Genomic DNA, 47,403 nt, shown 5'->3' with positions numbered 1-47,403 from the left:
GCTGAGAAAAACAGCTTGGAGCAACAGTTGGCTCAACTTGACAATGCACAGCAGGAAAAGGAGAATGCAGAGTCCCGGCTGGATGAAATTTTTACTATCCTGGATGGGCTGGAGAATCATCCAATGATGTATGATGACAGACTGGTACGGCAGGTGCTGGAGTGCGTGGTGGTGGAGTCGAAGGAAAGGATTAAGGTAATATTTGTGGGAGGGTTGGAGGTTGAGCAGACGATACCAAACTAACGTGAGAGTTCAGATACGCACACCGATTGGGCGAAAATATCTTTTTGGTCGTGCGTTCACAAAAAAGCCAGGAATCATGCGGGTTCCGGGCTTTTTCTTTTTTCTTTCTATCAGCAGTTTCGGGGCTTTCTATCATTTTTCTATCACACCTACAGCGTCGCATGCGGTTGATTCAGCGCTTTTTCCATAGCTGCCGCCATGTCCAGCTTAGAATTTTTATCGACATGGGCATAAAAGTTTAGCGTGGTGGAGGCACTGCCGTGGCCCAGCCATTGTTGCACTTGGACAATGGAGAAGCCCATGTTCAGAAGATTGCTGGCCGCGCTGTGACGGAGGTCATGCAGGCGTATGTTCGGCAGGCTACTTTTGGCGATGATGTTGTGGAAGGTGCGGGTCAGATAGTTGGGCGATATCACGTTTCCGTCGGGCCAGGTGCATACATAGTCATTCTGTATGTACCCGGCACCCAAGGCCCCTTGCAGGCGCTCCTGATGGTGTTTTTGAGCCTTTAGGAGAGCGTACACGCTGTCCGTCATGGGCAGGGTGCGGTAGCTGCTGTTAGTCTTAGGTGTGTCCACATAATCGCCGTTTGCGCCCTGCTGGAGCGTCTCCGTGACTGTTATGGTGCGGTTCTCAAAGTCGATATGCTCCCACTTCAGTCCCAGTACCTCGCTGCGCCTGAAGCCATACACAGCGCATAAATTGACCGGCAGCTCCACCACATTCCCGATGAACAGGGCCAGCATAGTGTCTATTTCAGACGGGTTTAAGAAACTGGCATTGTAGCGCTCCACTTTGGGCTTTCTCGCCGCACTGGCTGGGTTAAACTGGATCAGGCCATCGTGTATGGCGTCGCTCAGGGCCTTGGAAATCACCTGATGATGGTGCCGGATAGACATGGCTGACAGCGTACCCTTGCCGTTCTGCTTGCTCCCCGGTTGCTGCTTGGACTGATAGTAAGCGTCCAAATCAGTGGGTTTTAACTCCTGCAGGAGAACCGGGTGCTCTTTGAAATACGGCACAATGTGGTTTGCCACCATGGCCTGATAGGTTCGGTAGGTGTTGGGTTTGATGTTCACCCCTGCCCGCTTGACCCAGCGCTCCAAATAGCCCGCAAAGGTCAGTTGGCAGTAGGGCACATTCTTTCCTTCCCACTCATCTATCAAATCGTGCAAAATCTTCTCTGCGTTGCGCTTGTTCCCACGCTGGGGCAGATCAGTAGAGAACCACTTCGGCCTGCGCTTTCCGCTTTCGTCATAGAGGTTCAACACGGCATAATATTTGCCGCCTTTTGTTGTTACAAAGCCCGTGATTGCCATTTATTTGCTCCTTTCGAGGCTCACACGCGCTTTACCTGATAGACTCATTGTAGCAGGTTTTGCGCCTGTATTCAAGCCCAAGAAATCGATCACGCTGGCTTTGGGGATGATATACTTTTTGCCTACCCGTATCGTGGCAATGGCCCCGCTTTGTAGCAGGCCATAAGCGGCATTCCTGCCGATGTGGAGCATGGATTGCAGGTCATCAACGGTTATCACATCTGAATAACCGGAAAACATCGTGTTATTCATGGCATCTCCCTCCTTTTTATATCACGATTCACTCTGCAAACTCTGTTCTATTTTCTCCACCAAGCCCTCCAAAGCAGAAGTCACGGTGGCTACTCTTTTTTTCACGAATTCAAATTGTTTTTCCGAAATTTGTGGGAAGATCGCTACGCACTCCGGTTCGTCGTACCAGGCGAAATCCCTATGAAAATTGTCAATCAGGCCGTCCAGGGCAATTAAAAACATATCTGGGGTGCAGGAGCAGTCCTTGTCTGGATTTTTGAGGTCGGCCACAGATTCCTCAAAAGTGTGATAGATTTTGTTTCCTACGGAGTAGGGCTTGTACTCGTCTACAGAGTTTATCTCTCCGGTCACTAGCTGCGTGGCAGCGTCCTCCTGCTGTTCTGGTTCCAGGCGGGAGAGTTTGAGGGCGTTCGTTTTGGTGACTTTCGTATGCGAATCGCGAATGATTTCTTTTGTAGTCGGGGTCAGGTTTTTGGCTGTCTGTATCTGTATTTCCACGGTTCGGGAGGACACCCCCAATTTATCAGCGGCGTCCTGCGCAAAGGATTTCGCCTTTAAAACCGAAGAATTTTCGTTTTTAGCGGTTTGCCCATTGCGCATACCCTGTTTGGTTTCCGGGTGAAGAATTTCGTAAATCTCTTTGCGGCGTAGAAGCAGGTTGCCAAAGTCAATAATAGACAGATTTTTGCGCACAAAGTTCTCGTCTATCTCGGCAAGCTCGGCCTGCAAGCCCTGTAAATCCCTAACAATACATTCGATTTCTGTCCAGCCCAGCAGCTTGGCTGCTTCCAGACGGTGACGGCCAGCTATAAGGGTGTTGTCCTGGTTGATGGTGATAGGGTTTAGCAGGCCCAATTCAGCTATACTTTTAGCCAGGTTTTCTACGTCCTCTGGTTCGGTTGTGCGCCTGCCGGGGTTCAGCTTGATATTGTTAATGGGGATACGCATAAGCTATCCTCCCTCCGTTTTTTGTCTTTTTTGATTCCTAGCGGCACCCGGGAATCTGCAGAAATCATCAGGCGGCGGTCTGCGAAACCGCTCCATAGGTGTTGCACCTCCCCGCTTTCTTTGTGGCCGGGCCGCGAGTTACGTAAGTATCTTTGACCCTGTGTGCTGTCGTCGCCTAGGCGGGAGCAGCCCGCCCTTTGCAGTTGGATTTGTCGCTCGCCCCTTTGGGTGTCATGGCGCTCCAAATTGTTCGGCTTTGCTTTTGGCGTACACACAGGAATGTGCCTGATGAGTGCCTGTTCTGTTTTCAAGGTTCGCTTCACAAGCTTTGTTCAACGATATAATTTTAGCATAATGGCATGAGATTTTTTAGGCTCTTGTAGCTCCGCTTTTTCCACGAAAAGCGGAGCTAGTAGTTCAGGGTGTGATGTCATCCAGACAGGACAAGATAATTTTAACAGACATCATGCCCCTTGAAAACGTCCTTGTAGGGGTACTTTTGGCTGTTTTTGTACCCCTCTTTGGGGTAGTAGCAGAAGTGACATCTATATTTTAGGGCAAGCAAAAACGCCGCACAAAGTCGATGCAGCCATGGTAATACCATAACTGCCTTGACTTGTACGGCGCTTGACAATCTTTACTGGATTTCTCGTAGACTCTCCGTTTGCCCGTTTATAGGTTGTATCGTTTCTCTATTCCATTATCAGTGCTGACGTTAGGCCGAATGAAAAGATTTCAGCCGGTCAATGTCAATCTGATAAATCTCTTCCAGACTGGTCTTAGGCTCCCACCCCAACTGTCTGATTTTACTGATATCCTGCTGAAGCTTTCGACGAGGCAAGAAGCCCATGGCGGCTGTATCGACCGCCTGGTCGAAAATAATCTTACGTTCTGGGGCAAATTTGGCAAAAAGAGTATTGGCCATATCCTTTACAGTCATAAAAGTGTCTGGGTTGGTGGCGTTATAGGCATGGCCCTTTTTCCCCTTGAAAAGAACCGTAAAAATGGCCGCAATAGCGTCCAGGGAATAGAGAACGCACTTTTTTGTCATGCCGTCTGATTTCATGTGTAAGTCAGCGCCCTCAACTATACAGTTCAAAATTTCATTGGACACATTGCCCCATGTCCACTTTTGAAATAACCCTTGGATAGTAGACAATCTAATAATTTTGGCATCTATGCACGATTTTTCCGCTGCAACATAACATAAAAATTCGCAGACCTTTTTGGCCAATGGATAGCAGCTTCTTAATTTCAGGCTGTCAATTGCGCCGATATCATCTTCTTTGACAGGAAGTTCTGTTTTGGGGAGACCATAAACCTCTTCTGATGACATATAAAGAACACTTGTCCGCTCCCTCGCCGCTAGGCTAAGCATTTTTTCCATACCATCTACATTTACATGAAAAGTGTCAAGTGGATAATCCTTATGAAAATTGCCTGTAGTAGGGGAAGCCGCATGAATGAGATAGTCTAGTTTATACCCTGCCACAGCGTCCTCTTCTTCGCCAAAGGTACAGTATGTTATGTACTGGCTGTTTTTTCCTGGGTTTCGTGTAGACGCAATGATATTTGCGTTGCAGCCATGCAGTTCATTCTCCAACAGTATCCACTTCATAATGCCAGTACCAATAAGCCCGCCCGCGCCTGTGATGAGAAACGTCTTGTCCTGCAAATTTTCCCGAAAGTCGAACATTTCCATATAGCGCAGAATCTCACGGCGCTCTATCTCCGTAATATGCATGAGTTTCTCCTCTCTATCTGTCCAACAAACCGGTTATATCCTCAACGATCTGTTCCTTTGTCAGTCTGTCTCTTTCCATCAGAGCTGCCGGGCTATAGCTCACGGGGATGTCCATGCCAAAACCCTTACACAGCACTTTTATAGGGCTCGTCCCATAAAATTGTGCGATTTTCGAGCCAAACCCACCGCTCAAAATGCCGTCTTCCAGCGTGACAACCAGGTCATGACCTTCTTCCAAGCTGGCCAAGGTTTCAGCGTCCAGCCCTGTAATGAAGCGTGGGTTAATCAGCGTTGGCCGTATATCCGTGCGTTCTTCCAACAAAGCGGCTACAGATTCTCCCAACTGATAAAACCCACCCAAAGCCAGTATAGCCACTTGGTTCCCCCGCTGGGTAACTCTATACTGCACTTGGCTGTAATCTGTATCTACCAGCTCGGATGTATGGAATACACCATGCCACGGCACCCGGATCGCCACTGGGCCCTGCCGCTGTTCGATGCTCCAATCCAGCATGGCCATATACTCTTCTTTATTGGTGGGGGCCAGGTAAGTCAAGCCAGGGATATTTCCCAGCAGGGCCATGTCCAGCAAGCCCACATGGGTAACATTGGTGTGCCCCAAAACAGACGCATGGGTGACAATCATGGTAGCTGGGCAGCGGTTGATGCAAAGCTCCTGCTCAATCTGATCATAAGCACGCTGGTAGAAAGTAGAATGGGTTGCGAAAATAGGTTTTCCACCATTTTGCGCTATGCCTGCTATCATGGATATTGCGTGCTGTTCCGCTATGCCAACATCGACATACTGCTTCCCAGCCTTTTTCCGGCGCTTTTCATTAAACCCCGCACAAAGTGCTGTTGCAGCTGCTACCATAACTACCTGGGGGTCTCTCCCTATTTTTTGCAATAGAAATTCTCCTGCAATGTTCCCATAGTTTTCTGTTGGCCCCAGCCGGGTGCATTTCCCTGTTTCTATGTCAAACGGGCGCGCCCAGTGCCAGCTTTCAGTGTCTTGTTCTGCCGGGACATATCCTTTTCCTTTTTGTGTTTTGACATGGACGACCACAGAGCGGTCCATGCCTTTTACTTTTTGAAGCGATTCAATGATCCGGTCAATACAATGCCCCTTTTCTACCAGGGAATACTCAAATCCCAAAGTGCGGAAAAAGTTTTCCTTCGCACCATTTCCCAGCCTTTCCAGTTCCCGCAGATGGTGGCTTAAACTTCCAACATTTTTGTCAATGGACGTATCATTATCATTAACAATAACAATGATTCCTCTATCCAACTCACTGGCAAAATTTAACCCTTCAAAGGCTTCGCCGCCATCCAAAGAGCCGTCCCCGATTACAGCAATGACGTTTTCTTTTCCGCCGTGCAAATCCCTCGCCTTTGCCAAGCCGCAGGCCAGGCTGATGGATGTGGAGGTGTGGCCCACGTGGAATAAATCGTGACGGCTCTCCGCGGGATTTGTAAAGCCAGTCACAGTATTATAAGAGCAGGGGTCAAGGTAGGCAAGGTTCCGCCCGGTCAGCATTTTATGGCAGTAGCTTTGATGGGATACGTCAAAAACGATCTTATCTGTGGGCGAATCGAATACATAGTGAAGGGCTATGGTCAACTCTACTGTGCCAAGGTTGGAAGCCAAATGGCCCCCGCATTGGCTGATTTTTGTAATGAGGGCTTGGCGCATTTCTTTTGCCAGCTCTTCCAGCTCGGCTATAGCCAGCTTTTTTACATCGGACGGGCTTTCTATTTTTTCCAAGTACATGGCGGCAACTCCTTTATGGTGGCATTTTATACCCAATTTTTGTTGATAATGGGGGATTGCTCGATGGGCTTCCCCTCTTCCATGTCCTTAATCTGTTTTACCCGCAGCGCATGGTGCAGGCCGGCAAACTCAGCCTGCAGGAAAATGCCTACCCGCCGTTCCACCTCCTCATAGGCCATGTGGTTTTGGCCAAAAGCGATGACATTTGCGTCGTTATGCTCCCGCATAAGCCTTGTCACCTCGTCATCATACCCCATGCCGCACAAGACGCCTTTAACCTTGTTGGCGGCCATGACCATGCCTGTCCCGGTAGCGCAAATCAATACCCCGTACCGGCACTTTCCAGCCGCTACCAGGGCCCCCACTTTTGAAGCGAACACGGGGCTGTCACAGGGGACAGCCTCATGGGTCCCCACGTCTTCAATCTCATGCCCGGCTTTTTCCAGGTATTGGATAAGCCTCGTCTTGTATTCCAACCCTCTGCGGTCGCTGCCTATAGCGATTTTCATAAGCCTTCCTCCTTGTTTGATTACTGCCGCAGCCAATCGGGCCGCTTTGTGTGCAGCAGCGCCATAAAAATATCGATGTCCTCAGTAGTGGTCAGCTTCAAGTTCTTCTCAGATCCTATGGACAGATACACTTTCCGCCCCAACTCCACGTACAAGGAACAGGAGGCAATGGAGTTGGAAATACCTTTCGCAGTGGCCTCTTTGTGCACATCCAAAATCTCGTTTAGGAAAAAAGTCTGCGGTGTTTGGGTTGTCTTAAGGTTATCCCTTGGCACTTGGTCGACTGCCGACAGGGAATCCTCGGTCTTCAGCATGACGGAGGTACAGGGTACAACCGTTATAGCATTGCCGTACTTCCGGCAAACACGGATGTTATCCGATATAATGTCCGCACTTACCATGGGACGGATGGCGTCATGTATCAGAACGATATCCTCTGGGGAATTATGCCGTGTTGCCAGGTCATACAAACCATTGCGGATAGAATCCTGCCCATTTGGACCGCCGTTGACAATGTTCTCTATTTTCGTGATACCAAACTGCTTGGCATAGGCCCGCAAAATGTCATGCCAGCCTTCTAGGCATACCACCTCGATGGCATCAATATTGGGATGGTTCTGAAAGGCCTCCAGTGTATAAATGATTACGGGTTTATCATATACATTCAAAAACTGTTTGGGTATGTCCTGATTCATTCTCGCGCCGACACCGCCAGCTATAATCAAAGCTATGTTCATTTTGTCTTCCTTCTGCCTTATATGGCGTAACAAACTGTGTCGGCAGCAGAATTTGCATATTGCCGGATGTAAAGTTTATAATCTGGATTCAACTCCAAAATCAATTTTGGAACCTCTACCACATCGTGGTCAGAGTGGTAAATACAAATCGCCAGTTTAGGCTTATGAGTCTTGATAGTTTTCGCTGCACCCTGCAAAGCCAGACATTCCATACCTTCTATATCCATTTTGATATATGTTACTGGTTGCCCATCGAAAATATCATCAAGGGAATCAACATTTACGATCGTATTTCCATTTTCATCAATCCGGGAACCCATGTTTCCCAATGAATTAAAGTGTAAAATATCTTTTTTGCCACCCACGCCAAGGTTAAAACAATGCACTTTGTCCAAGCCGTGAGTGTTATCCCTAAGCTTCGAATAGCTTATGGGGTCAGGTTCAAAGGCATATATTTTTTCATATTTGCCTTCGGTCGCCCCTATGAAATCTCGAATGCTGTCACCCGTATATGCGCCTGCATCAGCAAAAATCTCATGGTCATGCAAAAAAGTGAAACCCCCAAGTTTTTGTGGAAAATATTGCTCACGAATCGGCAAAATGATATCTTTAATAATTTCCGGGTCATGGTTCACTCTATAATGCACCATAGCCTCATAGGTATCACGCGATTTTTCATCCTGCAAGGAAGAGTAAACCCTTTCCAGGTCATCCCTCGCCCCAACAAAATAGGAAGAATTATCATCACAGTCAAAATACATATCCAATGTATAAATATTTTGCGGCGGGATAGATAAGCCTTTCAATTGCGTTGTCAATGTTTGCGCATGATTTTGGATGATAATCAACGCGTTATATGCCGCATAAAGGTTTGGTAAATCGTTGGGGCTGATAACTCTTTTCCCCCACCAAGTTGTTCCCCAGGTAGAGGGAGTGTTACTGCAAACATACTCCACGGGGACTGTTAGGTTTTGCAGAAATCTTTTATCAATCGTGCTTTGCTTTCCTATTAACACTAAGGGCAGTTGGGAACTATTTATTTCTTGATATACACTTTCCTTTTTCCTGCTCCAAACTTTGCTTTCATTAAAATAGAATTTCACCTTATTTCCTCCCAATTATGTATAACTTCTGCAAAAGTCCTTCTACAATTATTTCAGGCGTTTCTTCTTTGTCATTTTCTATCACTACATCAGGCGTCTGTGGCTCATCCCACGGCAGATCCACACCAACAACCTGTTTTGCGCCTGGGGAATAAAGCCCTTTCTGGTTGCGTTTGTATAATGTTTCCATGCCGACCTTTATATAGATTTCCCGGTAGTTTTCGATATTTTCCCGGCACCAGGCCCGCACATCCCCATACATGGCAATGCCGCAATAAACACAGTCAATGCCTTGATCCGCCACTTTTTTACATCGTCGGAACATTTCATATGCCCCGTTCCTCCGGGCCTCCGTAGAATAGTCCTTCTCTGCTGTGGTGTTCTCACTTTTCCGCATCGCATCGCCATCAAACAAGACAGCATCCGGTTTTATCTCTTTCAGCTTTCTGTAAAACATCCCGCCAATGGTAGTCTTGCCCGCCCCTGCGAGCCCTGTAAAAAAGTAAACTGTGCCTTTTTCCATGCGTCGTCTTCTCCTTAATGGTAAACCGGCGCTTCCAGCAGCGCGGGGTCCAGCTCCAGCTTGGGCATCATGTACAGCGGTTGGCCATTCTTGTTGACAAAGCGCAGCCCTTTCATCAAAACATCTACATTCTTACTACGCTTTTCCTGCAAACTGTCCATATAATTCTCCAACATCCGCTCCTGCACGTTCTTTTCAATTTCATCTGTAACAGGGTGGTTATCTTTGGAGACCTTAGCATCACGGAAAATAGCTCTCCAGCTTTCGCGGATATAGTAGTTTACTGTATCAAATCCATTAATCCATTTTTTTACTATCTGTTCATCTACTATCATGTCATCATAATAATTAAAATCATACCCGTAATATTCGTAAGCATCCCGCAGAAAGTATTCAATAAATTTCCGCTCGTTGTCGTTCACATAATCATCATAGGTTCGATATAAAGTCTGCGTATCAAAGCCATATACTCGCTTGCCATATATACCCTCCAATGTTCTTGTACTTTCATCATCTCCATATGTACTTTTCCCGTACTCTGAACAGTACGTCATACTCTCCGTATAAGGCAAATCTAGAAAAGCGGCCAGCGCCGTAAAGGTGGCCTTTGGATTCAATTTCCCATCTTCAAACCGCACCAACACACTATCATGGTACAGCCTATCCTCTGGGTCTATCATGAAACTGCGGTTAAGCACTCGCTCAAACACTGCATCGCTGACAACAGACTTCTTTTCTTCTGGGTTCTTTTCAAACTCTTTTTGGCTTTTCAGGGCAGAGTTATACATAAATTTTACAGTGGCGCCATGGCTTGTGGTAAACCGGCGCATAGGCGTGAAAGCTTTGATATATTTGAAATTCTGGAACAATGGAGATTTGCGCACGATTTCATAGTTTGCCGCATATAAGACTGCACGATCTTTTTCATCTACAGACAACGAATAGGATATATTAGAGAAGTGGGGCTGAAAGAACACGGCTGGTACAATCCGCGCCGCCTTATCCAATCCGGCTGCGGCCATTTCACTTTCCATAAACAAGGCCACAAAAATATCTTTATCGGTGCGATCCTTCATGTTATATATTTCTTCTATCATGCGAGGCGAACAGCCGTTGACCAATTTCAGAGCTTCCTTTAGGCTTCCTATTTTGGCAAATCCTTTACGAACGTCCTCAATTTTGCTTTCTACATTATCCATCATCATGGAGGGCATACATAGCAGGTTGGGATGTGCGTCGAAGATTTCGTTGAAGAAGTCGCCGCCGTTGTGGGTGGACAGCTGGGTGTGCCAGATCAGCCGCGTCACCTCGCGGATGCGCACGGGCTGCAGGGTCATCTGGCTGTAGTCGATGCCGAACCTCTCTTTGAAATCGATGGGGTATTGGCTTTTTTCGTCCTCAAATAAAAACACGAATTTCCGGCTGTCCAACAAGGGTTTTAAGTTTAAGCAGGCCAGGTAGGAGCAGAAAACCGGCCAGCTGCTGTAGTATAAATATACATGGTTCTCCCGGGCTACGTCCTCGCTTTTGCGGACGTTGTCCCGCAGGTATTCCAGCTCATATTGGGAAAAAACATCTTCAGCGAAGATGGGGTTTTCTAAATCATGAAAGAAATTGTGTGCGATTACTGTGTCACGGAAGTTGATGTAGTCTCCAAAACGCTTTTCTTGTACATCGTAGGGCGTGTAGCTGGTATCGTCATAGGGGTAAAAGCGCAGGGGCAGGTCTTCAAATTTGGGGAAATCGCTGCGGAAAATGTAGGGATATTTTGATAAATACTTGCAGTTCCGGTCATAGCGGGACTTCATTACCCGCAGGTTGGGCGTGTAAAAGGCCTCGTCCATAATCTCTAAAATGTTGTCGCGGAAGACGCCGCGGTTGTATAAATCTCTAAAAATCGTGTAGGAAAACTTATAATCTTCCCCTTTTCCAAACTGCAGGATGTAGGCCGCGGCCTCCATCTCGGTGGTGGGGTCTGCGCCGACGCTCTCTTCCAGGGCCATCTTGTAGGCCCGTACGGCGCTTTCCGGTTCATTTAATTGCGCAAGCCGTTGTGCAATCTCGATAGGTTTCATAGGGTTCCCTCTCATAACCCCACACAAAAAGGGGACGGGCACCTGCCCGCCCCCTCGGTTCGTGCGTGGGTAAATTTGCGTCAGAACAACAATTAGCCGAGGAGCTGCAGTACGCCCTGGGGCACAGCATTGGCCTGGGCCAGCATGGCCTGCGCGCTCTGGATGAGGATGTTGTTCTTGGTGTAAGCCATCATTTCCTCGGCAACGTCGGTGTCGCGGATGGTGGACTCGGCGTCCTGGATGTTCTCGGCCATGACGCTCAGGTTGTTGGCGGTGTGCTCCAAACGGTTCTGGGTTGCGCCCAGGTCGCCGCGGACACCGGAAACGTAGTTGATGGCATCGCGGATGGTCTTGATGGAATTCTGGGCACCCGTGATGCTGCTGATATCCACACTGTCGATGTTCATGCCGGAAGTGTGCATGTCACCAATCTTCACGCTCAGCTGGTTGTAGGGGTCGCTGGTGTCGCCGATCTGCAGGGTCAAGGAGCCAGCCGCGCCGCCGCCGGTGCTCATATACACAAGGGCGTCAATCTTCGCATTGCTGTCCAACTGTTTAGCCGTGTCAGTACTGCTGTAAAAACCAGCTTTCTCATGCAGGTCGATTATATTGTCTGCGCCAGCAGAAATATGGAAAGCAGAGTTAGTGCCTGCCCTGGTGATTGCGTCCGCAAAAGCGTTTAAATTTTTTGCGTCGCTTTTGAAGTTGCCATCAGAGTCGATCAAATCCTTGATGCCGATTTTGCCGCTGGCAGAACTGGCAACATTTTTAGTTTTGTCCACTTCTAATGTGACAGTTCCAATGGTCAGCTTACCGCCGGCTATCATCTGCTTCACCATGTCTTCAGTCAATTGGAACTGTGCATGGGCCATTTTGTCCGGAGTCCCCTTAACGCCATCCTGGACATTCTGCGTTTTGCAGGTAAAGTATTTGTCGGCGCCAAGAGTCGCGTCGCCGACTATAGATGCCGTGACATCCATAGACGACTGGAAGTCCACTACACCGTTTGCCGCATTATTGGTGCCAGAGGCCTTATAAGCGAAGCTTATTATTCCAGTACTAGCACCTGCAATATCGAAGTCAACGCTGCCAATCGTCACCGCAGTAGCCGTTGCAGACAGAGTAACCATAGATGCTTTAATTTGCGCACCCTTTGCTATCGTAGCACTAGCCGTTGCTGTAAGCGCAATAGTAGCGCCGCCGACTTTCACATTGATGGTAAATGTACCGTTAGCGTTAATTTGACTCGCCGCTGTCAAACCATCAAAAATCTGAGAGATGTCAATTGTAAAGCCAGGCTCCTGTTCCGTGACGCCCTTCGTGTGAAGCTGGTTGTGAGCGGCGTCAACCAAAGTTTGTTTCTGTGCCGCCATAGTGCCACTGCCAGCCAGAGAGCCGTCCAGCAGCTTGATGCCGTTGAAGTTGGCGCTGTCGGCAATACGGTTGATTTCGGTCTTCAGGGCGTCCACTTCTTTTTGCAGGTTCTTACGGTCAACGTCGTTGTCGTAAGTGCCGTTGGCAGACTGGGTAGCCAGGTAATCCATGCGGTTGAGCATGTCCTGGATTTCCTGCATGGCGCCTTCAGCGGTCTTCACCAGGCTGATGCCGTCCTTCACGTTCTTGGAAGCAGCGTTCAAGCCGGTGATCTGGGCACGCATCTTCTCGGAAATAGCCAGGCCAGCGGCGTCGTCACCGGCGCGGTTGATTTTGTAGCCGGAGCTGAGCTTTTCCAGGTTCTTGGACAGAGCGGAAGTGTTGGTGTTGTAGTTGCGATAAGCGTTCATCGCCATAATGTTGTGTTGAATACGCATAATTTTGTCTCCTTAAAATTATTTTTTGCGTTTTGGACTGGCCCACGTTCATCGTGGGGTTTTGCGCATTTTGCCAGAGTGATCGGTTCTGTCGGATGCGCTGTATATTTCAACCGATTCCGGAATCGGCAGAAACCAAAATTATCTATCGCTTCGCGTTGCGCCGCTGTTCCGACGCACGTTTATAATCACTGTCGTGAAGCCCCTCTGGGCGGCTACCTGTTTGCTCGAACAGCTTGCCGCGCAGGATAGGCAAATCCCGCGGCGCGTCTATGGCGACCTCAATGGAATTGCCCCGGTCTTGGAAGACCTGCACGGTGATGTCCTCGCCGATGGTTAAATATTCACCAGATTTTAATCGTAAAGATAACATGTTGGGCTCCTTCCCAATTTGTTTAGTCGCGAACCTCCGCGTTCTCCACCCGCCGCACCGCGTCATAAAACGTGGTGGCGGCCATGCCGCAGCGCTCTGCCGCTTCTTTCATCTTCAATTTGTGGCTGCGCCACAACCTGCGGGATTCCTCGAAATTCTCCGGCAGCGGCTTACGATGGTTTACGCTGACCGGCTCCCCCAGCCTGCGCACGGCGTCGTAAAAAGTGCTTTCCGGCAAGCCGCAATGCTTAGCGGCGTCTTTCAGATTCAACTCCCGCTTAAGCCACAGCTGCCGGGCCTCCTCGAAATTGTCGGGCAGCGGCTTGGATTTCCTCCCAAAGCTGACTCCTTTGGCTTTTGCCTTGGCGATGCCCTCGGCCTGCTTTTTGCGTCGTTCCTCGCGGATGGCCTGTTTGGTAGCGGAAAGGAAAAGCTCGGAAACGAAAGCGCTGAGCAATTCCTGGCTGTTGGCAGGGGCCTGCTCGTTTAAATCCAAGACGATTTCTTCTGCCAGGTCATGAAGGTGCAGCCGGAGCTTTTCCTCCATCTCCTGCTGCGAAAGCGGGCGGCTTCCTATGCCGCCGATGGCATCGAAATTGAGTACAGACACGGGCTGTCACTCCCCTCGCAAACCGTAAATTTACAGGTTTACGAAGTGAAGTTTTTTCGGATTTGGGCTTATCTTTTTTGCAAATATGCCGATACTCATGATGTAAGACACAAAATAGGGCACCAAAAAGCCCATCGGTTATTTGTACATTTCCGAAGTGCCTTTATTTTTGCGGATTGCTTTCATCCATATCAGTCCTTTTCACCGTGTCATAGAAGGTTGTGTCGGGCATCCCGCAGGCTTGCGCGGCTTGGTGCAGGGTGAGTTCCTTCCGCTTCCACGCGCAGCGGACAGCCCAGAAATTCTCCGGCAAGGGCCGGGGCGGCCTGCCAAAGCGTACCCCTCTGGCTTTAGCGGCAGCGATTCCCTCGGCCTGGCGCTGGCGGATGTTGTCCCGCTCGCTTTCCGCCACAAAGGAGAGGATTTGCAGCACTAGGTCGGCAATAAAGGTCCCCATCAGGTCTTTTGCCGTGCGGGTGTCCAGCAGCGGCATGTCTATTACGCAGATGTCAACGCCTTTTTCTTTGGTGAGGATGCGCCACTGCTCTTGGACTTCTTTGTAATTGCGGCCCAGCCGGTCGATGCTTTTTATGTAGAGCAGGTCGTTCCGGCGCAGCTTTTTTACCATTTTCATATAGTTGGGCCGCGCAAAATCCTTGCCGGACTGCTTATCCAGATAGATGTTCTTCCGGGGCACTGCCAGCCTGTCCATGGCGATTTGCTGCCTGTCCTCGTTCTGTTCTGTGCTGGAAACCCGGATGTAGCCGTATATGTTCATTTTTTCACACTCCCTTTCCCATGAGTTTACACGAAAGCAGGCAAACAAAAAAGCACTGGGCCGTTTCCGCGCGTCAGTGCTTTTTTGTTATTCAGTTGTCTGCGAATTCCCCTCCAAACCATCACCTGCTACCGCGTTCTCAATGCGCTGGATAGCATCCCGCAGCCATACCACGTTCTTATAGTATGCGGCCTCATCCACCAGCCCTGTGGCGTTGGCCATAAACGCGACCTGGTTCAGATTATTGCCAATCTCACACAGTTCTCGCCTCATGGCGTGGTAGTCAGCGGGCGGGGTTTCCCTGGGCTTGTAGCCGTGGAACAGCTGCCGTATGTAAGCGGACTTGCTCAGCCCGCATTTTCGCGCCCGGCGTTCTAACAGCTTGAAGTCCTTCTCGTTCAATCTCATGTCAAACTTTCTTTGTCTTTCCAAAAAATCATCCTCTCATTTTCAATTTTAAGGGTTGCAAGGGATTCTCCCTTGTCCGGGCATTTGTCTGCACACTTGTCCGCACAAGGGTCTGCACAAATGCGATGCTGGCTCGTGCTCTGAACGCCGTTTTTTCGGCGCTCAGAATTTTTGGCCCTTCGGGCCTATTTTCTTCGCAAACTGCGCTAAAATGACGTCCATATTCATGCTGAGTAAACAAAAATTGCGGACATAAATGAGAGATTCCCCCTTTCTATATTTCCTTGCCTTCACTCTCCCCGTCTTCTGGAAGGCAGGAAGGAAGAAGGTCTTTATTCTCAAGTTCTTTATTATTAAGTTCTATAGATGAAAGATTTTTAACGTCCAGAAGTTCAGTTTCTTGACTACTGGAAATCAAATCTTCTGACTTGCGGACGTTAACCACCAGCGGCTTTTGACCGTCAGAATCCACGGAAGTGAAATCCTTTATGTAAATTCTCGTTGGCTTCCCCTGGCCTTGGTGTACTTTTTTAATCAGCCCAATATCAGCTAATTGTTTCGTGAATTTGATTACCGTTGGGTGTGAACGCTGTAGGTCTTTTTCCATCTGTTCGACCGTGTAAATGATGAAAAGCCTCCCGCTTTCATCTGTGAATTTATCCTCATGCTGGGCGGATAAACTGGCTCTTTCCAGCATTTTGGCGAACAAGATAATTGCTCCATAGTCAAGCCTGGAGAAAATCGGGTTCTCCAGAAGTTCTTTTGGAACAGACAGATAGCGGTAGCCTTTAGCAGGCCGGGGACACATATATTCCAGTTCAAATTTGCCCATGAGATCATCTCCTTTATGGATAAAACTGCATAAAAAAGCCCTGATAATGGCTGTTATCAGGGCACAGGCAATATCTAATTATTAAAATCAGGTAAAAGCGTGTTGGAAGCCTTCTATCAAGTTTTTTGTTTTTATCTATCAATTTTTCTATCAGATGTGCAGGAAATTTGCAGATTCAGAACGGCAGTTGGAATTGAAAAGTGTCAAAAGCCCAGGTTTTAAGCCATTTTCCAGTATCTCATAACAATTGGTAAAACTCCTTGAAATGAGATAAAATTGTTATTACCGTTCTCCAAAACCGCGTGCCGAGGGTTCGAATCCTTCTGCCCCTACTGCAACAACCGCCTGACCGTCAACTATCGCCCTGATACGCCGCCGCCAGAGAAGTGGCTTCGGTTCCTGTCGGAGTTGCTGTACCCGGAGGACATCCCCACTTTGCAGGAGTACCTGGGCTACTGCCTGCTCCCCACCACCAAAGGCCAGAAGATGCTGATGCTCATTGGCAAAGGCGGCGAGGGCAAGAGCCGGATCGGGCTGGTGATGCGCTCCATCTTCGGAGACAGCATGAACACCACCAGCATCCAGAAAGTGGAGAACAATCGGTTCAGCCGCGCCGACCTGGAAAGCAAGCTGCTGATGGTGGACGATGACATGGACATGAGCGCCCTGCCCAAGACCAACTATATCAAATCCATCGTGACCTCGGAGTGCAAGATGGATATGGAGCGCAAGGGCGTCCAGAGCTATCAGAGCCAGCTTTATGTGCGGTTCCTCTGCTTCGGCAACGGGGCCTTGACCGCCCTCCATGACAGGTCTGATGGTTTCTTTCGCCGCCAGATTGTTTTGACTACGAGGGACAGACCGGCAGGGCGGACGGATGACCCGTTCCTCTCTGAAAAGCTGATCAACGAGCGCGAGGGGATATTTCTCTGGTGTCTGGATGGGCTTCACCGCCTGCTGGTAAACAATTATCGGTTCACCATCAGTGACCGGGCCAGGGAGAATATCTCTGTTGTGGTCCGGGAGGCCAACAACATTGTGGATTTCCTGACCTCTAATGGCTATGTCCAGTTCAAAGCGGACAGCGAGGCCGCTACCCGTGACCTCTACGCCGCCTATAAGGTCTGGTGCGAGGACAACGCCGAGAACCCGCTTTCCCCCAAGAGCTTTTCCGGCTTTATTGCCCAGAACGCCGATGCCTACCGGCTGGAGGCGACTAACAACGTGTATATCGGCAGCGGCAAGCGGTGTCGGGGCCACCTGGGAATTGAGGTTTTAATAAGACCAACTGCTTTATAAAAAAGAAATGAAATTATCTGTACGTGCGTACAGGCGTACACGGCAGACCGTCTCTGTACTGATGTACGTATGTACGGATAGTTTTGCGTTTGCCTTTATCTTTTTTATAGGCGGTCACGCTGGCCTGTCCCTAAAAAGCTGGGTGCAATTTAATCCTTGTGATTTTCGTGAAAAAGGTTGTTCAGCAGTGAACGGATTACACCTGTTGGTGATTTACCGAACCGTGTAGCCCCTCTACGAAAAAGCGAGGAAATCCACTGTTCCGGCAGAGGTCATGTAAAGCCGTGAAGTGGATATAGGCCCCTTATGACCTGGGTTTCATCATAGCAAATCTGAGCGGAAATTACAACTGCGAAAATCCTCATCATTCCGTAAAAGTGGTTTTCGGAACACAACATCAAATTCATCAGAAAGTGAGGAAAAAACTTTGAAATCCGATATGAGGAACGAGATCAAGGCGTACATTGTGCGCCAGGGGATGACCATGCAGGAGGTAGTCGATGCGCTGGGCTACGACATTCAGTGGGTCAGGCGCAAGGTTGACTGACCCAACAGACTACGAATTATGGAGGTACTTTATTGAACGATTTTGAAAACTATGTGTACGAACCCATTGACCTGTGCGCCTGCTATGAGCCGATGTTCGATGCGCCCGCCGATTTTATTGAGGACTGGTACAGAGAGCATGGGCTGAGAAACCCCTTCTCCTGCAAAGTGACGCGCAAAATCGGTAACACCTGGTATATCATTGAGACGGAGTGCGCCGGGGATGAACCGCTCCCCGGCATGATGCGCCGCCTGATTTTTTCAGATAAGGGGGCGGTTTGATGTCGACAAAACGGGAAGATCATGCTATCATAGAGCCATGCACTATGGTACTGTCAGCTGACCCACAGAAGAAAAGGGAAGACAACGTGGATCAGCAGAAAATCACGATTTTGTACTGCCGTTTGAGCAACGAGGATTTGGTGGATGGGGAGTCAAACTCGATTGCGAATCAGAGAAGCATCCTCAGCAGCTACGCCGCTTCCCACGGTTTCACGAATACCAGGGTGCTGGTAGATGACGGGTACACCGGGACGAACTTCAATCGCCCCGGTGTCCAGGAGGGACTTGCCTTGGTGGAGCAGGGCTTGGTTGGCACCTGGATTGTCAAAGACATGAGCCGTTTCGGGCGCGACTACTTGCAGGTGGGCCGGTATACGGAGATCGTTTTTCCAAGCTACGATGTACGCTTCATCGCTGTCAATGACGGGGTGGACAGCGCCAGAGGAACGGACGATTTTACGCCAATCCGCAACGTATTTAACGATTTTTTTTCCGAATTATATAATGTTCCTCTCAAAAATCCAAAGGGATTTTTGACTATCTCTTTATAAGTTCTTAAATGCCGCTAAGTCTTGATTTTTCAAGGGTTCGCGGCATTTTTACTGTCGGGGGAAGCTCACATATACTCTTAAAAGTTTTTAGGTTTTCGCTCTCAAAGGTAGTACGAAAGTAGTAAAAACTCGTCCTGCCTATGCCGCCAGACGCTCCATTTCTGCCTTTGCGGAATCGTAGGTCGCATGGGCGTAATAGTTCAGCGTCATCGTGATGTTGGCGTGTCCCATGATATACTGCAACGCCTTGGGGTTCATGCCTGCATTTGCTAACCGTGTGCAGAACGTGTGTCTGAGGATGTGGGGCGTGATGTTCGGAAGCTGCTCTTTGTTCTGCTTGTTGTACTTCTTTACAAGCCCTTTCAGCATACTGTCGTAGTTCGCTGACACCTTGGGCATCCCGTCATTTTTGAGGAACAGGAAGTTTTTATAGCCCTCTACACTGAACGGGGCGGCATTGCCCCGATTCTTCAGCACACGCTTCAACGCTTGGTAGACTTCCTCGCTCATGGGAATCTGCCGTATGCCGTTCTTGGTCTTTGGCGTTTCGATATAGTAGCCGATGTCGGCATCCCGCAAAAGCTGATGGTCTACATTGATTTGGCGGTTTTTGAAGTCCAGAGCTGTGGTCAGACCACAAAACTCTGAAATTCTAAGTCCAGTGCCGAGCAGGATGATTACCTCGTCACGGTATTTCCTATATACCGTATCCTGCTCCATGAATGCCAAAAGGCTTTCTTCCTGCTTCGCTGTTAATGCCGCCTTGCGTTCCCTGTCGTCCTCGATGACCGTATCAAGGGCGAAGTTAAAGGGGTTCTTGCGGATGCAGTCATCCTCGATGGCGGTGTAGAACGCCGCCTTGAGGGAGCGTTTGAAATTGCTGATGGTCTGGAAAGCGAAACCTTTCTCGCTCATCCGTATCGCCCATTCCTTTGCGTCCGACTGCTTCACGACATCAATGCTTTTCATGCCGAAAGGGTCATCCTGCAACAAGCCCATGAGGTAGTCACGCCCTTTTTTCGTGCCGTGCTTTACATTCTTCCGAAGTCCATTCTGCTTTGCGTAGAGCTGGCATACGGTCATTTTCTTGCCGATGGTGTCGATGCCGTCCTCCAAGTCCCTGCTGATTTCCTTTATCTTGTCCCTCAGAGCAGGAAGCTCCCGCTTGCCCGCAGGGGTCTTGTCTGTGGCTACCAGTTTCCATGAGTACACAAACTGCGGCTTGCCGAGTGCGTCTATATATTTGTATGCGTATCTCCCGTCTTTTCTCTGGCTCTCTCCAGTCCTCAGTATCCGTCCTTTGTTGTCACGTCTCTTTTCTGACATAGTGTGAAGCTCCTTTCCGTTCTGGAACGAGCCTTGATACGACATACCTCTATTATACCGATATTTCAGCTCGTTGCAACTATATGACTTCCATAGAATCAATCATTTTTTCAAACTGCTTCCGCTTAATCTGCACACGGTTTCCGTTCATAATCAGCCAGTTGGCGTTGGGGTGTTCGTCCGCTAACTGGCGGAGCTTCTTTTCCCCGATGCGGAAATACTTTGCAGCTTCCTCGATGGTGAGGGTGTATTTCTCCCAGATGGGAACCTCTGCGTAGTTCATAAAACCTCCTGTCAAAAAAATAAGCCTGTGCGGAGTAGGCACAAGCATCACTTAGGGTTGCTGTTCTGTTGCCGCCGCCTTTGCCGCCAGGTCTATGCTGACGGCGAGGGAGCGGTTGAGCTTTGGCAGGATGCTTTCGGGGAGCCTGCCGATGTAGTTCTCTAACCTCCGCTTGTCTATGGTGCGGATTTGCTCTGCAAGGATGAGGGAGTTCTTGTCAAGCCCCTCGAAGCTGCCTACCTCGGTATGTGTGGGCAGCTTTGCCTTTGTATGCACTCGGCTCGTGATTGGCACAATGATGACGGTGGGGCTGTGGGTGTTCCCTATGTCGTTAGAAACGATGAGTACGGGTCGTCTGCCGTCCTGCTCCGAGCCGACAATGGGATTTAGGTCTGCGTAGAAGGTGTCCCCACGCTTGATAGTCCTTTCCATTATGTGTTTGACCTCCTATCTGGATTTAGGCAGGAGATTCCTGCCTATGTAGCAGCCAGATACAAAGGAGTGTTTAAGGTCGGCGGGGCATCAAAACAAAGCCCTGTTTCCATAGACCGCCCTGCATCTGGCTTGATATGATAGGAGCATTTCTATTTGTCCCCGACACCCCGAAATGCGGATGCGTGTTTACGCAAGGGAAGTCACCAAACGGTCAGCAGCGAACTGACGCCACGGGAATCGCACCCCAACTGTCGGTCTGACAGAGCCGCCCTCATTGCCTGCGGCGGATTGGCTACCGCTCGGACTGTGACTGGACGGGAGTATCATTGTCCTCTTTGTGGGTCATGGCGAAATCGGGGGCTGCCCGATATTTTGAGTCGGTAATTTCCGCTCACCACCTTTCATCGCTTCTGCTTTTTCGGCAGGTCATGGCGTACCGCTGCACACGCTTTTGCTCATCACAATCACAAAGAGAATGTATTTGGTGAATGGGTATTCAGTTGTCAAGGAGCTGCGGGAAGCCCATAGAAAAGCCCCCTCACTTTTCCAAAGGAAAAAATGAGGGGGCTATGCACGGAAAATTTAATTTTCCAAAAGTTTTTTGAGCTTTTGCAGGATTTTCATGATGTGCCTGCTGACGCTGGACTGGTTAATCCCATAGATACGGCTTAACTCAACCTGCGATTTGCCCTCATAGAAATGCTGTTGTATGAGCTTCCGTTCTTCTTCCGACAGCAGTGTAAGGGAAGGTTTCAGCTTGTCCAACATCATTCTGCGGACAACGGTTTTCCTGCCTGCATTTCGGGCAGTAAAGAGGATAGTTTTTCAAAATGGTATCCTCTCTAATTCTATTACGGGTTTTGCTGCCACAAGCAGGACAGCGCACCCATTCTGTCTTTTTTCTATTTACATACATAATCAGACTATTTTTCTTGCTTTTCTTCTGCTAACTTTGTACCCTGCATAACTTAATCCATAGGCAATCAGAAAAGTAATGATATTGCCTATCAGTTCTGTAACGGGATCGGATTTTTGGATACCTACATACATTTCTGTACTTGCTATTTCAATGTCATCTATATTTCCCTTTTCCTTTGCGTTCTCTGAACTTTCGCCTCCAATGGTTTTATCACCACCATATATTTCCTCGCCCTCTGAAATAAGTCCCTGTTCAAGCATATACTCATATGCCTTTTTATCCAATTCGTCGTATAGTTCATCCATTAGTTCATCATTTGGAGTTTTTGGGGAATTATCTGGTAATTCACTTTCTTCTATACTACTCAAGTCATTTCCTGCCACAAGTACAATAATCTGGCTTGTTCCCCATGATATAAGAGTAAGAATAAGTGCTATGCAGATTCCATATTTCCAATTCCATTTTATCCGATACCCTATGATGAAGGAAATGGCAGCAATACATATGATTGGAACGACAAGCACCAATGCCGTAAATAACTGCAAATTTCTCACACAATAGGTTACAGCAACATAGTTAATTAACAAGAGAACACATGTCGCAGCAAAAATTGATATTATCACAAATGTAAATTTACCGATTTTCAAGCAGAGCGGCGCGGGTACACCCGTGCCGCTAAGTCCAAAAGAGGTGTTACCGCTTTTGGACTGCGTTAACTATACTTGAAAGGAGTGTGCCGCCATCCATCCAATATCTTTATGGGGCCGGCTGCAAAGCCTGGGGGAACTGGGCTGCGCCGACCCTGCCATACTGCCCAAAATCCTCCAAACCTGGGGGAACACCCCCGCCTCCTATTTTTTCCCCAAGGCGGAGCAGTGGGAGCGGATGCAGCGGATTCTCGGCCTGGCTCCGGCCTATGACCCTTCTCAACAACTGCCACCATTGCCTGTACTTGGGCGGCCAAGACGTGGAAACCGCCCGGTACAGGGGGGGCAAGGCCAACCGCAGCGTGGGCACCATGCTGCTCTCACGCTGCGGGATTGACCTCGCTCCGTACCTGACAGACGCGGCCTTTCGCGGCCTACTGGACTTCAGCACGCCCTCGCCCTTGAACATCCTGAGCAGCGCCGTGGTGGAGACCGCCGCCATGTGCCTGATTGCCAAGGCTGCGCGGAGGGCACAGGCCGCACCAGCGGCCCATCTAAAGCCCGTCCTGCTCCAATCTTTCAGGAAGAGCGCTACACGCTGCAAGGCGGGTGGAAGTTTGCCGTTGTGGGCGGAGACTATTCTGTATCGTTTCCTGGACTTGCCTAAGCAGGAGCCGGTCTCCGTGTCCCACAAGGACTTTGAGCAATGGCTGGCGGCTGGATTCGTCCGGCCTGTGCCTGCCGCAGCCCCGGCGTAATGTACCATGATGGTGTAATCTGAGGCTTTCTTGACGTGAAATACTGGCATTGTATTCACATCCCCTTTCCTTGTAATTCATAATTTAGATTGAAAGGACTCTCATTTTCTGCTATACTATCAGTACCATAGGAGGTGAGCATTTTGAGCGATATCGGCAAAAGAATGGGAACACTCCGGGAGGGCATCGGGCTATCTCAAGCCAAGTTCGGAAAAATTGATGGCCCCCCAGGCTACCATGAACCGATACGAAACAGGCTGCTCTGCCGCTCCCATCAAAGTGCGGATCTGGTATGCGCGGATTACTTCGATGTCTCGATGATTATATCTGCTGCTGCACTGAAAAGCTCCAGGGCAAGCTGTACGAGTGCAAGCCCCAAATTTGGGAAGAGGATCGGGCCATGAGGCGGTTTGTGGAAAGGTGCTTTGACCCCGCCTCACCCATGTATGACCGCTTGAAAAGGCCATCATTGAACTGTTGGAGAGGGTGAAAGAGTGAACATTGTCATTTACGCCCGATATTCTAGCCACAGCCAGACGGAGCAGTCCATCAAGGGCTAGCTTCAAACTTGCTACGAGTTTGCCAAGAACCATGGATATATTGTGATTGGCGAATATATCCACTGGGCACAGAGCGGCACAACAGACAGTCGGGCCGAGTTCCAGCGTGAGATTGCCGACAGCGGCAAGCACATTTTTGAGGGCATGCTTGTCTATCAGCTTGACCGCTTCGCCGGGAACTGCTATGACAGCGCCATCAACAAAGCAAAACGGAAAAAGAACGGTGTCCAGGGGATCCCCGCCAGTGAAAATATCGGTGACAAAGCCAGCGGCATTTTGGTGGAAAGCGTGTTGAAGAGCAATGGCCGAATACTAACTCAGCGGAGCCGTCTTAGAAGATACGGCGGGGCATGGACATCCACAAGGGACTGTTTTTTATGAAAACCAAATCGAAACATAACTATCTCGTCTGTGAACAGAAAATGATCTACGCCCTGCTTATGATCAGCGCCGGGATGATGGGCGCCTACACCTACGTCCTGCGGGGCGGAGTGTTCTGCAACGCACAGACCGCCAATGTGGTGGTCATGGCCATCAACTTCGGCAAAGGCGATTGGCTGGGCGGGCTGTACTTTTTGATCCCCATCTCCGCGTATCTATTGGGCGCGTTCGTGTCGGAGATTTTGCCCTCGCCGGTAAAACGGCTGGGGCTTCTGCGCTGGGACACCTACCTGATTATTTTTGAAACGGCGGTGCTGTTCCTCCTAGGTTTCATCCCGCTGTCCATGCCCCATCAGGTGGTGCAGGTGATGGTCAACTTCATCGCATCCATGCAGTACAACACCTTCCGGCAGGCCGAGGGCATCCCCATGGCCACCACTTTCTGCACCAATCACATCCGGCAGATTGGAGTGGGTCTGGCGAAGGCCGTGCACAAAGGGGACAGCTTGGCCTTGCGCCGGGGGCTAATTCATGCCGGGATGGTCTTTGCGTTTTTCGCCGGGGCGGGGCTGCTGGCCTTTCTCTGCCCAATCCTGGCGGAGAAAGCCGTCTGGGTTACCATTGTGCCCATGGGCATCGTGCTGGTAAAGCTGATTCGCGCCGACCTGGGCGCTGAGCATGATATGCTCAGCCGGAAGCCCTCTGGCCACTAAGTGGTTACATGGCCATCACCGGATCCAGGTTTTTCTCCGGGAAAGGATGCGGGAGTTCCTCGTTCCAGCCCTTTTGCTGGGGGAAATGTGTGCTAACCGGTACGTCTCATTCCCCCGGCAACGCCTGCGCGATATGTTTGGCGGCCGTATATCCGCCCCCGTCATTGTCCAAGCAGACGACGGAGTTCCTCCAGCGGGGACACTTCCTCTAGGAAAGGCTGGATGGGAGCAATTCCTACACCGCACAGGGCAACGGCAGGAATTCTCCTGCCAGTTCTCCGGGTGCAGGCTGATGTAGGAGAGCATATCAATAGGCGCCTTGAGCACATATAACTGCGGCCCAGCGCCGGTATGGTGAAAGCGGTAGGCTTTCTCGCTGCCGCCAGGGTCTGCCGGAAACCGGAGGCGGTGAGCGTCCCTCGGATTATAGATGTGCTTCACCCGGCCATGTTGTCTTTGCCGACGAACACCGAGCTGTGTTCGTCGGCGTTTTCTTCAGACATCCCATAGAACTTCACAGCATCGCAGTCCTCCTGGATGTACTGGCCGAACCAGATATTGTTGCGTACAGTGACGCGCTCCCCCTGATGCTTCCACTCCCATTCAGAGCCGGATTTTTCAACGTTCCGCCGTGGGAGCAGAGCCAGTGCCTCAGATCGGTGCGGCCTGTTTTGCAGCGGTCTTTTGCGGTCATGATATCAACTCCAAACTTAAAACCATTCCTGTCTCTTGACAAGGGAGGATCTGTCTGATAAAATAGTTCAAAAAAGAACTTAAAGGAGCGCGGTATGATCCCACTTAACCCCTGGGAGCACCAGAACGCATTTAAGATGCTCTACAGTAAATTCGTGTCCGCAATTTGCCAGCGGCACGGCATGACCCGCGCCGAGCTGGATATCCTGCTTTTTTTAGCCAATAATCCCTGCTACGATACCGCTGCTGAAATCGTGGAGATACGCTATCTGGCCAAATCTCAGGTCTCGGCCTCTGTGAAAGCTTTAGAGCAGCGCGGGATGCTGTTTCGGGAATACGCGCATGGCAACCGCAAGACCGTGCACCTGAAGCTTTGCGAAAAGGCTATGCCAATCGTGCGCGAGGGGCAGCTGGCGCAGGAACGGTTTCTTGCTGCCATCCTCAAGGATTTTTCAACCTGTGAGATAGAGGCTCTGGAAGATTTTAGCCGGAGGATGCAAAACAATATTGACAGATTAATGGAGGACACAAAATGCTGACACTACTGGTTTGCTTTATTGCGGGAATGGGGGCTGGGCTGGGCACCGGCTTTGCAGGCATGAGCGCCGCCGCGGTCATCAGCCCAATGCTCATTACATTCCTGGGACTCCCGGCTTATGAAGCGGTCGGGATCGCCCTGGCTAGTGATGTACTCGCCAGCGCCGTCAGCGCGTACACCTACGGCAAGAATAAGAATCTGGATGTGCGAAACGGGCTGGTGATGATGGCGGCGGTGCTGGTGTTCACCATGGTGGGCAGCTTTGTGGCAAGCCTGGTGCCAAACACCACCATGGGAAGCTTTTCGGTGTTTATGACTCTGCTGCTGGGGATAAAATTTATCGTGAAGCCAGTTATGACCACCAAGGAGGCCATGGGCGCGGTCAGTCCAAAAAAAAGGGTGGTTCAGTCTGTTATATCCGGCACAATGGTGGGCTTTATCTGCGGTTTTGTAGGCGCTGGCGGCGGCATGATGATGCTGCTGATTCTCACCAGCGTGCTTGGGTATGAGTTAAAAACCGCTGTCGGTACCAGCGTATTTATCATGACCTTCACGGCCCTCACAGGCGCGGCCAGCCACTTTGCCATTGGCGGTATGCCAGACATCTGGTGCCTGGTCCTTTGCGTGGTTTCCACCTTACTGTGGGCAAGAGTCGCTGCAAAGTTTGCAAATAAGGCCAGCCCCGCCACACTGAACCGCGTTACCGGGGTGATCCTGGCGGTGCTTGGAGTTGCAATTTTAGCGGTAAACTATTTGAAGTAGCCAATGGCGTATTCTGTTCCCCCAACATTCAGCCCTGTGCCAGCTTCTTTTCTGCGATTTCGCTTTGCAGATTGCGGTCTACATGGTGTGCATACCGAGTGTTCCGCTTTTGGGATAGGGCGTTTTTCCATGTTTCCTCATTTCTTGTTACCTACCAGTTCTCCTGCTGGACGGCGGTTTTTTCTTTGCCGCCATTCAGCAGATTGCATTATAATTCGGCGTCATACTTATTGTGCGCTAATTGTCTCAACAATGGACATATTTCGTATTCTTTTGATCGGCCCATATACCGCTACAACCACTGAGAAAAGCACAATCAAAAAAATTACCATCAGCTTTCCCCACGGGAGTAACCACGGGTCGCCCCATTGACGGCTTATCAACAAATCAAATAGGAACTTGTTGCAGATTACTCCCAAGACAGCTCCTACAATACTTCCTAGGATTGCATAGGTAGCCGCCTCTGCAATAATCATTTTGGAAAGCTGATGATCGCTTAGGCCGATAGCCCGGAACGCCCCATATTGCTTTGTGCGCGCCGTAACACTCATAGCGATACTGTTGATTATATTGAAACCTGTAATCAGGGCAATCAGCGCCAAAAAACCGTAGAGGAACAACCAAACGCAATAGTAGACGCTCAAAGTGCTGCTGTTATCCATCCGCTTGTCAACAAAGGAATATCCTGCTCCATAGGTGCGGTGTATAGTATTTACCTCTACATCCGTAGCACGATTTGTCAGCTGCATATCAATGACCGTGTAATCTGACTGACCGGTCAATTGCCGGAATGTATCTTCGGAGCAAATGATCGTTCTGACATCAGCGGAATTGTAGAACGGACTGTCAGAGAGCATCCCTACAATTTCTATTTCTGCTGTTTGTCCATGAAGGCTTAACGATACTGTATCACCAATTTGGATCGTGTTCTGCGGCTCATACACGATCAGTCCAGTATTCAGTTTATTTTGCACCGTATCCAAAGAACCGCCCAGCATATAGCTTTTTGCCCATTCGAATTGCTTTTGCTCATAAGAAATCAAGTCTGTCTGTTGTTCCTGCCCATCGGCTGTAATTGGCACATTATACGCAAACATCCGGCCATACGCTGACCTGACAGCCGCTTTACTTTTCAGTTCCTCAAGATAAGCCCGATTGACAGAACAAGTATTATCCAAACTCACAATAGATATATCCGGCGTCCACGGATGTAACGGCCGCAGAGTATGGTTCATAAACTCAATGGTAACAGAAAAGGCAAGGAAAAGAACAATGCTAAGTCCAAAGGAGCCGACCATCAAGATAAAGTTCTTGCGGCTTGATGTTGCATGGTGTATACCAAGCGCGGCATCAACTTTGAACAAGGTTGTATTGGCTGCTTTCCTGACCGGCTGGGTATCATTTGCGCTGCCAGAAACCGCCGATAATGGAGAAACCTTTGCGGCTCTTTTTGCGGGGGTACGAGCCGCCAAGAGTACCGTCAACAGCCCAACGACCACACCGGCAATAATGCTTGGAAAACTTGTACTGAAAAGAGGCATTGCGCCAAAGTATTCCGGGCTTAAAAGCCGCAGGATAAAGCAAAGTATCCATATTACAACAACGCCGATCCCAACACCGGCAGGAATGGCAGATTTGCACCAGGTAAGGGCCTCTTTGCGTACCATCCGCATAACCTGTTTAGGCGTTGCTCCAACACAGCGCATCAATCCGAAAAATTCTGTACGCTGCGCCACATTACTGTTCAGGCTGCTTGCGATCATCATAATACCCGCAAACAGAACAAGGACAAACAGGACTGCGGCGGCGGCATAGACCTGCATCATAAAGGAACTAGTACTTTGGCCCAGCAGACCGAGCAGCTTTGTATTTTCCGAAACCTGATCGCCGGACAAGCCGCATTGAGATTTCAAATTCTCAATTTCACTCTGCACATTCCATGTACTGGCAAACTGAACATAGTAAGCTGTGGGATAATCGGTTCGTCCCTCGCTCTTGTTCATCGAAAAAATGTCATACAGCTTTTCCGTTGTTAAAAATACGCCATAGGTATCGCCGCTCATTAGATTGGCAGTATTTTTTACAAAGCCTGACAACGTAAATATCAGGTGGAGGCCGGCGGGAGTATGGATCGTAATTTCATCTCCAATATGCAGACCAAGCATATCCTTGGCGCTCTCCGTCACCATCGCTTCATGGTCCGTCTTTGGGAAAGTTCCCTCGAAAAGCATATTGGGAAATATTTTTGCAAATAGACGATCATTGCTGCCGCAAAGGACAACTTCCGTTTCCGCTAACGTGTACCCTTGGTTTCCCTCATAGTTAAGCACATTATACGGGGCAAGTGCGGCAATGTCTGGCCGTGCCGCTAGGATCGCCGCATCTTCGCGGGAAATATTTTGAATGCCAATATGCCAGTTTCCGGTTTCCGCCTGCGTCTTAATGATTTGACTGCGGATAAACATATCTGCCATGCCGAAAATAGTTGTTACCAAAAATACAGCCAGGGCAATACAGAAAATCGACATTCTGTTTTGCTTCTTATGCACCTTTGCGGATATGGGAACCAGGTCAAGATAGCGCTTCATCCGTTTTTCCTCCCAAATCGGTAAGGACACCATCTGTTACTCGGAATACCCGGTCTACGGACGCTGTCAGGTTTTTGTTGTGGGTAATCATCAGGATCGTTTGCTGGTAATGCCGGGAGGCCCGCGTGAGCAGATCAATAACATCCTGGCTGTTCTTGCTGTCAAGGTTTCCGGTCGGCTCATCGGCTAAAATCAACTTTGGCCTTGTAATGAGGGCACGGCCAATGGCGACACGCTGCTGCTGTCCGCCGGATAACTGGTTGGGCAGGTGGCGGCTGCGTTCGCCTAGGCCCAGCAAATCCAAAATCTCTCGGACTTCCGCGGGGGCAGGCTTTCGGTAATCCAGGAGCAAAGGGAACATGATATTCTGCTCTACGTTCAGTTCAGAAACGAGCTGAAAGGACTGGAAGATAAAGCCGACGTTGCGCCGCCGGAAAATTGTGCGTTCTTCCTCTTTCATGGAGAACAGGTTTTGCCCATCCATGAGAACATTTCCGGAAGTTGGTGTGTCCAGAGCGCCGATGCAGTTCAGCAGGGTACTCTTGCCAGAGCCGGACGCTCCGACCACAGCGGCAAACTCTCCCTTGTTCAATGAAAAAGAAACATTTTTTAGCGCGTCCACTCTGGCCTCGCCCTTGCCATAGGTTTTACACAAATTTTGTACTTTTAGAATTTCCATCGGATATCAACCTCCTTCACCAAAAAGATAGCAGATACAGCTTACAATCAGGTGAATTTCAGCTTACAATTCCGTAAGGAAAGAAATTGTAAATGTTGTTCCCTTGTTTCCTTCACTCTGTACCGCGATACATCCGCCCTGCCCCTCAATAATAGATTTTGCCAGAGGCAGGCCCAGCCCAACACCTTGCGTATCCAGAGAATGTCTGCTTCGGTAAAAGCGTTTGAAGATATGATGTATGTCCTCCGGCGCGACGCCATTTCCATTATCAGATATGAATATGCGAAATATTGCTGGTGTACGCTCCCAGGTGATTTGAATTATTCCACCCGGCCTTACATGGTCTAACGCATTTTTGACAATATTGCCAATCGCTTCACTTGTCCATTCCAGATCACAAACAAGCTGCTGTTCTGCATTTCCCTCAATCTGTATTTTTTTGTTTTCCTTTTCTGCCCTTGTCGTTAACTCGTTGATGGATCGAGAAATCAATTCCGACATACGAAAGTTGCTTTTTTCAAAAAGAATATTTCCGCTGTCTAACCGTGCGATTTTCAGCATGGATTGAATTAGCTGTTCCATACGCTTTAAGGCAATTCCTAGTTTGCCTGAAAACTCTTTGACCGTTTCGGGATGATCTGGCTCACCCGCAATGATTTCCTGATACATGGTAAGTGCGGCAAGGGGTGTTTTCAGTTGGTGGGAAATATCTGAAATGGTGCTTTTCAAAAATTCTTTTGCCTTACGCTCTGCTTCATTTTTTGCTTGCAGCATTGTGGCAAGCTGTTCGATCTGTCCGAATAACTGAAAAACGGCCCCCTCGCTGTTTTGCGGCAGATGGCAGGAATAGTCGCCGTTGATGTAATTTTGAATGATCGTCTCTGCCTGCTCATATAACCGTTTTCGCTGCCAAAAAAACCACCATGTTCCGATGAAAAGAACCACGGCCAGCAATATGGAAATGGCGATCATGGAACAAATGGAGGTATGTTGAATTTGAGTGATATCGGGCAAGCCAGAACGATTCTTTAGGCTTTTTATACCAACTGCGGCTGATAATTCTTCTCCGGCTATACTAATGTGGGTATTTGTGATCGCTGCCGCTATGATGTCTCTTGAAACGCCCTGCTCCAAAAGAGAAGAAACAACCGCTTCATCATGCAAGAGGCACGTCGTTTTCACGGAGTTTGTCTGATATAGATAGAACAACAGCCATGCTCCTACCATTAAAAAGCCAAAAGCAGCTAAGAAATATCCATAAATTTTAATTTGCTTATCCTGGTAAAAACTCATATGGCTGCCTCTTTCCATTGATAGCCAAACCCACGAACCGTTATCAGGTGTTTAGGATGCGAGGGGTCTGCCTCTACCTTTTCCCGGAGCCGCCGCACATAGACAGACAGAGTATTGCTATCGACAAAACTTCCCGCTTCGTCCCACAACTCACTCAAAATAATTTCCCGCGTAACGATGCGGTTTGCGTTTCGTATCAGAAGGCATAGCAGCCGGTATTCCGCACTTGTCAGTTCCAACTTTTTGCCGTTTAACAAGGCCCGACTGCCTAAAAGATCCATCGTTATATCTCCACATTCTATAAGTGTTGTACTGCCCGTGTTTGATGCGCCCGCTCTCCGAAGCAGCGCCCGAATGCGGGAACATAATTCCCCTAATCGGAACGGTTTTGTAATGTAATCATCGCCTCCGCTGTCCAGACCTCGGATAATGTTCACTTCTTCATCAGAGGCAGTCAAAAAAATAATCGGGACTTGTTGGCCCTGCCTGCGTACTGCCTCACAAACATCAAAACCTGTTCCATCAGGTAAAGTGACATCCAGAATGAGCAGGTCGTACTTTCCAATATTCTCGATGTTGTTGATCGCTTCGGAAACAGTGCGAACCATTTCGGCCTCAAATCCGTTTTTCTTCAAAGAATACTTCAAACCATCTACCAGGCTTATATCATCTTCCAGCAACAAAATTTTACTCATCGTGCAGTCCCCTTCCACGTTGTGTTCTGCCATCAATAGATTTCTTGACATCTTTGGGTATCAGCCAGATTGTTGCCATTTTTGCAGCGCCAGGAATACGCCCATCCGCGCAGTAGTAGTTTATCCATCGTGGGGTAACATCCCATTTTTCGCCCGCTTTTTTCAAAGACATATAGTCCATGCTGCACCGCAGATATTTGTATTTTACTTCTTTTGCTCGAATAAAACAAACAACAAAATGTAAACAATAAAGATTAGATCTTCTGTATTCCTTATTTTTCCTATAAAAAGTGTATGAAGCGTTGGGGCGCTGGTTAGAGAACCGCAAGGGAGCGAAAGCGACCACCATTGACGGGTACCGCAATTCCCTTTTCCTCAACCGGGACGGCAGCCCGAAAACGGGTGTGAATTATTTCAATATGTTCCGGGGGGGCTTGTAAAGAAGTACAACAAGTGCCATAAGGAAGCCTTACCCAAAGTAATGACACCTCACACTCTGGAAAAACTCTCCGTGTACTGTCCAAATTCGATGTATTTGCGCCCGAACCTTGAAAGGTCTTTGACCAAGAGCAGGTTGATACGCTTCGCCTTTGCATCTTCAATAAGGCGCTAGACGCCGAGCCGGTTGAAATTTGTACCGGAGTATCCATCAATATATACGTCCACTTCGTTCCAGCCGCGCTGACGCACCTGGTTTTGGAGAAGCAGTTTCTGGTTTTCAATGCTAGAGGGAAATCTCCCCGAAGTTCTTGTTGACAAACAGGCGGTCGGGTGATATAATAACAATGTTCATTTGCGCGAGTGCTGGAACTGGCAGACAGGCACGTTTGAGGTGCGTGTGCTTATGGCGTACGGGTTCAAGTCCCGTCTCGCGCACCATGTAGGGGTGGAGATTTTGATACAAGGAGCATCAAGATTTCCACCCCTTCTTTTTGCCTATAATGGCTGAAAACCGCCGATTTTCGTATATTTTTGAAAAAAGCACTGTCGCTGGCTGGGGAAATCCCGGCTGGCGGCGGTGCTTTTTTGCTTTTCGGGTGTTAATCCGGCTCTGTAACCGTTGAAACTTTAAGACAATCGTTAGAATAATGAGGTAATCGTTAAGAGTATGGGGTAATCGTTGGGATTTCCCCCTATAAATTGAGTTTCAGAATGTCCAGCTTAGTGTTTTCTAAATAGTGTCGGTACATTAAATCTGCGGGCAATAGGCGCACTTGGATGGGTTGTAAACCCAGATTTTCCAGCATAGACATTGAAACTGACCCTTTGCTGATAATCGCTGAAGCAGCGGTCGGCATTAAAAAGCAGTTTCTCACTGTACCAATCTGGTGGGCATCCACAAAAGGCTGATAGGCAAGCTGATATAGATACTGCTTTGTGATAGATTCTATCCCAGGATGACCTCGAAGCACTTTATTATATTGAAGCTGGAGGTTATAATACTTTGCGTCAAAGATGATAAACTGGTAATCCCCATGGACATCTACGATAGAGATGAGGTCAGGAATGAGTGTATCCTCCGCTCTCTTCGAAAACGGCTCGCCGCTTGGTGCAAACCCGCACCACTCCGGTTTTTCAATCAAATCAATGAGTTTCCTGTGCCGCATCTCGCGGTATTGTCCCGCCAACTGGACAGGCAGACGCAGACCGCCAATTGGCCTCTGCAACTGGTTGTCCAACACTTCGGCGCAGACTTTTTCCCATACCAGGTTGAAACTGTTCGTGCCGAACATACTGAAGCAATCCAAATCATCCAAGGCGCTGCTGTTGGCTATGTAGGCATACAGGGTTTTTAGCAGAAGCTGTTTGCGGGTGTTAAACTGGATGTTGAGTTCCTTGGTGATTCGCTCAAGAATGTACTCCTTGTCACCAAAGTCCTCAATCTGTTCATCGGAAATATCAACGCCCATAATGTCAAACAGGTCTAACAGATCGGCGTCTCTTAGTTCCATACTGCATTTTGTGAGGATACACTCATGCAGTCGCTTAAAATAATCAAAATCATCGTTTACGCGCTTCATCGTCAACAATTCCGGGTAATATGGCCGGTTATTGCTAAGAAGGGTAAATGTCTCGTTGATGGTTTTATCCCAAAGAATATCCCCAGCACCATTCGATTCGATGATATCCTGTGTGTTTGTATAGGCACCGTATTCGAAATAGTCCTGAAGGAGGAACAGCATGACCGCAAGCATATTAAACGCGCTGCTGTCGCTCGTATCATTATACATCCGAATGATCTGCTCTTTGGTATTGTACTTTTCCAGCACCTTAAGCACCTGTTTTAGCTCTGGCGTGGGCGCAGTAGCATCGAGCAGGTATTTTGGAAAGCATTTTAGTACCCGGCCCTCTATCGTGATAACCCCTACGAAGGTAAATACATACAGGTACTCGTTTTCGCCTACCTCAACATCTGCTATTTCAATGTCCTCGTCTATCAGCTCGGTAAGGTCTTTTTGTGTGTCATTTGCTTTTACAGCCTTGAGAACGCCATACTCTTTGAGCCGCTTCAGAATATGGACAGTCCTTTCCTCGGAGCATTGGAACTGATCCACCAGTTCATTTTGCGTATATCGCTTTTGTTCTCGCAGAAAAACTGAAATCATACCCCTTCATCCTCTGGCACACCGTCAATAAACTGGCTACTGATCCCATCGCAGAAAATGTACACACCTTTGGTGTCAAATTCTCTGCAGATTTTCGAATACTGATTTCTCGATTTCTCGTCGCAGCCGCCAAATAGACTGAGACGCTTCTGTTTTGCGGCGTCATCAAACAGGTACATAATGACCTTGTTTTTAAATATGCGGGCAAAGGTTTCGGCGTCAATTGTATCGCCATCTGGCAGGCTTTTCTTGGAAATGAAATACGGACCCATCAGTTTATCTTCGTTAACCTTATAGGTCAGAAGCTCACTGTTGATGGCTTTACGGAGCGCATTCCATTCAACGATGCGGCGATATTCGCCTTGACCAAGAATTACCTTCCTACCGGCAATCCCGGCTTCGCTGTCATCGATCCCCAAATAGGTGAAATCCCATCTGCGTTTAAATGCCGTGTCCATCGGAAAAACGCCTTGGTCTGCGCTGTTCATCGTTGCCCATATAAACATATTGTCCGGGATGCGAATTTCCGAATAATCGTCCGGCGCACCGCCGAGCTTCTCTGCCAAATGCTTTTTGATGTCCTCGGATGCCTGAATCGGATATTCGCTAACCTCATCCTCACCACGGTCAAGAAGCTGGAACACATCGCCAAACACAGCGGCCACATTGGCACGGTTAATCTCTTCAATGATGAGGAGGAAAGGCTTAGGCTCGGCCGTTCTGCTGTTCTGAAGCGCTTTCACATAGGTACGCATGAACGGTCCTGGGACATACGCATAAGTGATGGCGTCCTTGCCGTCGCTGTCTTTGCACGGCACAGGCTTATATGTACCAACGAAATTTGCATACGAATAGTCTGGATGGAAGGTTACACGCTCATATTCGCCGCCTGCAGCAAGGAGGGCATCTTTATCACAATTAAGGGTAAAGCTCTTACCAGTACCAGGTGCGCCAAAGAGAATGCGGTTATGCGGCTGGTCACTAACAAGCCCTGTCTTAAAATTGACTGGACAGGACTCCACTGTAATAGGATGTTCTCGTAAAAAACGATTGTATAACTCGAGTCCGGCTGAAAGCGCTCCATTGCCTCGCGCCTGGTTGAAGGCTTCATATCCTTCAGAAGCCTTTATACTGTCATAGACCCTGCTGAACGAATCGGTATCTCTAATTTCAAATATGGATGTGCATGGTGCAATAGCGCCAGCAAATGAAGCCCCTACAGCCTTTAGCGCACTGATATACTGATTTCTTGTGTTTTCTGAGTATAGCTCGCCGTTTGCTTTTGTAACGCAAGATAGCCACTCCTTAAACGCACTCTCAAGGTCTCTTTCTCCATCCGCCATCCTGTTCTCATGCATTATCATCACTTCTTGCAGAATCGGGAGTGGGTCCATAATACCAGAATAGCTTTCTGGGTATTCTTGAGGCAATAGCATCATTAGGGATTTGGTTGCCTCGCTGCACTCCTCGTATTGGAATGCTCTCCTACCGAGATATGTATCTGCAAATTGTCCGATTATAGCGGCTATCCGCTCATCAAATGCATCTAAATGGTTGGATAACTCAATAATGTCAGCTATTCTCTTATCAAAATTTAGCTTAAAGTAGCGGCCCGTTCTATCGGTTGAGTCTTTGCTTTCACCACCACAAAACACGCAGTCTTTAACAGTAAACAAAACTTCATTTGGGTTGTCGGCGTTGGGACAACATTCAAGCCACATAGACTGGAGCCAAAAGTTATTTGCGCTCAAAATGGACCACTGTAAATTATTGGGCATTTTTACCCCACAAGTAGGTGGTAGCATCATAAACGAGGACATCACTTTACTTGGTGATACACGGCCTGTACCAACGCCCAGTTTCATCGATGTAGAGCCGTTCCCGCGCGGCTTAACTTCATATTTCGCTTTATCATCGTTCAATATGATGCAAAGATCTTCTCCAGATTGGGAGCGAAAAACATACCTAAAAAGAGCAGTTTTCCCATCCAAAGATTCTGGAGAAACCAGTTGTCCACTTTCGTCGTAAAACCTGCCTGCTAAAAAGGCCTGCCCACCACCACTGTTCGAATTATATATGAAATGAAAATCAGCATCGTGACCAGAATATGTTGAATACTCTGCTATTTCCTCAAAATATGGCATAGTCACACCTCACTTTGATTAAAATTAGAAGAATACTGGATAATGCATTTTGCCACATATTTTGCAAGTGCAGGTGGAACAGCATTTCCTATCGCAAGCTCCACATCTGTTTTTGCGCCAGGCAATGAAAAGCTATCCGGGAAAGTTTGAATATATCCTCGTTCTCGTGTTGTCAGTGGCCGCACACCCTCATGTATATCGGCCTTATCCGCATGATGTCGCTTGTAGTTTTCAGGAATCGGCCTGTTAATGCCTCGAATCGTTGCCGCTGGTTCGTCTACTGAGAAAACTGCACGCCTGTTATAACTTCTTGGATGCATATAGTAAAACTCTGTATCTAAAGCATCGCCAAGGTAATCCCGCACAGACATTTGCCTTGTTGACAAATTAGAAACTAACGCATCATCGAGAAACCCATCTGTCTCACCAAGCTTACCAATCAAAAAGAACCTATGTCGTTTTTGCGGCACACCACAACGACTTGCGTCTAAAACTCGTGATGTTAATCCATATCCCGCTGTTGATAGTATGTGCTTTAATTGCGCCACGGTAGAAAAACGCTCAATATTATAAACATTTTCGAACACTACCCACATGGGCTTAGCTTCCGCAACGATCTCACCAAATCGTATGGTAAGATTTGCTCGCTTTCCTAATTCCCGTTTGCCAGCTATAGAGTAGTCTTGGCATGGGGGGCCTCCCATTATGAGGTCTGGACACATTTTTACAATCTGCTGGGCTACACTGTCATCCGCCAAATCCCTTTTATAAATGGGATGAGAAAAATTGCTCTCATATATTTTTATCGCAGCATCCCAGTTATCATAAGCTGCAATAACATCAAAACCAGCCTGTTCAAATCCCAATGACATACCACCGCAGCCAGCAAACAAGTCAATCGCTTTCATATCATTTGCTACCTTCTATTCCCATAATATATCTCATCAAAGCTGCCCCCACAAATTTAGCCAAATTCACAGGAACGGCATTTCCAATCATTGAATTGATGTCGGACTTGCCACCTATGAACTGAAAGCTCTCTGGGAAAGTTTGAATGTAGCTTCTTTCTTTCGGCGTAAGGCAACGCACCTGTGTTACCGGGACTGGATCATTCGGATGCCCTTTATAGCCGTTTGGTATGGGTCGGTCTACTGCACGTATTGTCATAGATGGTTCATGAACGCTAAAAACGCCTCTACGGTTATAGTTCGTTGGAACCCTGAAGTAATAATCAATTCCAAGTGAATCCCCAAGATAATCGTGAATACTCATGGGCTTTTGTGCCAGATTAAGGCGAAGCTCTCCGTCCAAAAAGCCATCGGCAGCGCCGAGCATACCTACCACAAACATTCTTTTACGGGTTTGCGGCACACCACAATAAGCTGCGTCCAGAACCATTTGTGTCAGCCCATATCCAGCTTTACGGAAATGCGAAAGGGCCTTGTTAAAAGAGTTCGTATTGCGGATTGCCGCAACATTTTCCATAACAAAGTATTTTGGTCTAATTTCACTTACAATTTGAGAGTAGCAAATCGATAGAATGGCTCTCCCACGGCTTTCATCTTGAAAGCCTGCCGTTGAAAAGTCTTGGCAAGGAGGCCCCCCGATAATTAAATCGGGGACGAACTTTGACACAACCTTTACGGCTCCATCTACATCTGATAGGTCCTGTTCAATAGCAGAATGTTCGAAGTTCATTTCATATACACGAAGTGCCGCTTTCCAGTTGTCAATTCCCGAAACGACATTAAATCCGGCTTTTTCAAAGCCCAGTGACATTCCGCCGCATCCGCAAAACAAATCAACACATCTTATGTTAACTGTCATTAAGCATATATCCTTTCATGGGGGCTGGGCAAGGAGGCTATTCTAACTGATTGCGCTTTCTCCACTTTTTACCCACTCTTCCAGCTCAGACCTTTTAAATTTCCACTGCTTTCCAATTTTGTGGGCTGGAACACTCTTATCCTTTACCCACTTTCGCAAAGTAACTGGCTTGATATTAAGGAATAGCGCAGCATCTTCAATGCCAATATAATTTTCGTTTGGTGAATTAGACATACTTATGCACCTCGTCCTCGTTTGGCCACATTATGTATTTTATCATATCATATATTTGCACACATTTCAATCTATTTCTTTACTTTTGCGCTATTTGATTGTATTTGAGATATTTCTCTTTAAACTCATCCTCTTGGAACGCTATTAATTAACAAATTGAGAACCTCTGGGCCAAAAGACAGTCATATGAGAGCTATGCAAATCTGTTTCTTTCGAGCATACTCGACCGTGTTCCTCGTACCCCCAGGTCCTCCATTGTAGACCGCAATGATCCGCGCTGAATGATCCACCATCCACTCATTTCTCATCTGAAAACATTCCCGGCTGTATTCGGGGCAGATGAAGCGCACCAGGTCGGCACGCTCCAAGACCCGCCGATACCGCTCCTGCCAGTTCTGGCTCCAGCGGGCTTCAAATCCTTGATAGGGGCTGGCACAGATTAGCCGGATTGCCGCACCTTCATCACGGAGAGCCAACACGATCTCCGCTGCCCAAAGGTCCACACCTCTCGCCATTCCAGAAATAAATGTTTGAAATCCGTCAGCAATTGCTGTGCGGATTTCTTTTTTTAGTGCCTCTACGACCACCGCCTCCGGCTGTTCCAGCTTTTCCGGCCTGTGTCCAGTGAAGCAGCACCGATGTTGCCGCAGTTCTCGCTCCGTCATTTTACCGCTCTCCCGTGATGGTTGATACAGTTTAATATAACGGTATTAGCCATACAAGTCAACTGTATAAAACCATTTAAGTGAACGGTAAAATATTGACCAGAGGGAGGTGGCATTATGGACACACATTCCAAGCTGCGGCAGTTAATGGCGGAGCGGGGTTGGACTGCTTATCGGCTGGCGAAAGAGAGCGGCCTCTCCGAGTCCACGCTGGCGAACATTTTTAAGCGGAACACCGTTCCCTCCATCTCAACTCTGGAGTCCGTATGTTCCGCCTTTGGCATCTCCTTGGCCCAGTTCTTCGCCGAGAGCGAGATGGTGGAATTGACCCCCGAACTGAAGGAACTGTTTGACAATTGGGTGTCGCTTACCCCGGAGCAGAAACAGGCGGCGTTGCAGATGATCCGAGCTATGAATGCAAAGTAAAAAACTGAAAATTCGCCAGAGCTTTTGCCTTTTTCTGTAAAACTGAGCTGCACCGTTGTTGATATCCTTGTTATTTTACTGTTTATGGAGTAAAATGGTTTCATAAGCAGGATGGGTGGAGGTGTTCTCTGTGGCGGAAGTCAGGTCAATTTTTTCATATGTGGATAAGAAGTGCTATAACGGCTTGTACGACGCTGCAGCTGAGTATATCGCCAAACATTGGGAGACTATGGGCTTGGAGTCCCGACGTGTGCCGGATATCCAGACTGCGGAGCTGGCGGATGCCTGGATGCGTAGAGTGTATGTTTCCGACCTTCCCGGCGACCGCATTGCTTTCGATGTAGGACTGGAGGTTCAAATCGCGGTATCTTCCGCAGACCATCACAATGACTTCAGCGATGAGCTTACCGAGTGGCTCCGCATTTCCTGTGAGGGTGATCTGGCGCAAGGACTGAATGACTGGACAATCACCAATACCTGCATTTACCGCAAACAGAATTTCCCCGAGAACTCCATGTCCGATGCCTTGGTTCCAGACATTCGAAATGATAAGATGGATGATGCTGCCACAGCCTTTCTAAGAGAGTATTACCCAGAAGCTCTCCGAATCACAAAGCCAAAAGAACCACCGGTCTTTGTTGATCCGATGGTCTTGGCAAAAAGGTTGGGTCTACAGGTCGTGACCCGCCCCATCCGAGAGGATGGCGCAGTTTTCGGTCAGCTTTTCTTTGATGATGCCGATACCGAGATGTACGACAGCAATCAGAATGAAATAGTTCCGGTTCACATCCCCGGCAAAACGATCATTGTTGACCCAACGATGTTTCTGCTCACCAATTATGGCTCTCCTGGCAATACCATAATCCATGAATGCGTCCATTGGGCAAAGCACCGCAAGGTATATATGTTGGAAAAGCTATACAATGACAAGGCTCGCGGAATCACCTGCGAGGTAACCGGCGGTGTCCAGGCGGACCTTTCCCGGCGTGCAACAGAGCGGATGGAGAGCCAAGCCAACCGGCTGGCCCCCGTATTCAGATGCCGGTGGCTCCATTCAAAGCAAAGGCAAATGATTACATCTCTCGTTTTATGCGCGAGATGGGTGCCCGCCACGAGATTGAAGTTATGGAGGCCGTGATCCAGCAGTTGGCCACCGACTTTGTTGTGTCCAGGCAGTCAGTTAAAATCCGCTTGGTGGAGTTGGGCTTTGAAGCGGCGATTGGCACCTTTACATATATCGATGACCACTATGTGAAACCCTATTCTTTCCGCAAGGGAGCAATCCGGGTAGACCAGACCTTTTCCATCAGTGCCCAAGATGCCGCTATCCAACGGTTCATAAATCCCGAGTTGCGAAAACTAACCGAGACCGGAGACTATCTGTTCATAGACAACCACTTTGTCTACAACACTCCGCTTTATGTTGAAACCGATGTGGACGGGCAACTTGATCTGACTGCCTACGCCCGATCCCACATGGACGAATGCTGCTTGGTCTTCGATATGAAGATTACCAGCAAAGTTGCCGATGCCTATCACACTGTCTGTTTTTTAAATCGGGAGCCAAGCGACATTACCTTCGACATCACGTTCCACAACGGTTTTCAGAATGCTCCTCCAGAGCGTCAGATTGCTATACGGAAAAAGCAACAGGAGGAATGGCTCGGTATTCGAAGGCAAATGACGGATGATCCGGAGCAGTGTATGAAACTCCTGCTTGAATGGCGCGGAATGAACTACACCGGCCTCGGAGCAGTCATCGGTCGAAACCCCAAAACCATAAGCAGAACGGTCAAAGGCGAAACTGAGCCGGATTTGAAAACAGCGGCTGGTATCTGTTTCGGACTCAATCTTCCTCCAGTCATAAGCGAAAAACTGCTGGAAGTGCTGGGCTGCCGACTGATGCCGATGAATCCAAGCCACCAATGGATCAACGAGGCTCTGCACGTTAAATACCCGGAGCCGTTTAAATCTACACAGAGCTATCTCGAAGCATTCGGAGTGGAAATCTAAATATTTTTGGCAAAAAAACGGACATGGTGTGTCCGGTATTAAATCCTCTAATGGAGGTGCCGCTATGGGCATGAGCATGATTGAGTTTATTGACCGGCGAATTTCCGGCTACTGCTCAGACCCTACACTGTACGATGTATCTCCGTTCAGTCTGGCGGATTTCCGCGATTGCTTCATCATGGAACTGATTAAGGATGCCTACCATGAGACAGCGCCCCGACAGTCCCTACGGGCGCTTCGCGGGAGGGATGACGATGATGCCAGAATGCGGGATAGCCGGATTGCTAAGTACGCTCAGCACTATCGGACTCTTCAGTTTGAACATATTAAAAGCAACATTGGGTGGGAAGTCCCAGAACTGCTGCCCGATGATGTGCGATCCATAAATGGACGACTGGAAGGTTACCATTTTACCGAGATGCAGTATTTTGAATTGAACACCATGGTAGATCACCCTCTTTTCAAAGCAATCGTGAACAAGCGGATTTGCGATGTCAAAAAGATATCCAATAATACGTTCCGTGATTTCATGGCGGACTATGAGAGCCTAACGCAAGATTTGTTAAAAAGGCTGGATGGTTCAGACGAAGACGTAATCTTTGCTACTATTGCCCTTTTTACGTTGGAATGGAAATACTGTGTCGAGCTTTCGTACTCCTGTGCTGTTAACTCCGAACGTACCGGAACTAAGGATGTCCCTCTCGACAGATTTGCGGCCCTATGCGCCCAGTTGGCGTTTCCGATTCCCCCGGAGTTTACAACGATACTGCACACAGAGAGCCGGTTTGTCCTCCACCGGATGTCATTGGTCCCTGTTATGTTCTCGGATTCGGATTGGGAAGAAGTCGAGGCCAAGCTGTGTGTCTACCTTACAATTCGGTACTATCTCAAACAAGAGATTATACATAAATGGTCATTGCCCGAATACTTCTGCGGCATGACTACCAGGGCGCAATGGGCCAGCTTTATCCGGGAGCACTACGATTTAAGGAAAATCTACACCCGCAAGGATTGGACTAACAGCAGGATTCGGTATGTACGGAATCTCTATCAGGCCACAAGAATGGATCAGGAAACGCCGAAACTGTAAGGACTGCCATTTTTCCGAATTTCCGTTCTTAGTAGACTGAACCCAATAGCGATACTATAGAGCCAGAGTTCACTGGGTTACACCCAGTTGACTCTGGCTCTTTTTTTGCGTTCTGGACCGGACACGGCGTGTCCGATACAGCAAATTTTTCTGTGTTACCATAGTCGCAAGAGGCACAAGGAAACGAGCAACAGTCGATTCAAAGGCAACCGCTGAAGGCGCGGGTAAAGCCCAATAATACGGCAGCATATCAGGTGCCCATCGACACCCGCTTTTGTTTCCCTTGGAAAATCGTTATACATAACAAGGTCAAAACGGCACCGCCGTGGAGATAAAAATATCGAAGCCTGGATGCATACAGGCAAAGGATGCTATAGTCGCTAACTCTTCAATGAAGAGAAGGCGCATATGGCACCCTTGGTTCTGTGCATCCATTTTCGACTGCATGGGCCTGGGGCGCTGTATCGCTCCAGGCTTTTCTGCATCCTTTGCCCGCCCAGGCGGAAAGGGCATAGCTATGAAGAATCATCAGAAACAAACAGCCAAGGACATCGCCATGGTCAAGGCCACCTATCAAGATACCGCATTCAATAAGGCGGTCAGTGACGTCCCCGCCCACACGCCGGAGTTCAAGACCTATGTGGAGCAGGCCTCTGCCATCATGGACGAGCTACCTGGTAAGTTCGGAGCGACCCTGGCCTACCACATGGACAAGCTCCGCCTGACTAACGAGGCTCTGGCTGGCCTGTGCCTTATCAACGAGGACACTATCCGCAAGTATCGAAATGGCTCCAACAAATCGAAGCCCAATATCCAGACCGTTGTCGCACTGTGCGTGGGCCTCCGGCTCCCTCTGCCGTTCAGCCTCGATTTGGTACATAAGGCCGGACACACCTTTGCTGGTGAACCAAGCGACATCGCCTATCTGACGATCCTCTCCACCATGACAGGGAGCAGCATTTACGACTGCAACGCACTACTCCGCAACACTGGAGTTCCCCTGCTGGCGAAGGAGAAATAAAAAAGTTTTCGAGTGACCGGGTTTTCAAAGTCCGGCTGCTTGTCCCTTGGAATAGGCTGGTTTTCAAAATTATACTCCGCTCCAAGCCTTGAAAATCAGCTTGATTCCGGGTTTTCAACATCCGGGGCAAACGGGGTCTGGACGGCTATTATTAGGGCCATGAGGTGGCCACTCATACAGCCACCGCCCGCCCGACCGGGTGGCGGCGGCATCAACCATCAACCTAACGGGATGCACCCGAATGTATGAAAGGATATGTAAAATGCAGCAAGTTTTCATCTGTTCCCCGTACCGCGGGGACATCGAGCACAACGTCAAGGTCGCCAGGGATGCCGGGCGCATCGCTGCTAAGATCGGCTACGTCCCCGTCATTCCCCACCTGGTCTATCCGCAGTTCCTCAACGATGACCTGCCGGACGAGCGCATCCTCGGCATCAAGCTGGGGGCCGAGCTGCTGAAGGCCAGCGACATGATGTGGCTCATCGGCACCAAGATCACCAAGGGCATGAAGTACGAGTTGGAGATCGCCAAGAAGATGCGCATCCCCATCCGCTGCTACGATGAGAGGCTGGACCGCATCACCCCGGACACGCTGTCCATCGATGACCGGGTGAATGCCGAGTTCCTCGCCGAGCTGAAGGGCGCGACTCTCGTCTGAAGAAAGGATATCACACATGGATAAGAAAGTCTACAGCCAATTGGCTGAAGGCTTCGAGCTGCTGGCGGCTGGCTACCGCTCCCTGGCTGAACAGGGAGCGGAGGCCACCCCCGAAGCGGCCCCGGAGCCGACCAAGAAGATCACCATCGAACAGGTCCGTGCCGTCATGTCCGCCAAGAGCGATGAGGGCAAGACCGCCCAGGTCAAGGCCCTGTTGATGAAGTATGACACTGGCAAGCTGTCTGGCGTCAAGCCGGAGGACTACGCCGACCTCCTCCAAGAAGTGGAGGCGCTCTGATGCCTTCCACTCATGCGAGATTTTCCCCTTCGGCAGCGAACCGCCGCTTGCACTGCCCTCCCTCCCTGATGCTGGAGGAACAGTTCCAGGATGAGGAGAGCGCCTATGCCGCCGAGGGCACCGCTGGCCACGCGATGGCCGAACATCTCATCAAGAAGTACCTCAAGCAGCGCACCCGCCGCCCCGTGTCCGACTACTACTCGGACGAGCTGCTGGAGGCCGTGGACGAGTACGTTTCCTTCGTCCAGGGCGAGATCGAGGAGGCGCGGCGGGTCTGCAAGGACCCCGTCTTCACCGTAGAGCAGAGGGTCGATGCATCCGAGTATGTGGAGGGCTGTTTCGGCACCGCCGACATGGTCATCGTGACCGACTCCTACATCCACATCATCGACCTTAAGCTGGGCCGGGGTGTGCAGGTGGATGCCGAGCGCAACCCCCAGCTTATGATCTACGGCCTGGGTGTTCTCAGCAAGGCCGAGCTGCTCTACGACCCCAAGGTGGTGCGGCTGACCATCTTCCAGCCCCGACTCTGCCACTGCTCCACTTGGGAGATCACCCCGGAGGAGCTGAAGAAGTGGGGTGAGGAGGTCCTCCGCCCCACCGGGGCCATGGCCCTCATGGGGGCCGGGGAGTTCGCCGCTGGCTCCTGGTGCCGGTTCTGCAAGGCCCGAAACCAGTGCCGCGCCAGGGCCGAGGAGTTCCTCAAGCTGGCCCAGATGGAGTTCCGCCAGCCTGCCCTGCTGGACGATGAGGAGATCGCCGAAGTCCTCCGCCGCTCGGACGAGCTTGCGAAGTGGGCGGCAGACGTGTATGCCTTCGCCCAGGACGAGGCAATCATCCACGGAAAGAAGTGGCCCGGATACAAAGTGGTGGAAGGCCGCTCCGTTCGGAAGTACAGTTCCGAGGAGGAGGTCATCGCTGCGGCCCAGGCAAGCGGCTATACCGACATCTTCAAGAAAACGCTCATCGGCATCGGCGATATGGAGCGGCTCATGGGCAAGGAGGAGTTCCAGCGTGTCCTTGGCTCCCTGGTCTACAAGCCCCAGGGCAAGCTGACCCTCGTCCCCGATTCCGACAAGCGCAACGCCATCAACACTACGACCGCATCTGCGGAATTTCAGGAGGTTTAATCATGGCTGCCATCAATCCGACTAAGGTCATCATTCCCTGCCGCATCAGCTACGCCCACCTGTTCGAGCCGACCAGCGTAAACGGCTCCGACCCCAAGTACGGCGCTTCGCTGATCGTGTCCAAGAAGGATGCCAAGACCATCACCGCCATCAAGAACGCCATCGAGCAGGCCAAGAAGGACTCCGTGGGCAAGTGGGGCGGCAAGATTCCCCCCAACCTCAAGACCCCGCTCCGGGACGGCGACACCGACCGGCCCGATGACGAGGCGTATGCCGGGTGCTACTTCCTCAACGCCAACAGCCGTCAGGCCCCACAGGTGGTGGATCGCAAGGTCCAGCCCATCATCGACCAGAGCGAGGTGTACTCCGGCTGCTACTGCAACGTGAGCGTCACCTTCTACGGCTACAACTCCAACGGGAACCGCGGCATCGCCGCTGGCCTGGGCAATGTCCAGTTCGTGAAGGACGGCGAGGCCCTCGGCGGTCGCTCCAAGGCCAGCGATGACTTCGAGGCCATGGCGGACGAGGACGAGGATTTCCTCTCCTGACAAACACACGACTTTTGGCGAGAGGGGTGGAGAGCCTCCACCCCTCTTTGCCATATCAGGAGGCAAGTATGAGCCTGTTAGCAATCGACATCGAGACCTTTTCTGACGTTGACCTTCCGAAGTGCGGAGTGTACGCCTATTCAGATTCCCCCAGATTTGAAATCCTCCTCTTTGCCTATGCCTTTGACGATGAACCGACCCAGGTGGTCGATCTGGCCCGTGGGGAGCAGCTCCCGAACCGGGTGCTGTCGGCTCTGGAGGATGAGACTGTCATCAAGACAGCCTTCAACGCCGCCTTCGAGCGGACGTGTATTTCCCGCTACTTAGGGCGGCAGCTCTCTCCGGCCTCTTGGCAGTGTACCGCCGTCCAATCGGCGATGCTGGCCCTCCCCCTCACCCTGGACGGAGTAGGCGAGGTGCTGAGCATCAAACGGAAAAAGCTGAAGGAGGGTGTGTCCCTTCTGCGCTACTTCTCCATGCTCTGCAAGCCCACCAAGGCCAATGGGGGCCGCACCCGGAACCGCCCGGAGGATGCCCCGGAGCTGTGGGAGCGGTTCAAAGCCTACTGCATCCGGGATGTGGATGCCGAGCGGGAAATCCGCCAGAAGATGCACAACTATCCCATCCCTGACAGCGAGATGGAAGTGCGACACGTTGTCGCATAATTGATTGTTCAACGCCGGAAGGTGATTGAACTTGCTATTCCGTTAGCAAGACCTACTATCCCCGAAGTGGCGCGCAAGTGCTATGAGGGAGCGG

Annotated in this window: 52 protein-coding genes, 1 tRNA gene and 2 pseudogenes; 21 read left to right on the top strand and 34 right to left on the bottom strand. The window is 49.4% G+C overall.

Annotation, left to right across the window (positions count from 1 at the left end; translation table 11 throughout):
- Positions 1 to 243 (top strand): hypothetical protein (locus tag U8U68_RS16185; protein ID WP_322202628.1); only part of this gene is annotated, 243 nt, incomplete at its 5' end.
- Between the two features lie 149 nt (positions 244 to 392).
- On the opposite strand, the gene U8U68_RS16180 is transcribed toward U8U68_RS16185, so the two are convergent.
- From U8U68_RS16180 to U8U68_RS16105, 16 genes are all read right to left on the bottom strand, one after another.
- Positions 393 to 1,562 carry a tyrosine-type recombinase/integrase gene (locus tag U8U68_RS16180; protein WP_322202626.1) on the bottom strand — a complete coding sequence of 390 codons (1,170 nt, stop codon included), beginning with the start codon at positions 1,560 to 1,562 and terminating at the stop codon, positions 393 to 395.
- Positions 1,563 to 1,814, bottom strand: coding sequence for a helix-turn-helix domain-containing protein (locus tag U8U68_RS16175; RefSeq protein ID WP_322202624.1), 252 nt, complete (start codon positions 1,812 to 1,814; stop codon positions 1,563 to 1,565).
- 21 nt (positions 1,815 to 1,835) lie between these two features.
- The gene (locus tag U8U68_RS16170; protein WP_322202622.1) at positions 1,836 to 2,762 is read right to left on the bottom strand and encodes a ParB/RepB/Spo0J family partition protein; all 927 of its coding nucleotides are present in this window, start codon (positions 2,760 to 2,762) and stop codon (positions 1,836 to 1,838) included.
- A gap of 715 nt (positions 2,763 to 3,477) precedes the next feature.
- Positions 3,478 to 4,506: an NAD-dependent epimerase/dehydratase family protein gene (locus U8U68_RS16165; protein ID WP_322202620.1), complete on the bottom strand. Its 1,029-nt coding sequence runs from the start codon at positions 4,504 to 4,506 to the stop codon at positions 3,478 to 3,480.
- A gap of 13 nt (positions 4,507 to 4,519) precedes the next feature.
- Positions 4,520 to 6,277 (bottom strand): 1-deoxy-D-xylulose-5-phosphate synthase, encoded by a 1,758-nt coding sequence (locus tag U8U68_RS16160; protein ID WP_322202618.1) that lies wholly within the window; start codon positions 6,275 to 6,277, stop codon positions 4,520 to 4,522.
- Between the two features lie 26 nt (positions 6,278 to 6,303).
- Positions 6,304 to 6,786: an RpiB/LacA/LacB family sugar-phosphate isomerase gene (locus U8U68_RS16155; RefSeq protein WP_322202616.1), complete on the bottom strand. Its 483-nt coding sequence runs from the start codon at positions 6,784 to 6,786 to the stop codon at positions 6,304 to 6,306.
- A gap of 20 nt (positions 6,787 to 6,806) precedes the next feature.
- Positions 6,807 to 7,523, bottom strand: a complete 717-nt coding sequence (locus U8U68_RS16150; protein ID WP_322202614.1) for an IspD/TarI family cytidylyltransferase — start codon at positions 7,521 to 7,523, stop codon at positions 6,807 to 6,809.
- Positions 7,524 to 7,540: 17 nt separating this feature from the next.
- Positions 7,541 to 8,626, bottom strand: a complete 1,086-nt coding sequence (locus U8U68_RS16145) for an FkbM family methyltransferase (RefSeq protein WP_322202612.1) — start codon at positions 8,624 to 8,626, stop codon at positions 7,541 to 7,543.
- A 1-nt stretch (position 8,627) separates the two neighbouring features.
- A complete protein-coding gene (locus U8U68_RS16140) occupies positions 8,628 to 9,149 on the bottom strand; it encodes an adenylyl-sulfate kinase (RefSeq protein ID WP_322202610.1) in 522 nt (173 codons plus the stop codon).
- Positions 9,150 to 9,163: 14 nt separating this feature from the next.
- Positions 9,164 to 11,224 (bottom strand): hypothetical protein, encoded by a 2,061-nt coding sequence (locus tag U8U68_RS16135; RefSeq protein ID WP_322202609.1) that lies wholly within the window; start codon positions 11,222 to 11,224, stop codon positions 9,164 to 9,166.
- Positions 11,225 to 11,316: 92 nt separating this feature from the next.
- Entirely contained in the window at positions 11,317 to 13,035 is a 1,719-nt protein-coding gene (locus tag U8U68_RS16130; RefSeq protein ID WP_322202607.1) for a flagellin N-terminal helical domain-containing protein, read from the bottom strand.
- Positions 13,036 to 13,180: 145 nt separating this feature from the next.
- The gene (locus tag U8U68_RS16125) at positions 13,181 to 13,408 is read right to left on the bottom strand and encodes a carbon storage regulator (protein WP_322202605.1); all 228 of its coding nucleotides are present in this window, start codon (positions 13,406 to 13,408) and stop codon (positions 13,181 to 13,183) included.
- A 22-nt stretch (positions 13,409 to 13,430) separates the two neighbouring features.
- A complete protein-coding gene (locus tag U8U68_RS16120; protein WP_322202603.1) occupies positions 13,431 to 14,018 on the bottom strand; it encodes a helix-turn-helix domain-containing protein in 588 nt (195 codons plus the stop codon).
- 163 nt (positions 14,019 to 14,181) lie between these two features.
- Positions 14,182 to 14,796, bottom strand: a complete 615-nt coding sequence (locus tag U8U68_RS16115) for a recombinase family protein (RefSeq protein WP_160580023.1) — start codon at positions 14,794 to 14,796, stop codon at positions 14,182 to 14,184.
- Between the two features lie 87 nt (positions 14,797 to 14,883).
- Positions 14,884 to 15,228 (bottom strand): plasmid mobilization protein, encoded by a 345-nt coding sequence (locus tag U8U68_RS16110; protein WP_437124443.1) that lies wholly within the window; start codon positions 15,226 to 15,228, stop codon positions 14,884 to 14,886.
- A 250-nt stretch (positions 15,229 to 15,478) separates the two neighbouring features.
- Entirely contained in the window at positions 15,479 to 16,036 is a 558-nt protein-coding gene (locus U8U68_RS16105) for a replication initiator protein A (RefSeq protein ID WP_322202599.1), read from the bottom strand.
- A 276-nt stretch (positions 16,037 to 16,312) separates the two neighbouring features.
- Between U8U68_RS16105 and U8U68_RS16100 the strand changes: the two genes are divergently transcribed.
- The 3 genes and pseudogenes from U8U68_RS16100 to U8U68_RS16085 all read left to right on the top strand — a co-directional run.
- The gene (locus U8U68_RS16100; RefSeq protein ID WP_322202597.1) at positions 16,313 to 17,335 is read left to right on the top strand and encodes a DNA primase family protein; all 1,023 of its coding nucleotides are present in this window, start codon (positions 16,313 to 16,315) and stop codon (positions 17,333 to 17,335) included.
- A 579-nt stretch (positions 17,336 to 17,914) separates the two neighbouring features.
- Positions 17,915 to 18,163 carry a hypothetical protein gene (locus U8U68_RS16090; protein WP_322202595.1) on the top strand — a complete coding sequence of 83 codons (249 nt, stop codon included), beginning with the start codon at positions 17,915 to 17,917 and terminating at the stop codon, positions 18,161 to 18,163.
- Positions 18,164 to 18,207: 44 nt separating this feature from the next.
- A pseudogene (locus tag U8U68_RS16085) lies at positions 18,208 to 18,651 on the top strand (recombinase family protein); the annotation flags it as partial.
- Positions 18,652 to 18,852: 201 nt separating this feature from the next.
- Here U8U68_RS16085 and U8U68_RS16080 read toward each other — a convergent pair.
- The 6 genes from U8U68_RS16080 to U8U68_RS16055 all read right to left on the bottom strand — a co-directional run bounded on the left by U8U68_RS16080 (position 18,853) and on the right by U8U68_RS16055 (position 22,264).
- Complete coding sequence (locus U8U68_RS16080) at positions 18,853 to 20,040, bottom strand: site-specific integrase (RefSeq protein ID WP_322202593.1); 1,188 nt, start codon at positions 20,038 to 20,040, stop codon at positions 18,853 to 18,855.
- A gap of 79 nt (positions 20,041 to 20,119) precedes the next feature.
- Entirely contained in the window at positions 20,120 to 20,323 is a 204-nt protein-coding gene (locus U8U68_RS16075) for an excisionase (RefSeq protein ID WP_178819310.1), read from the bottom strand.
- A 51-nt stretch (positions 20,324 to 20,374) separates the two neighbouring features.
- The gene (locus U8U68_RS16070; RefSeq protein ID WP_322202590.1) at positions 20,375 to 20,755 is read right to left on the bottom strand and encodes a type II toxin-antitoxin system PemK/MazF family toxin; all 381 of its coding nucleotides are present in this window, start codon (positions 20,753 to 20,755) and stop codon (positions 20,375 to 20,377) included.
- A gap of 585 nt (positions 20,756 to 21,340) precedes the next feature.
- Positions 21,341 to 21,526, bottom strand: a complete 186-nt coding sequence (locus tag U8U68_RS16065; RefSeq protein WP_322202632.1) for a sigma-70 family RNA polymerase sigma factor — start codon at positions 21,524 to 21,526, stop codon at positions 21,341 to 21,343.
- Positions 21,450 to 21,674: a cysteine-rich KTR domain-containing protein gene (locus U8U68_RS22690; protein ID WP_322202588.1), complete on the bottom strand. Its 225-nt coding sequence runs from the start codon at positions 21,672 to 21,674 to the stop codon at positions 21,450 to 21,452. Before U8U68_RS22690 ends, U8U68_RS16065 begins: the two co-directional genes overlap by 77 nt.
- Positions 21,675 to 21,676: 2 nt before the next feature.
- Entirely contained in the window at positions 21,677 to 22,264 is a 588-nt protein-coding gene (locus U8U68_RS16055) for a hypothetical protein (RefSeq protein WP_322202586.1), read from the bottom strand.
- A 329-nt stretch (positions 22,265 to 22,593) separates the two neighbouring features.
- On the opposite strand from U8U68_RS16055, the gene U8U68_RS16050 reads away from it, so the two are divergent.
- The 6 genes from U8U68_RS16050 (at position 22,594) to U8U68_RS16025 (ending at position 26,729) form a co-directional block, all read left to right on the top strand.
- A complete protein-coding gene (locus U8U68_RS16050; protein ID WP_322202584.1) occupies positions 22,594 to 23,082 on the top strand; it encodes a hypothetical protein in 489 nt (162 codons plus the stop codon).
- A 143-nt stretch (positions 23,083 to 23,225) separates the two neighbouring features.
- The gene (locus tag U8U68_RS16045; protein WP_322202582.1) at positions 23,226 to 23,486 is read left to right on the top strand and encodes a hypothetical protein; all 261 of its coding nucleotides are present in this window, start codon (positions 23,226 to 23,228) and stop codon (positions 23,484 to 23,486) included.
- Positions 23,487 to 23,684: 198 nt separating this feature from the next.
- The gene (locus tag U8U68_RS16040) at positions 23,685 to 24,023 is read left to right on the top strand and encodes a recombinase family protein (protein ID WP_322202580.1); all 339 of its coding nucleotides are present in this window, start codon (positions 23,685 to 23,687) and stop codon (positions 24,021 to 24,023) included.
- Positions 24,020 to 24,736, top strand: a complete 717-nt coding sequence (locus U8U68_RS16035; protein ID WP_322202578.1) for a YoaK family protein — start codon at positions 24,020 to 24,022, stop codon at positions 24,734 to 24,736. The genes U8U68_RS16040 and U8U68_RS16035 overlap by 4 nt, the downstream gene beginning before the upstream one ends.
- 788 nt (positions 24,737 to 25,524) lie before the next feature.
- Entirely contained in the window at positions 25,525 to 25,968 is a 444-nt protein-coding gene (locus U8U68_RS16030) for a MarR family winged helix-turn-helix transcriptional regulator (protein WP_322202576.1), read from the top strand.
- Complete coding sequence (locus U8U68_RS16025; RefSeq protein ID WP_322202574.1) at positions 25,962 to 26,729, top strand: sulfite exporter TauE/SafE family protein; 768 nt, start codon at positions 25,962 to 25,964, stop codon at positions 26,727 to 26,729. The genes U8U68_RS16030 and U8U68_RS16025 overlap by 7 nt, the downstream gene beginning before the upstream one ends.
- Before the next feature lie 227 nt (positions 26,730 to 26,956).
- Here the strand turns inward: U8U68_RS16025 and U8U68_RS16020 are convergent, their stop codons facing one another.
- From U8U68_RS16020 to U8U68_RS15990, 6 genes and pseudogenes are all read right to left on the bottom strand, one after another.
- Positions 26,957 to 29,317 (bottom strand): ABC transporter permease, encoded by a 2,361-nt coding sequence (locus U8U68_RS16020; RefSeq protein WP_322202572.1) that lies wholly within the window; start codon positions 29,315 to 29,317, stop codon positions 26,957 to 26,959.
- Positions 29,301 to 29,996: an ABC transporter ATP-binding protein gene (locus U8U68_RS16015; RefSeq protein WP_322202570.1), complete on the bottom strand. Its 696-nt coding sequence runs from the start codon at positions 29,994 to 29,996 to the stop codon at positions 29,301 to 29,303. Before U8U68_RS16015 ends, U8U68_RS16020 begins: the two co-directional genes overlap by 17 nt.
- A gap of 63 nt (positions 29,997 to 30,059) precedes the next feature.
- The gene (locus U8U68_RS16010) at positions 30,060 to 31,289 is read right to left on the bottom strand and encodes a sensor histidine kinase (RefSeq protein WP_322202568.1); all 1,230 of its coding nucleotides are present in this window, start codon (positions 31,287 to 31,289) and stop codon (positions 30,060 to 30,062) included.
- The gene (locus U8U68_RS16005) at positions 31,286 to 31,984 is read right to left on the bottom strand and encodes a response regulator transcription factor (protein WP_322202566.1); all 699 of its coding nucleotides are present in this window, start codon (positions 31,982 to 31,984) and stop codon (positions 31,286 to 31,288) included. Before U8U68_RS16005 ends, U8U68_RS16010 begins: the two co-directional genes overlap by 4 nt.
- Positions 31,977 to 32,333 carry a hypothetical protein gene (locus U8U68_RS22685; protein ID WP_437124442.1) on the bottom strand — a complete coding sequence of 119 codons (357 nt, stop codon included), beginning with the start codon at positions 32,331 to 32,333 and terminating at the stop codon, positions 31,977 to 31,979. The genes U8U68_RS16005 and U8U68_RS22685 overlap by 8 nt, the downstream gene beginning before the upstream one ends.
- A 158-nt stretch (positions 32,334 to 32,491) precedes the next feature.
- Positions 32,492 to 32,710, bottom strand: a pseudogene (locus U8U68_RS15990) (recombinase family protein); the annotation flags it as partial.
- 69 nt (positions 32,711 to 32,779) lie between these two features.
- On the opposite strand from U8U68_RS15990, the gene U8U68_RS15985 reads away from it, so the two are divergent.
- Positions 32,780 to 32,863, top strand: a tRNA-Leu gene (locus U8U68_RS15985).
- 254 nt (positions 32,864 to 33,117) lie between these two features.
- Here the strand turns inward: U8U68_RS15985 and U8U68_RS15980 are convergent.
- From U8U68_RS15980 to U8U68_RS15955, 6 genes are all read right to left on the bottom strand, one after another.
- The gene (locus tag U8U68_RS15980) at positions 33,118 to 34,590 is read right to left on the bottom strand and encodes an LlaJI family restriction endonuclease (RefSeq protein WP_322202564.1); all 1,473 of its coding nucleotides are present in this window, start codon (positions 34,588 to 34,590) and stop codon (positions 33,118 to 33,120) included.
- A complete protein-coding gene (locus U8U68_RS15975) occupies positions 34,587 to 36,734 on the bottom strand; it encodes an McrB family protein (protein ID WP_160642485.1) in 2,148 nt (715 codons plus the stop codon). The genes U8U68_RS15980 and U8U68_RS15975 overlap by 4 nt, the downstream gene beginning before the upstream one ends.
- A gap of 2 nt (positions 36,735 to 36,736) precedes the next feature.
- Positions 36,737 to 37,642, bottom strand: coding sequence for a DNA cytosine methyltransferase (locus tag U8U68_RS15970; RefSeq protein WP_160642486.1), 906 nt, complete (start codon positions 37,640 to 37,642; stop codon positions 36,737 to 36,739).
- Between the two features lies 1 nt (position 37,643).
- Positions 37,644 to 38,561 (bottom strand): DNA cytosine methyltransferase, encoded by a 918-nt coding sequence (locus U8U68_RS15965; RefSeq protein ID WP_160642487.1) that lies wholly within the window; start codon positions 38,559 to 38,561, stop codon positions 37,644 to 37,646.
- 42 nt (positions 38,562 to 38,603) lie between these two features.
- Entirely contained in the window at positions 38,604 to 38,795 is a 192-nt protein-coding gene (locus U8U68_RS15960; RefSeq protein WP_160642488.1) for a helix-turn-helix domain-containing protein, read from the bottom strand.
- A gap of 182 nt (positions 38,796 to 38,977) precedes the next feature.
- The gene (locus tag U8U68_RS15955) at positions 38,978 to 39,460 is read right to left on the bottom strand and encodes an SLOG family protein (RefSeq protein WP_160642489.1); all 483 of its coding nucleotides are present in this window, start codon (positions 39,458 to 39,460) and stop codon (positions 38,978 to 38,980) included.
- Between the two features lie 117 nt (positions 39,461 to 39,577).
- Between U8U68_RS15955 and U8U68_RS15950 the strand changes: the two genes are divergently transcribed.
- The 10 genes from U8U68_RS15950 to U8U68_RS15905 all read left to right on the top strand — a co-directional run bounded on the left by U8U68_RS15950 (position 39,578) and on the right by U8U68_RS15905 (position 47,309).
- Positions 39,578 to 39,886, top strand: coding sequence for a helix-turn-helix domain-containing protein (locus U8U68_RS15950; RefSeq protein ID WP_201751241.1), 309 nt, complete (start codon positions 39,578 to 39,580; stop codon positions 39,884 to 39,886).
- A 130-nt stretch (positions 39,887 to 40,016) separates the two neighbouring features.
- On the top strand, positions 40,017 to 41,024 hold the full coding sequence (locus tag U8U68_RS15945; RefSeq protein WP_322202556.1) for a hypothetical protein: 1,008 nt from the start codon (positions 40,017 to 40,019) through the stop codon (positions 41,022 to 41,024).
- A complete protein-coding gene (locus U8U68_RS15940) occupies positions 41,012 to 41,899 on the top strand; it encodes an XRE family transcriptional regulator (protein ID WP_322202555.1) in 888 nt (295 codons plus the stop codon). Before U8U68_RS15945 ends, U8U68_RS15940 begins: the two co-directional genes overlap by 13 nt.
- A gap of 64 nt (positions 41,900 to 41,963) precedes the next feature.
- Positions 41,964 to 42,989 (top strand): hypothetical protein, encoded by a 1,026-nt coding sequence (locus tag U8U68_RS15935; protein WP_322202553.1) that lies wholly within the window; start codon positions 41,964 to 41,966, stop codon positions 42,987 to 42,989.
- A 517-nt stretch (positions 42,990 to 43,506) separates the two neighbouring features.
- A complete protein-coding gene (locus tag U8U68_RS15930) occupies positions 43,507 to 44,010 on the top strand; it encodes a helix-turn-helix domain-containing protein (protein ID WP_322202551.1) in 504 nt (167 codons plus the stop codon).
- Between the two features lie 262 nt (positions 44,011 to 44,272).
- Entirely contained in the window at positions 44,273 to 44,668 is a 396-nt protein-coding gene (locus tag U8U68_RS15925; protein ID WP_322202549.1) for a DUF7768 domain-containing protein, read from the top strand.
- A 16-nt stretch (positions 44,669 to 44,684) separates the two neighbouring features.
- On the top strand, positions 44,685 to 44,966 hold the full coding sequence (locus tag U8U68_RS15920; protein WP_322202547.1) for a hypothetical protein: 282 nt from the start codon (positions 44,685 to 44,687) through the stop codon (positions 44,964 to 44,966).
- Positions 44,966 to 46,096, top strand: a complete 1,131-nt coding sequence (locus U8U68_RS15915) for a DUF2800 domain-containing protein (protein WP_322202545.1) — start codon at positions 44,966 to 44,968, stop codon at positions 46,094 to 46,096. Before U8U68_RS15920 ends, U8U68_RS15915 begins: the two co-directional genes overlap by 1 nt.
- Positions 46,097 to 46,098: 2 nt before the next feature.
- The gene (locus U8U68_RS15910; RefSeq protein ID WP_322202542.1) at positions 46,099 to 46,644 is read left to right on the top strand and encodes a DUF2815 family protein; all 546 of its coding nucleotides are present in this window, start codon (positions 46,099 to 46,101) and stop codon (positions 46,642 to 46,644) included.
- A gap of 68 nt (positions 46,645 to 46,712) precedes the next feature.
- On the top strand, positions 46,713 to 47,309 hold the full coding sequence (locus U8U68_RS15905; RefSeq protein ID WP_322202540.1) for a hypothetical protein: 597 nt from the start codon (positions 46,713 to 46,715) through the stop codon (positions 47,307 to 47,309).
- The last annotated feature ends 94 nt before the right edge of the window (positions 47,310 to 47,403 follow it).

This window comes from Acutalibacter intestini (genome assembly GCF_034334985.1).
Classification (GTDB): domain Bacteria; phylum Bacillota; class Clostridia; order Oscillospirales; family Acutalibacteraceae; genus Acutalibacter; species Acutalibacter intestini.
This window is presented reverse-complemented; position numbering and strand designations above follow the sequence as displayed.

Bases quoted from the DNA above. Each gene is read 5' to 3' on its own strand.
- U8U68_RS16155 (WP_322202616.1), bottom strand. From the start codon at position 6,786: ATGAAAATCGCTATAGGCAGCGACCGCAGAGGGTTGGAATACAAGACG.
- U8U68_RS15940 (WP_322202555.1), top strand. From the start codon at position 41,012: ATGGAGGCCGTGATCCAGCAGTTGGCCACCGACTTTGTTGTGTCCAGG.
- U8U68_RS15935 (WP_322202553.1), top strand. From the start codon at position 41,964: ATGGGCATGAGCATGATTGAGTTTATTGACCGGCGAATTTCCGGCTAC.
- U8U68_RS15915 (WP_322202545.1), top strand. From the start codon at position 44,966: ATGCCTTCCACTCATGCGAGATTTTCCCCTTCGGCAGCGAACCGCCGC.
- U8U68_RS15925 (WP_322202549.1), top strand. From the start codon at position 44,273: ATGCAGCAAGTTTTCATCTGTTCCCCGTACCGCGGGGACATCGAGCAC.
- U8U68_RS15950 (WP_201751241.1), top strand. From the start codon at position 39,578: ATGGACACACATTCCAAGCTGCGGCAGTTAATGGCGGAGCGGGGTTGG.
- U8U68_RS15965 (WP_160642487.1), bottom strand. From the start codon at position 38,561: ATGACAGTTAACATAAGATGTGTTGATTTGTTTTGCGGATGCGGCGGA.
- U8U68_RS15910 (WP_322202542.1), top strand. From the start codon at position 46,099: ATGGCTGCCATCAATCCGACTAAGGTCATCATTCCCTGCCGCATCAGC.
- U8U68_RS16150 (WP_322202614.1), bottom strand. From the start codon at position 7,523: ATGAACATAGCTTTGATTATAGCTGGCGGTGTCGGCGCGAGAATGAAT.
- U8U68_RS16065 (WP_322202632.1), bottom strand. From the start codon at position 21,526: ATGTTGGACAAGCTGAAACCTTCCCTTACACTGCTGTCGGAAGAAGAA.
- U8U68_RS15905 (WP_322202540.1), top strand. From the start codon at position 46,713: ATGAGCCTGTTAGCAATCGACATCGAGACCTTTTCTGACGTTGACCTT.
- U8U68_RS16170 (WP_322202622.1), bottom strand. From the start codon at position 2,762: ATGCGTATCCCCATTAACAATATCAAGCTGAACCCCGGCAGGCGCACA.
- U8U68_RS22690 (WP_322202588.1), bottom strand. From the start codon at position 21,674: ATGTATGTAAATAGAAAAAAGACAGAATGGGTGCGCTGTCCTGCTTGT.
- U8U68_RS16075 (WP_178819310.1), bottom strand. From the start codon at position 20,323: ATGAACTACGCAGAGGTTCCCATCTGGGAGAAATACACCCTCACCATC.
- U8U68_RS16160 (WP_322202618.1), bottom strand. From the start codon at position 6,277: ATGTACTTGGAAAAAATAGAAAGCCCGTCCGATGTAAAAAAGCTGGCT.
- U8U68_RS16080 (WP_322202593.1), bottom strand. From the start codon at position 20,040: ATGTCAGAAAAGAGACGTGACAACAAAGGACGGATACTGAGGACTGGA.
- U8U68_RS16050 (WP_322202584.1), top strand. From the start codon at position 22,594: ATGACCCTTCTCAACAACTGCCACCATTGCCTGTACTTGGGCGGCCAA.
- U8U68_RS15955 (WP_160642489.1), bottom strand. From the start codon at position 39,460: ATGACGGAGCGAGAACTGCGGCAACATCGGTGCTGCTTCACTGGACAC.
- U8U68_RS15960 (WP_160642488.1), bottom strand. From the start codon at position 38,795: ATGTCTAATTCACCAAACGAAAATTATATTGGCATTGAAGATGCTGCG.
- U8U68_RS16030 (WP_322202576.1), top strand. From the start codon at position 25,525: ATGATCCCACTTAACCCCTGGGAGCACCAGAACGCATTTAAGATGCTC.
- U8U68_RS16035 (WP_322202578.1), top strand. From the start codon at position 24,020: ATGAAAACCAAATCGAAACATAACTATCTCGTCTGTGAACAGAAAATG.
- U8U68_RS16010 (WP_322202568.1), bottom strand. From the start codon at position 31,289: ATGAGTTTTTACCAGGATAAGCAAATTAAAATTTATGGATATTTCTTA.
- U8U68_RS16005 (WP_322202566.1), bottom strand. From the start codon at position 31,984: ATGAGTAAAATTTTGTTGCTGGAAGATGATATAAGCCTGGTAGATGGT.
- U8U68_RS22685 (WP_437124442.1), bottom strand. From the start codon at position 32,333: ATGGTGGTCGCTTTCGCTCCCTTGCGGTTCTCTAACCAGCGCCCCAAC.
- U8U68_RS16025 (WP_322202574.1), top strand. From the start codon at position 25,962: ATGCTGACACTACTGGTTTGCTTTATTGCGGGAATGGGGGCTGGGCTG.
- U8U68_RS16125 (WP_322202605.1), bottom strand. From the start codon at position 13,408: ATGTTATCTTTACGATTAAAATCTGGTGAATATTTAACCATCGGCGAG.
- U8U68_RS15970 (WP_160642486.1), bottom strand. From the start codon at position 37,642: ATGAAAGCGATTGACTTGTTTGCTGGCTGCGGTGGTATGTCATTGGGA.
- U8U68_RS16180 (WP_322202626.1), bottom strand. From the start codon at position 1,562: ATGGCAATCACGGGCTTTGTAACAACAAAAGGCGGCAAATATTATGCC.
- U8U68_RS16015 (WP_322202570.1), bottom strand. From the start codon at position 29,996: ATGGAAATTCTAAAAGTACAAAATTTGTGTAAAACCTATGGCAAGGGC.
- U8U68_RS16130 (WP_322202607.1), bottom strand. From the start codon at position 13,035: ATGCGTATTCAACACAACATTATGGCGATGAACGCTTATCGCAACTAC.
- U8U68_RS15930 (WP_322202551.1), top strand. From the start codon at position 43,507: ATGAAGAATCATCAGAAACAAACAGCCAAGGACATCGCCATGGTCAAG.
- U8U68_RS16115 (WP_160580023.1), bottom strand. From the start codon at position 14,796: ATGAACATATACGGCTACATCCGGGTTTCCAGCACAGAACAGAACGAG.
- U8U68_RS16165 (WP_322202620.1), bottom strand. From the start codon at position 4,506: ATGCATATTACGGAGATAGAGCGCCGTGAGATTCTGCGCTATATGGAA.
- U8U68_RS16105 (WP_322202599.1), bottom strand. From the start codon at position 16,036: ATGGGCAAATTTGAACTGGAATATATGTGTCCCCGGCCTGCTAAAGGC.
- U8U68_RS16140 (WP_322202610.1), bottom strand. From the start codon at position 9,149: ATGGAAAAAGGCACAGTTTACTTTTTTACAGGGCTCGCAGGGGCGGGC.
- U8U68_RS16070 (WP_322202590.1), bottom strand. From the start codon at position 20,755: ATGGAAAGGACTATCAAGCGTGGGGACACCTTCTACGCAGACCTAAAT.
- U8U68_RS16135 (WP_322202609.1), bottom strand. From the start codon at position 11,224: ATGAAACCTATCGAGATTGCACAACGGCTTGCGCAATTAAATGAACCG.
- U8U68_RS15980 (WP_322202564.1), bottom strand. From the start codon at position 34,590: ATGATTTCAGTTTTTCTGCGAGAACAAAAGCGATATACGCAAAATGAA.
- U8U68_RS16175 (WP_322202624.1), bottom strand. From the start codon at position 1,814: ATGAATAACACGATGTTTTCCGGTTATTCAGATGTGATAACCGTTGAT.
- U8U68_RS15920 (WP_322202547.1), top strand. From the start codon at position 44,685: ATGGATAAGAAAGTCTACAGCCAATTGGCTGAAGGCTTCGAGCTGCTG.
- U8U68_RS16020 (WP_322202572.1), bottom strand. From the start codon at position 29,317: ATGAAGCGCTATCTTGACCTGGTTCCCATATCCGCAAAGGTGCATAAG.
- U8U68_RS15975 (WP_160642485.1), bottom strand. From the start codon at position 36,734: ATGCCATATTTTGAGGAAATAGCAGAGTATTCAACATATTCTGGTCAC.